Raw genomic sequence first — 57671 nt, 5'->3', positions numbered from 1 at the left:
TCAGTAAAACCTCCTTTTGTGATTTTTGTTTTGCCGTGATTTGCGTTTTACCGCGTCGTCACAAGATGAAAATAGCAGTTCTCACACCGGTTGAGAATGCAACCAAAGGTGGATTTTTATAACACTTTTAACTCTAATCCACATAAACCTTCCTAAACTTTTGTGCATTATGCACTAAAAAGTAGGCTCTTCATAAAATTTTGCAGTTGAAAAAACTTTTTTTATTTGCTATACTGATGATGAACAACATACAGACGAACAAAAGGCAGGAGGAACTATGGAAAAAGGAATTATCTTCATTTACAATCTTGTTTTAATTACGATCTACTCCGGTATCCTTTTTATGTCTTTCTCACTTTTCTTTAATGGGAAGGAAAAGATTCTGTTATGGATCGGCATTATATTCGGGGTAGTTTTAACAGATGATATTGTGATTTTTGCATCAGAAATGTTTGGGAATTTTGCAGGAAATTATAATAGGATTTTTATGATCGTTCCAACCCATAAGACATTGATCTATCTGATCTTTTCCTTGGGCTGCCTGACCATTTTCAAACCCCTGTTAAACACAACAATCACCCCGCGTGATTATGTAATTTTAACGGTATACGTGACTTTCATGCTGTTTGTACCGGCCATGGACAACAGTGCCTGGAAGATATGGCTCTATTTCCTCCCCAGCCAGCTTTACAACACTTATTTAGGTGCAGAATGTTTCGGGATAATAAAAAAGAACCCTGAGGAATATCAGGATCCTTTCTATAAATGGTGCAAAATACTTTTTTTTCATTACGGTCATCATGAATATCTCCATCATTGCCGAAGATACCATTGTGATTTTTAACTTTGATACCTATTCAAAATATTATATTAATATGAATAACAGGAGTTTTACCTCCGACATCCTATATCTTATCTATGCCATATTTTCTGCCGCATACCTTATGTACTACTTAAAGATATTATTAAAAAAAATAATACCATTGTATCAGAGGTGACCAGCCATACCCGGGGAAACCTGCCCTCTGATATAGAAGAAAGCATTCTGTACCGCTTTAGCGAGGCTTACCATCTTACCGCAAGAGAGAGGGAAATACTGAGAGTGCTTCTTATGGATAAAACCAACCAGGAAATAAGCGAGGATTTATACATCTCCCTTGGAACAGCAAAAACCCATGTTCACAATATTTTTCAAAAAAAATCGAGGTTGTAAAGCGTCCCCAGCTCTTAGAGGTCTACGCTGCCTACCGGGATGAACAGTTAAAAAAAAGAACCTGAAAAAGAAACGCCGTCCCCATAGGCTTCTGCCTGCCGGGGACGGCGTGTTTTATTTTAAAAGATGGATAAATAATCCGCTGCGAAGCTTTGGCTCGAACCATGTGGATTTAGGGGGCATCAAAAGCCCTGCATCTGCCACGGCAAACAGTTCCTGGATTGAAGTGGGGTACATGGAAAATGCCACCGCCATATCCAGGCTGCAACGTTTTTCCAGCTCTTTAAGACCTCTGATTCCTCCGATAAAATCAATTCTCTTATCCGTTCTGGGATCTCCGATCCCTAAAACAGGACCCAGCAGATGATCCTGGAGAAGGGATACATCAAGCCCCTTTACCGGATCTGAGGATTTCAGGGAGTCTAAAGCCTTTAAGCAGTACCATTTCCTGTTTAAGTACATTCCAAAGGACCCTTTGCCAGGAGGTGTGAAGGCTTCGGTCCCCATACAGGTCACTTCAAAGGACTGCCCTGCTTTTTGAAGAAAATCTTCTTCTGAAAGGCCGTTTAAATCTTTTACCACCCGGTTATAAGGCATGATCATCAGCTGGTCATGGGGAAACAGCACAGAAAGGAAATAGTTAAAGGGTTCTTCCCCAGTATATCCCGGATTTTCCATGCGCCTCTTAAGCCCTACCTTTACGGCGGAAGCTGCCCTGTGATGGCCATCTGCAATATAGGTAGAGGGAATCGTGCAAAAGGCCTTTTCAATCAGGGAAATCTTTTCTTTGTCATGGATCCGCCATACCCTGTGGCTGATTCCGTCTTCTGCCACAAAATCGTACAGCGGCTCTGTGCCTGTTACTAAATTAACGATTTCATTGACCGCTTCATTGGAACGGTAGGCCAGGAAAATAGGGCCGGTCTGGGCATCTGTGGTATCCACATGGCGGATCCGGTCCACTTCCTTTTCTTCTCTGGTGTTTTCGTGTTTTTTAATGACTCCATTTACGTAATCATCAATGGAAGAACAGGCCACGATCCCGGTCTGACGCCTTCCGTCCATGGTCAGCTCATAGATATAATAAGCTTCCAGACCATCTTTCTTAAATGTCCCGTCCTCTATCCAGCCTTTCAGCATCTCCCCGGCTTTTTCATACACACGGTCATCATAAGTGTCCACATCATCGGAAAACTGGGTTTCCGGCCTGTCAATGTTTAAAAATGACCTTGGGTTTGCTGCCGTTACCTGGCAGGCCTCCTTACGGCTGTATACGTCATAGGGGAGGGCTGCTACCTGACCCGCATACCGTTCATCAGGCCTAACGCATTGAAATGGTTTTACAATTGCCATAATATCTCCTTTACCTGATCACCCTTACCCGGAGTACGCCTTTGATATCACTTAGCTTCTTTATGCTCTCTTCATCCGGAACGCTTTCCAGATCAAGCAGGGTATAAGCGTATCTTTCACGGCTTTTGTTGGTCATATCGGAGATATTCACATCTCCTGCTGCCAGCGTTCCCGTAATCTGTCCGATCATGTTGGGGATATTTAAGTGAAGCACTGCGATACGGCTGGCCGCCTTGCACACTCCCATATCACAGGAAGGAAAGTTTACGGAATTGCGGATGTTGCCGTTATCAATGTAATCCACGATCTCCTCTGCCGCCATTTTGGCACAGTTATCCTCGGATTCCTCAGTAGAAGCGCCTAAATGTGGGATAACGATGGCTCCCTCCATATGTGCTGACTTTGGATTAGGGAAATCGGTCACATATTTCTTTATCTTTCCGGACTTAAGGGCCTCTGCCATATCATCCTCATTCACCAGGACATCTCTTGAAAAGTTCAGGACCACAGCACCGTCCTTCATAAGGTCAAGGACAGCCTTATTCACCATTCCTTTTGTGGAATCAATTAAGGGCAGGTGAAGGGTTATGTAATCGCACTCCTGGAAAATAGTATCCACGGAGGTGATGTGCTTGATGTTTCTGGAAAGCTTCCATGCTGCATTGATGGAAATAAAGGGATCATATCCGTAGACCTCCATCCCTAAGGAAGAGCAGGCATTGGCAACTTCCGAGCCAATGGCTCCAAGACCGATAACGCCCAGCTTCTTTCCCTTGATCTCACATCCTGCAAAGGCTTTTTTTGGCTTTTTCCGCAGATTTTGCAATGTCTGCATCGTCTTTATTGTCTTTACACCAGCGGATGCCTCCTTCAATATCCCTGGAAGCTATCATAAGGCCTGCAATAACCAGCTCCTTGACTCCGTTGGCATTGGCTCCAGGGGTGTTGAACACCACGATTCCCTTTGCAGCACACTCATCCAGGGGAATGTTATTGACTCCTGCTCCAGCTCTTGCAACGGCCAAAAGGCTCTCAGGAAGTTCCAGCTCATGCATGGAAGCGCTTCGTACCAGGACACCATCCGCTTCTTTTATGTCATCTGTTAATGTATAATCTTCTGTCAGCAATGCGGTTCCGCAGGCGGAAACCCCATTGAGGCAATGAATTTTCTTTATCATGATTCCTCTCCTCCCGGTATGGTTATTTCCCATGCTTTGCTTCAAAATCCTTCATAAAGGAAACCAGCTTCTCCACACCTTCTATTGGCATGGCGTTGTAGATGCTGGCCCGCATACCGCCCACGCTCCTGTGGCCCTTTAAATTTTCAAATCCTGCTGCCTTTGATTCCTTTACAAACAGTGCATCCAGTTCCTCATCACCGGTCACAAACGGTACATTCATAAGGGAACGGTCCTTCTTTACTACGGTACCGGTAAACATCTGGCTCTGGTCCAGGTAATCATAAAGAATGGCTGCCTTCTTTTCATTGAATTCTTTCATGGCATCTAAGCGCCCCGCTTCTTTAACCATTGAAACACCTTTCCGCAGATGTAAATTCCATAAGCCGGCGGTGTGTTATAAAGAGATTTCTCATCGGCATGGGTCTTATAACGGAGCATGGTAGGAGTTCCCGGAAGCACATCCTCTGTGATTAAGTCTTCCCGGATGATGGCGATTACCACGCCTGCAGGCCCTACGTTCTTCTGGGCGCCTGCAAAAATCAGCCGTATTTTGAAACGTCAACAGGTTCCGATAAGAAACAGGAGGAGAGATCAGCAACAAGTGTTTTTCCTTTTGTATTTGGTAATTCTTTGAACTTTGTACCGTAGATCGTGTTGTTTTCACAGATATAAACGTAATCCGCATCATCGGAAATCGGCAGATCCGAAACATCGGGGATATAACTGAAGGTCTTGTCGGCGCTTGAGGCAACCGCATTGGCCGTGCCGTAAAGCTTTGCTTCCTGGTACGCCTTTTTTTGCCCACTGTCCCGTAATGATGTAATCTCCCACACGGTTCTTAAATAAGTTCATGGGAACCATAGCAAACTGCTGGGAGGCACCGCCCTGCAAAAACAATACCTTGTAATTGTCCGGAATCTTCAATAAATCCCGCAAATCCGCTTCTGCATCACCGATGATCGTCTCAAACAGCTTAGACCTGTGGCTCATCTCCATGACAGACATACCGCTGCCTCTGTAATCCATCATCTCCTCCGCTGCTTCTCTTAAGACTTCTTCCGGCAACACAGCTGGTCCTGCGGAAAAATTGTACACTCTGTTCATAATCTTCCTCCTCATACTTTTGTCTTAAATCTTTAGGTCTTCTGCGTCAAACGCATCCTGGATGGGCGCTCCCGGAGATACCATTGGGAATACCTTGTCATCGCAATGAATCTGACAATCTATAACAACAGGAACGTTTAACTCTATAGCTTCTCTGAGGACAGGCTCAAATTCCTCCTTACTGGTCACCCGGTATGCCTTGGCTCCCAGCCCTTCCGCTACCTTTACAAAATCCACCTGGTCATTAAGCACTGTATGTGAATACCGCTTTCCATAGAACAGGGTCTGCCACTGGCGGACCATGCCCAGTACGTGATTGTTTAGAACCACCTGGATGATGGGGATATTGTAACGGGTAGCTGTGGCGATCTCATTCATGTTCATCCGGAAACAGCCGTCTCCTGCCACATTAATGACCACCTTATCCTTACAGCCCAGCTTTGCTCCCAGGGAAGCCCCCAGGCCGTAGCCCATGGTTCCAAGACCGCCGGAGGATATGAAGCTTCTGGGGTATTTATACTGGTAGAACTGGGCAGCCCACATCTGATGCTGGCCTACCTCTGTTGTGATGACGGCGTCTCCCTGTGTGATCTCATAAATCTTTTCAATAACATAAGGACCGGTCAGAGTGCTTTTATCAAAGCGCATGGGATACATATCCTTTAACCGGTCAATGTGTGCCAGCCATTCTTCATGGTTGATGGGATCTAAACGGGCATTGAGCTTTTTTAAGATCACTTTTACATCACCTACACACTGGCATAGGTCTTGACATTCTTATTGATCTCCGCCGGGTCCACATCAAATTGAAGGATCTTCGCCCTTCTGGCGAACTTGGCGGCATTACCAGTCACCCGGTCACTGAACCGGGCGCCCACTACGATCAATAAGTCGCATTCAGTAATTCCGAAATTAGAGGTCTTGGTCCCGTGCATTCCTACCATTCCGGTATACAATTCATCGGTACCGTTAAATGCTCCTTTTCCCATAAGACTGTCTGCCACCGGGGCCTGGATCTTGTGGGCAAAGGAAGAAAGTTCTTCCGAAGCATTGGCTGCAACCGCACCTCCACCTACGAAAATATACGGCTTCTGGGATTTCCGGATCAACTGTAGCGCTGTGTCTAAATCCTCCTCGGTTATGGTATCCTCCTGCCTTTTAATCGGCTCTGGAGTCTGATATTCATATTCAAAGGTACCGGCTGTTACATCCTTTGTGATATCCACCAGCACAGGGCCCGGTCTTCCGGTCTGAGCGATGCAAAATGCCCGGCGGATGGTGTCTGCCAGCTTTGTTATATCTTTAACGATAAAGTTGTATTTTGTGATGGGCATGGTCACACCGGCAATATCTATCTCCTGGAAGCTGTCCCGTCCAAGGAGGTTCACCGCCACGTTGCAGGTAATGGCAACCATTGGGATGGAATCCATAAAGGCGGTTGCAATTCCAGTTACCAGGTTGGTTGCTCCAGGTCCTGAAGTGGCAAGACATACACCGGTCTTGCCTGTGGCTCTTGCATATCCGTCCGCCGCATGGGCTGCGCCCTGTTCATGGGAGGTCAGGATATGGGTTATCTCATCCTGGTGCTTATAAAGGGCATCGTATATATTCAGGATCGTACCGCCCGGATAACCAAAAACAGTATCCACTCCCTGCTCTTTCAGGCATTCGATCACAATTTCTGCTCCTGTCAATGTTTTCATAGGCCGCTCCTTTTGTCTTATATTTCGAGTATTGCTCCCCGGCTCGCCGGGGCTGCCATGGCCGCATAACGGGCCAGGTATCCAGTGGTCACCTGAGGCTTCCTTGGCTTCCAGTCAGCCTTTCTTCTTGCCATTTCTTCATCAGATACCTTCACATCTAACCGGTGGTTATCAATATCAATGGAAATGATGTCTCCCTCTTCCACCAGGGCAATGGGACCTCCCACCGCTGCCTCCGGACATGCATGCCCAATGGAGGCTCCTCTGGAAGCGCCGCTGAACCGGCCGTCGGTAATGAGGGCTACCGTGGAACCGAGCCCCATGCCTGCAATGGCTGAGGTGGGATTTAACATCTCCCTCATCCCTGGGCCTCCCTTTGGACCTTCATAGCGGATAACAACTACGTCCCCTGCTACGATCTTTCCGCCCTTAATCGCTGTTATGGCATCCTCCTCACAGTCAAACACTCTTGCAGGACCTTCATGCTTTAACATCTCAGGCGCTACGGCAGAGCGCTTTACCACTGCAGAGTCAGGAGCCAGATTTCCCTTTAATATGGCAATGCCGCCGGTCTGGCTGTAGGGATCTTCCACTGGCCGGATCACTTCAGGGTTCCTATTTACACAGCTCTTTATATTCTCTCCAACCGTTTTTCCGGTTACAGTCATACAGTCTAATTCCAGAAGTCCCAGCTTGCTGACCTCGTTCATAACAGCGTAAATGCCGCCTGCTTCATTTAAATCTTCCATATAAGTAGGTCCTGCCGGAGCCAGATGGCAAAGGTTAGGGGTCTTTGCACTGATCGCATTTGCGATTTCCAGATTCAAATCCACACCTGCTTCATGGGCAATGGCCGGAAGGTGAAGCATGCTGTTGGTACTGCAGCCCAGAGCCATATCCATGGTCAGGGCATTGCGGAAGGCTTTTTCCGTCATGATGTCACGGGGGCAGATGTTCTTCTTAAGCATCTCCATGACAGCCATTCCCCCGTGCTTTGCCAGCTTAAGGCGTTCCGAATAGACCGCCGGGATGGTTCCGTTGCCTTTCAGTCCCATTCCCAGGACCTCGGTCAGACAGTTCATGCTGTTGGCCGTATACATGCCGGAGCAGGAGCCGCAGGTAGGGCACGCCTTCTGCTCATATTCCCTCACATCCTCTTCGTTCATGTTTCCTGCGGTATAAGCTCCCACCGCCTCAAACATGCTGGAAAGGCTGGTCTTATGTCCATGCACACGCCCTGCCAACATTGGTCCGCCACTGACGAACACTGTGGGTATGTTAATGCGAGCCGCTGCCATTAAGAGTCCAGGAACATTCTTGTCACAGTTGGGTACCATGACCAGGGCGTCAAAGGCATGGGCTCTGGCAAGGCATTCTGTGGAATCTGCAACCAGGTCCCTGGTGACCAGGGAGTACTTCATGCCAATGTGTCCCATGGCAATTCCATCACATACCGCAATGGCCGGAACCATTACCGGTGTACCGCCTGCCATGGCTACTCCCATTTTAACAGCATCCACTATTTTGTCCAGGTTCATATGGCCTGGTACGATTTCATTATAAGAACTGACAATACCGATCAGAGGTCTTTCCATCTCTTCCTCTGTCATTCCCAGCGCGTTAAACAGGGAACGGTGAGGCGCCTGCTGCATCCCTTTTTTTACTGAATCACTTTTCATGTGCTGCACACTCCTTTTCTTTTCCAATCCGTTCCGCAATCAGGTCTCCCATCTCTGCGGTTGAGACTTTTTTTACACATTTCCGAATAAATGTCTGCCGTCCGGTATCCTTCCTTAAGCACCTGTTCCACGGCTGCCTCCATTGCTGCCGCTTCCCTGTCCAGATCAAAGGAATAACGAAGCATCATAGCTGCGGAAAGAACGGTTGCAATGGGATTTGCAATATTTTTACCAGCAATGTCCGGGGCAGAGCCATGACTTGGTTCATACATTCCAAACTTGCTTTCATTCATGCTGGCCGAGGAAAGCATTCCAATGGAGCCTGTGATCATGCTGGCTTCATCGGATAGGATATCGCCGAACATATTTTCTGTCAGGATCACATCAAACTGTCCCGGGTTCATGACAAGCTGCATGGCGCAGTTATCCACCAGCATATGGGTTAACGTTACCTCAGGATAATCCTTTGCCACCTCTTCCACCACATTTCTCCAAAGCCTGGAGGAATCCAGCACATTTGCCTTATCCACGCTGGTCACTTTTTTTCCGGCGTTTCATGGCAATATCAAAAGCCTTAACGGCGATTCTTCTTATCTCATTTTCATTATAAGTAAGGGTATCCACGGCAGTCATAACGCCATCTACTTCTTTGGTATACCGCTCCCCAAAATACAGGCCTCCGGTCAGCTCTCTCATGATGACCATGTCAAACCCGTCTCCGATAATCTCTTTTTTTAAAGGACAGGCATCAGACAGCTCTTTATACAGATAGGCAGGGCGGATATTGGCAAATAAATTAAGACCCTTACGGATAGCTAACAGCCCCGCTTCAGGTCTCAGATTCGGTGCCACATCGTACCATCTTGAATTTCCTACATCTCCGCCAACTGCCCCAAGGAGAACGGAATCACTGTTTTTCGCTGTTTCAAGGGCTTCATCTGTTAAGGGAACGCCATATGTATCAATGGAAATGCCGCCCATCAATACTTCTGTATACTGGAAATCATGACCAAATACACTTCCCACTTTATCAAGGACCTTTCTAGCCTCTCCAATGATTTCAGGCCCGATCCCGTCGCCGGGAATCACTGCAATGTTGTAATTCATCTCTTCCTCTCCCTCTATGCCACTGTACTTTGCTAATATAACTTATCAGAAACCGCTTTTCAGACTTCTGATAAAAGGCAGTGTTTTTTTACTGCCGTCCATCCGATTATCGAAGGCGTTTTTTTGCTTTCGATAATATATTTCTTCTCATAATAGAACATTTATCGGGATTTTTCAACTAAAATAAAATAATTTTCAGGAAAAGAATATATAAGATTGGAATTGATACTATGAATTTAAGTTATAAGTAAAAAAATGGAAACCGATAATCTGGTTCCCACTGGCTGTTTTTTTCTTTAATTCACTTCAGGGCTCATTGCCTCAATTTTTCGGGCAATATCCATTTCTTCCTGTATCAGTTCCTGGAAATTCCCGCATACTTCCCTGATGATTTCCCGGTTGTTCTGCCTGATAGAGGCCTTATATAATCCATGCTTCACTGCCGTCCACTTTAAGAAATATTCCTTATGAAAATACCTGTCATATTTATCGCTGGACAACGGCATGTTTTGAAGGTAATGAAGATAAAGATACCGATTATTAATCAAAGCATCTATGTACCTTGCAAGCAGTTCCCCATTTTTCGGTTTTCCATAAGCGCATTCCCAAATTTGTTCCAGAAGACTTTCCTGTGTTTTCTGATGAGTGTACAAAATTTCCTGTGCCTCCCGCCGGATTTCCATACGAAACTGTTTTTCTTTAATCTTATGAATCTGGCAGATATCAGAGGCATGGGAAATCATATCTTCATCTGTTAACTCTATATCTTTTTTTATCATAAGTAGGGTCAAAACAGGAAAACCCCCCGTTTTCCTCCTTCCGGGCAATAAAATAATGGAAACTGTGTAATGTATGATAATAAGGAACCCAGGGAATGAAAAATGCATCCATTTCAACTACATTCCACTCTCCAGCGGTAAGCCGGGATATATTTTTCTCCATTTCCTGTTTGGAACAACAATTTAAAAATTTCTGGCTTACGCCCAAGGCCTCCAGATTAGCAGGCATTCTTCTGGATAAATATAAATGATGGATCTGGTCATACGTAAAGTCTGTTTCCGACCATAAGTCAGCAAAAGCATTCCAGTAATCCACACCTATGAAAACAGCAGCATTTATCATGCTGCTGGAATAGCAGTTCAATCCCTGAAAATAAATCAAATTCATGCTGCTCCCCTCTTCTCCTTTCATTTTTTCCAGACGCAGTTTTTCTGATTGCGTCAACCATTTGTATTTTCCGGGGCTGTTTAAATCCTGACAAATGTGCTTTACAGTAAGCCCTGATTTCTTCCTCGATTTTTTTCCCGGCAGGCGAAAGGATCAGCTGGAACGATATCTGCGCATACGGTTTCAATTCCCCAGCCATCCGTCTCGGCATAGACAACACAATCATTTACAAGCAGACTGTTTAAGATACAGGCTTCCACTTCTTCCGGATATACGTTGAAGCCTCTGACAATAATCACGTTTTTCTTCCGCCCGCAGATATACAAATAGCCGTCCTCATCCAAATACCCAAGATCACCCGTATACAAATAGCCATTTTTCAGTACCTTCTTTGTTTCCTCTTCATTTCTGTAATATCCTGACATCACGTTTGGTCCCTTTACAAGGATTTCTCCATTGATATAAGGAACATCCGTGATTACCCCGTCAGCTTCTATGGATATTTTAACTCCTTTTATCGCCTTTCCTACGGAATCCAGTTTCTCTAAACTGATTTTTGAGCATTTTGTAATTAACGGGGCAGCTCTGTCATCCCGTAGCCTTGCCAGAGCTGGATTCCCGGATAGGCAGTTAAAAGTTTTTTTCAATGTGACCCCGGAAACCTTGCTTCCTCCGAATCCGAAATATTTTAATAAATGAATATCATAAGGAAAAGGCCTGCCTGCTGTTTGTTCCATCAAAAATGGAACCGTTGCCCCACCTTCATAGTGGGTCACCCTGTTGTCCTGAACCGTTTTATAAAAGGAGTCCAAAGTAAAGTCTTCCTTAAGGAGGACCATAGGAAACGTTTTCATGAGACAGGCACACAGGATCATCAATCCGTATGCAGAAGAAAACGGAACTGCAAGGGTGTACCTGATCATCTTCTCATCCATGTCCTCAAAACACATTTTATCTATATATCCTAAAACAGAAGTCTCAACGTTCCTCTCTGAAAGAGGTACAATTTTGACCCTGCCTGTAGAGCCGGATGTTGTTAACAGGATCATGGGTTCATCCGGTCCTGTACTGTTTTTAAAAAGAATCGGCATGGATTCTTCCAGCTGGCATTCCTCAACATAAATCACCTGCAAATCAGGTACATCCGTGGATTTTATCTCTTCAAAAACCGGGCGGAATCTCCTGGATGTAATGATTATATCTGTGGCTGTCTGGTCCAGCAGAGGAATCACTTCATGTTTTGTCAGACGGACACTTATAGGAAAAGCTGTTTTCCCTAACATGAATACCCCGAAAAGAGCAGCAATATAATCACTCCCATCCGGTAAAAATATTGCGGTATTTTCCCAATGGCTCCTGCAGGCAGACCTGAATTGCCATAGCCTTTTGTACCAGGTCTTGATACGTAATACTTGTTTCCCCATCAATAATCGCTTGTTTTTGCAGGTTTGTTTGATTTATGAGCAAATCTCTGATCATTTTTCACTTTTCTCCTTTACTTTCTTCTCAGCCAGTTCAATCATTCGGCCGACTTCCAGACAAGATTCCATTTCCGTAATATCAAAGGTAATGGAATACATATCCTCTATCTTAAGTAAAAGATGGATAAAAGAAAGAGAATCAAATCCCAGGTTCTTATAAAGATTGGCTTTTCTGTCAGATACCGGAAGCTGTGCCGCTTCCTCTATCATCCGGATAATTTCGTCACTGATCATCACTACTGTTTTTCCCTTCTTATCCTTTACGGATATTCCTTTTTATAAAGAAAAGGCCTGCATCATGCTGCAAGGCCGGATACAGGCCTTCTTTTATTGCTTATTCAAGCAAAATCCCGCCGCTTACTGAGAATCTGACGAATAGTTCTGAAGTAACACCTTCTGCCCTGCATCCGACAATAATTCCAACAAGGGAGCCCGCCGGGATAGTGGCATTGATGTCTGTCAGGGAGCCTCTTTCCAGTGTATATTTAGGAACCTGCCCTCCACCTGCCGGTGCCACAAACGGATCCGAATAGGTCAGGGTATCCTGGAGTATGGTAAACACCATCTCACCTGTCTGCTGTCCAGGCGTATCGGAAGTTAAAACTGCAAGGGCAGCAAACGGAAACAGTGTAGCGTCCTCAGGTAAAAAGACTGACATTTTAGCCCCAAATAGTACATAAATATTTTTTACGACTGCATCATAAGGCATAACAAAACAACTACGGTAAAATTGATCATAGTTAGCGAAGTTAAATGTAATCGTTCCAGCCTCCCAGTCGCCCTCCTGAAGCTCTGTTGGTCTGCCTGAATTTATTGCATTTGCTTCAAATCCGGCAAATTGAACGATTGACGGATTGCCCTGGTCATCCGTGGAAACCTCGGCATATTCATCGTCAATGGCAAAAGGAATCACTCCTGACCTGTTGGTGGCCGTTCCTGCAGGTCCGGTCGGCCCGGTAGGGCCAGTAGCTCCGGTAAGCCCGGCAGGGCCAGTGTCTCCGGTTGGTCCGGTGGCTCCAGTAACTCCGGCAGGCCCAGTAGGTCCGCTTGGTCCGGTGGGGCCGGTTGGTCCGGTGGCTCCAGTAGGCCCAGTAGGCCCGCTTGGTCCGGTGGGACCCGTGGCTCCGGCAGTTCCAGATGGTCCGGTAGGCCCGGTTGGGCCAGTCGGTCCAACAAATCCCCGTGGGCCCATTGGTCCCATAGCACCAGTTGGACCAGCCGGCCCAACTGGTCCAACTGGGCCGGCTGGTCCTGTTGGTCCTATAGGCCCTGGACAGCCTTGTGGTCCTGTTGGACCCACGCAGCATCTGCAACCTTGGGATCCTGTTGAGTTACAGCAGCGTTTTTCATCAGAGCAGCAACCTTCATTGCAATTTCTACATTTATTCATAATACTCCTCTCCTGTTATAGCGTAAATCACAGTTTTTACTTACAAGACCTCTGTACAAAGCTGAAATCATACCATAAAGGGCTTTCATCTCCTTACATATTAATATATGTTTTTATCTTTTATTGTCTAATTCCCTTACTGCGTACCTTCTTCATTAAAAGGGTTGGCTGTCAGTCATAACACTCATGGCGTATCACAAAAACTATCCTGCTGCAGCAATCGAGTAGGGGAAATTAAATTCCCCCTCTCACACCACCGTACATGCCGTCCGGCATACGGCTCCTTCTGCTGACTTCTCACAGTTCGTTGTTACTACGGTTTATGAGACCGCATGTGAAACCTCACGGGATAAGTCCCGGGCCTTTCCCCGTTTACCTGCCTGATTTACGCATTAAGGTTACGGTTTCACTATTGCTTCTTCCCGCCTGCACCTCACGATGCAAACCTTGCAGATTGCTATCAGGTTCATCGGCAACTACGCCCCTTGGGACTTTCACCCAAGCTCGGGGCATGCCCGTCATACTAAAAAAGGCCGATGTATTAATACATCAGCCATAATTACCACGCAAAACAAAAAAAGCTAATCCCCCTCTCATAGAATTTACCGCATCAATATGCCAGCAAATATTGTATTCAAACTGAATACATTTAAGAAAGAAATTAGTCTATTTTTATAGTTTACCATATGTAATATAATTTTGAACAATCATTTAAGGGTGCTTAACAAAGATAAATTATGATACTTATAATTAAAAAAAGAGGTCCAATTACATAAGCGATGTACTGCTCTGATATCAATTGGATCAATCGCTTAACTTATTGACATTGGTTGCAAAACTAACGTAAGTTAGTTTTGCAACGCCCCTTTTCAATATTAAATTAATACTTTTAATAATCTGGCATACTCCACTTCCTCATTATTTTTTTTCTTTCCTTCTTCCCAGACGCCTTCCTTATTCAGATAGTATTCTCCAACCCAGGTATCCGTAAGTCTTGCACCTCTTGTTCCGTCAGACGCTTCATTCAGGTAGTACCATTTTCCGTCAATCAATTGCCAGCTGGTAAGCATTTTTCCATTCGTGGCATCTAACGCGGTATTCAAATAATACCATTTTCCGTTGGTGAAAACCCAACCAGTAACCATGTAACCATTCTTATTAAAATGATACCATTCGTTCTTCCCTAACGTTTCCAGTTGGAACCAGCCATCCTTTGGATAGGTTCTGTCGGCGTTCTGATACCACCAGCCGGTGGCATCCTGGATCCATTTTCCGCCTTTGGCGGTTGTGGCTGCGAACCTGCTACGGGGGCCTCCACTGCTGTGGCTGTGGCCGCCACCGCCTCCGCTTGAGTTAGAGGATGATGGTTTCATAATACTAAAGGTTGAAAAACTGCTGGTCTGGAATGTGGCTGAATTGTCTTTTCCATCATAAATGAAATCCAGCCATTCATCAATTCCATTTCCCACATGATGAATTCTTTCACCGGCAATGTATTCTCCCGGAAGCATAACCTTTACAGTGACCGGAACTGCAAGCGTTACAGGATTGCCGTTCTTACTGAGAGTACAGTCAAAGGTCACTACCGCTCCGGTTTCCGGCTGTTTCTGCACTACGTTAAATTTCACCTGCTTACCAGTATCAGTAGTCGTAATACCTGCCGCAAGCAGAGCTCCACTAATTTCTGCCCCCTCTATCTGTTTTTTTTCCTGTAATCTCTGGCGGTATAACCAACTGGGTAGCTGGTGTGATTCCAGTTGCCTCCTGTAACAGTTGTTCCACCTTTTCCAGCGTTTCCGGATTCATGTTTTTTTCGTTTCGCTGGATCCATCTCCCTGATTATATTCGCCACTTTATCAATTTCATCCGGATCGTCAGAATTCATATTTTTTACTGCCTCTACTATTTCATCTACTGTAGAATCCTCGTTGAGACTGCTGCCCTTTTCAATTTTCAGGTATTTATATTGGCTGATACCGTCCGCATCATACTTTACTTTGGGGCTGCCGCTAGAGTCTGTGCTGGCTATGATTTTAATGTTAGTATAACCGCTGGTATCCGGCGCCTTGTTCATAGCTGCGCCGCTACCTTGATTTCTTACCGTCACCTTGGCATCAGCGCTGATTTTAATTGTGCTGTCAGCACCCGCCTGAAAAGCAGCATCTGAACTATTGGCAGTTACATCCATACTGGTAGACTGGTCAATTATCACGTTGCCTTGCACTTCAATTTTACCATTCACCGTCAGCTTGGCGTTGTTATCGGCATTCGACCAGATTGTGAGATCTTTAGGCACGACAATAGCGGATTCCGAACCATCAATCTTGACTTCGCCCCTATTAATCTTAATTTGGGCGGGACTTTCAGTCGCAAACACGATTTGTTTACACCCCTTGAAATCACTGTTCAAATCCAGGTTATTCTTATTCCAGTTCCAGCCCTCACTTTTGACTCCGCCAGCCTGGGAAGTAAGCGTCAGGATACCGTCCTTCAACCCTGTTGCAGCGGCGGAGGCCTTGACAAATTTGTTCTCGCGGTCTCCCACATAGAGACCCGCGGTAAGTTGATTATCAGCAGCAGCGGTATCGGCTGCTCCCACGGTCACCTCGTTTCCTGAATTAAATGTTTTCCCCTGGTCACTAAGTTTATTGGCCATACCTTGGACTTTGGAACCCTCTATTAAATAGATACTGCCGCTGTTCTCACTGATCAGCACGCCACCGTCAATGTTAATCTTGCCGTTTCGAGTCAAATTGATACCGGACGGATTATTTCCCTTTCCGCTGGCATTAATGGCGATGGTTCCCCCATTGTTTATGTTTATGGTACCATCACAGATAATAGCGCTTTCATGGAAATTTTCAATCTCAATGCTGCCGCCCTCGTTTACGTTCAGTGTCTTGGACGATGCCACACTTATCAAATTTTTATGTTCTGAGGAGTCCACTACAATCTTCGCACCAGCATTTACGTTTAGTATATCAGCCCGTATACCATTATCTTTTTCTGTTTCCAACCAAACGGTAATGTCCTTCAGTTCTATCTTGCCACGCAGAGCCCTACCTTGCATACGTACAGCCCCTCCGCCCTGGATAGATAAAATCTTTCCTCCAGCACTAAGCGTCTCAATGATAGTCAAGGTTTTTCCACTGGGAATAACCAGGGTATGATCCGCCTTCATCGTTACCATATTCTCCAATTTGATGTCATCACTCAAAGTAATGCTAGACCCGGTGGTGTTTGTCAACGCACTGATTAGTTCCGTAGCATTGGAGACGCTGACAGTGCCGGTGCTTCTTCCAATTCTGACAACCACCGGAGAAAAATGCTCCATTTCAGCCTGTACTACCTGCTCTGTCACGGTGGTATCTCTCTTCTCCATAACCTGGTTCTCTTCGTCCAGATGATAGATTTGATAATCCTGCACTTTTGTCCGCTCTGCGCCCTCCGTCTGCTCTATCAGGTTTTCAAAGGATATGGTTATACTACCCTTTTCATTATCGGGCTGTACTTCATTTCCGTCTTTGTCCAGGACAGTAACATCAAAATATACCAGGTCCTCGTCGGCTATATTAATGTTCCCTTCCAGTTCTTCCAATGCCTGTTTGAGGTTTTCGGTTGCGTCCTTGCTTTCAATCAGTTTTACTAACAGGCTCACATCCTCTGGGAACACATCTGTATCAGCGGATACCATAACGAGGTAATCTCCAGCCTCGGCGGTGAGGACAAGACCATCTTTTTCCGTTTCATCCTCCACAATCACCTTGATTTGTGGCAGGGATACGTCTATGTCCATCTCATAGCCGGATGGTATCACCGGCTCATAAACATAGGTTCCCTCTATGTCGGAGATAAACTTTTGCTCCGTACTTTCCACAAAATTTAGTTCCCATTCTATTTCCTTAATTTTCTTTCTTATGGTTTTTTTCTCAGTTTTCTTTTTATCCCTCTCTGACGCTTCTGCCTGGGAAGGAGTCGCTGGCTTTCGTTGGCTGCTTGTCACATCACCCTCTGTCGCCACGTCATCAGTCAGTTTCTCGTCCTCCTCGGTCTCTTTTTCGGCCTCTTTTTCTGTTTCATCTTCTTCTGTTTCATCTTCTTCTGTTTTATCTTCTTCTGTTTTATCTTCTTCTGTTTTATCTTCCTCTGTCGGATTCACAGCAGTTTTATCTTCCTCGTCCTCTATTTTTTTCTATAAGCATGTCCGCCCAAATGCCGGCAGGAAATTTGATATCCTCCTCATCTGCCCCTATTGGCAATTTCTGCAGTGCATACTTCTCATTCAGATTCTCTAAACCAACAATCGTTTTCTCGGCATTATCGACTTCTGCCGCATAGAGCGATCCAATATTTATACTGGATAACGCCAGAGCGCCCGTCAAAAGTACCGACAGTTTCCGTTTTAATCGCAATTTCATACTCTGCACTCCTTTTATCTATATTTTTTTGTAACACCTATGTCATGAAAGTCTCATTTGCTATGCCAGATAGCAGGAATACAGCAGTGAAACCATTCCAAATACCAGACGCCCACATTGTCCGGAAGAACAACCTCTTCCCTGTTGTATTTTCCATGCCAGGGCATGGGGATATCTAAGGGAGGATGGGGAGCAAGAAACATAGTGCTTAAAAACAACGGTTTCTCCGTATCCCGTTCATCTGCATTTTCTCCTTAATCTACTCTTCCACTGTAATGCTTTGAATCTTCTCACTATTCACCCTGAATTCATAGCCATCTACATCCACTGCATTTTTCTTATTTTTAACAATATCACCATCGGGACCGATTAGATAATACTTCACACCTGGCGGATCGTACCTTACAGTCCACACAGTTTCTTCCTTTTTTTCATTATAAATACCTGAATTACATACCTCTGCAATGAAATCTTCAACTTCCATCTTATCAAGCTTTTTATACTTAAATAAAACATTTGTATGAGGATTCTCCTCTGATACCGTTTCCTGCCTGATAATAGCATACTTCTGTCCCTCTTCCGGTTTAAGCTGCCAGCCTGCCCTGTACAGCCTGCCATCTTTTTTCCCATTTACACCGCTTCCTTTTAAATAACCGCTGTCTTCAAACATAAACTCAAAGGACTGATCACCCAGCTTTACTATCTGCTTTCCCGTCAGAGCAGAGCTATTTGGCCCGCTAAAGAAATAAAAACGCCTTTTGTGATTATATATTTCATCAGCGAAACTTTCTCTCAGGTATCCGCCAACGCGCCTTTCATAATCTAATAATTCTTCAAATTTCTCTTCGTCAGAAAATTCACGCCCCTCTTTGTCCTGGTACCATGTGTTTATAATTCGGCTGGATGTTCCTTTGTCTTCCATCTCCAGGCACACCAGACCGCTTATCAGTCTGCCATAATTGTCAAACCCATATCTCTCACCGTCAATGGTACGAATTTCATTTGCATAAAGATTTCCATCGCCATCCGCATAGTACGAATAAGTTTCATTATCTAAATGCTTAGACTCCATCAGGTAACGGCTTGGAGTAGCTCTAAACCATCCCTTGCTGTATCGCGCTCCTGATTCCGGGCTGCCAAAATACATAAATTCCTTTGTATATAAGGAGCCTCCCTGCCTTGCAGTTAAATTTTCCTCCGCGCTCACGTTCTTATCATAGATGTCCGTTGTAATAAGATCCGGATCCGCGTACCAGGAAGAAATCATACGCCCACATTCATCAAATCCGTATTTCTGTCCATCGATTGTTTTTTGTACAAGCCGATCTGGCTTACCCCTCGTTTTTTTACCGGATGAGGAGAAATAAAACCATCTTTCCTGCTGCTCATCATCCCACAAACCATCACCGGGCATCATTTCGTCCTCAGGATCCGCCTCCACGCGGATCCGATCCCAGCCACGACGCATTGCCCCATCACCTTCCGGGCCAAAATAATAATCGCAGTCTTTCCATGCATCCTCACCGGTCTGACGTTCTCCATCTGATACCCAGCCATAAAGCATCCGGCCTTCTGCATCAAATGTATATTTCTTTCCATCTATTTCTTTGGTCTTTATGGAACCGGAGGATGCGCTGTCAGGTCTCTTGCAAGCTTTTCCATTATCTTGAAAATAGTACCAATACTGCTCTGGTTCACCCTCCTGGTCCGCATTTTTATTGTCAAGGGCCACCCATTGGTCATGAGCCATGGCTCCATTCTGCTGAAGGTAATAATAATTATTATCAATCTCTAACAGCTGCTCCGCGGCCATTTGTCCGCTGCTGTCCATCCAAAACCAGTCATTTCCGGATTTGACCCAGTCTTCGGTTACTCTCTCTCCATTTTCCTCATAATATGCCCAGCCGCAGTTTTCCTCTATCCAGCCACTGGCTGCAAAGGATGTCAGCACTGCAATGGCCGATAACATTGCTGATGTGGAAAGGGCCATTATTAATTTTGTCTGCTTCTTCATAAATAATTTCCTTTTCTCCTGATAGAATATTTTATTTGTTCAGCTGCAAATGATAGGTACCTGCCTGTCCTGTGAAGTAAATAATACCGCCTTCTTTTTTCGCTGTCTTCTTCTGGGATATGCCCTGTTCATCCGTAATGCTCCATTCTCCCTCAGAGATTCCTGCAACCGTCACCGCAACCTGCCCTTCTCCCGGAATTGTAACAGATATGTCCTTGGTCAGGCGCTCCTTATTTTTAGCAAATAAGGTTACCTTATCAAAAATTCTTGCACCCAAGATATCCTCAGTTTCAATCAAAACCGCCTTATCCACCGGAGACTGATTGTTAGCGTCGGATACATACATCACATTCAGGAAATAGTCCGTTGCCGATTCTCTGGATGGACTGATTTCCACACGTCCCCAGCCATGCTCGGAACTGTAGTAGCTGTCGTAGTTTTGATAGTATTTACCGCCCTTTGGAGGGTAATTTCTGTCTACCACCCAATACTGGCGTCCCGGTCCGCCTACCTTTGTAATCTGTGCATTCTGGGGATATAGGGTCTGCATTGTCAGTTTTCCGTTATAGCCAATGGTATCTCTCTTTATTTCGATAACATTGCCATCTACCTTTGGTTCCTGAAGTGAATGCATCAGGAAGGTTTTTTTAAAGGATGGTTTTCGTGCCGTCACCTTGTCCATTACCACGAAGATTGCCGGCTTTTCTTCAATCCCTGTAGGCATGAACAGCATAGAACGTCTTACTTCCGATACCTTGTTGGAATATCCTGGTGCCAGATCGCCGCTTATGTAAGAATATTCCGGTTCCTTGGGGTCTTCCCCATATTCCATTGCAAGAAGATTTGCCTTATGTGATTTTTCATCCAAAAGGTCAGCCAGCACTTTCTGTTCTGCAGCCTCTCTCCGCTGTCCGCCAGAATTCCTGGGAGCCGGTATGGTTGTATTGCTTACCATTTTTTCATCCGGATCATAAATCAGAAGAGAGTTATGCCCAATTGTCTCCTTGGAAAAGTTGGCGTCATGCTGAGACCCAAAACTGTCATAACGGCCGATATCCCAGGCAAGCTGTCCCTTATAATAAATCTGGAAACTTCCTGAATCCAGATGGGCGTGATTTCCTACATATGTTTCTCCAATTTTAGCCCAAACAATTGCATCGGAAGACTCCACACCTTCGTTTAAACCGGTTCTGGCTACCATCAGACCATTGGGTGAGCCAAAGAGCCTGGTATGAGGAAGTTGGGTCTTGGGCTTGGAAACCACATATGGATTGTTAACAATCAGGAAATTAGTTGGTGTCAGCAAAGGATGAAAATTATTATACGAAAAGAATTTATATCCGTTGCTGCACCTCTCATATTCACTTTTCAGATATCCGTCGTCCCAAATGGAAGAAGCATACAATAAATGGGGCATATCCCCTCTTGTCCAGGTAGGTATCTTGCCCACCAGGGAATCTCCATTTGTATCCCCTTCCGGAAAGGAACGGCCGTCAGGTCTGTTGTTATATACCAGCATATAGGGTACTTTTCCCATATCATCACTATACAGCTTTGTTCCGTTCATCCGGTAAAACAGGAACTCGGCCTGCAGCTCCACGGCAAACCTTAGGGGATTATATCCCAGGCCCTGATGGTAGGTGCCAGAACGATACCACCAGTTTTTAGTTTCAACCAGGCCGTTCATGATATAGCCGCCCACCAGATTGTAAATATCTGGATATTCATCATAGCAGGCAATGGAAAACGCCAGGAGATCCCGCTGGATATGGGTCTCAGAATTGTGCCCGTGAACGGCGTATACCTGGGTCATGGGCCAGCCGCCCATACCAGTAATCGTGGCCGCCAGCTTTTCCGCATGATCCACAAAAAGCCTCTTATCCTCTGCCGACATCAAAGGATAGCACCAGTCATAGACCAGTGCAGACAGATAGATAGTGGAGCCCTTTTCTCTTACCACATCTGACGCCTTGGGATTATATTTAAATGTATTCACTAAATTCCTGGTAGCTGTAACCGCCTTTTTCCCATTTTCCACATTCCCGTTAAGCGCATAGTCAAAGGCATATGCCTCAATGATCGCAAAAACCTCATAATCAAGATTGGATCCAGCCCCTGTCAATTCTTCGGGCAGCATACCGTCTGCATCAGTTGCCAGCAGCTTCTCCAATTCCCTCATAGCCGGCGCACCCTCGGCTCCAGTCATGTTGGCCCGTATAGCAGGAATATCCTTTTTTTGAAAACATTACCCGCGGGTGCTCCCCCTTCACCGGGTAGGTGGACGGCATACCAAAACTTGCCGGCAGTATTTTTCTCTCAGCCTCCGTCTGAGCACTTGCTTGCGCCGCCGTACCCGCCACTGCTTCATTTGTCGCAAAACTGATGTTTGTAGAAGAAATTACCATAGCGGCAATCAGCAACAGACTGCCCACAGCCCTTTCCCATTGTCCTTTCATTTGCGAACCCCTTTCCCATCCTTTTTCTAAATTTTCCTTATTTGTGCCGGTTCTTTCTCTCAACTATCCATGGTGTTTTATTGACAGATCGTATCGGCATCTGGTAAATCAAACTTATCATGGAAGATATACAGGCACAATAACCAAAAAAATGTGAAATAACACTTTTTTGTAATTTGGCGTAAAAAGCCTCGAAAGTACCGTACTATGAGCAAGGAAGGAATCCGGTATCAAATGAATCGCTTGATTCAGGCAGAAGGAGCCTTTGGAGTATTGAAATACGATTATGGATTCAAGAGATTTCTGACATGTGGAAAAACCAATGTAAAAATTGAACTTCTTCTGCTGAGTATGGAATATAACATAAATAAACTGCGCTCAAAAATGAACTGCCTCCTGTCAAGTAGACACATAAAACATCTAAAAATGTGGGCATGGTATACTTTTACAAAAACCTGTTATTGTCACCGTAAAACTCCTTTTGCTATACTGAATTTGAATCAAATTCAGCTTCACAAAAAGATCAGACAGGAAGGAGACCGGCCTCAAAAAGAGACCGGCAAAAACAGGGATGCATATTACAGAGGTACTAAAGGACGGCATGTCCGTAAGTGATGTTCTGAGGAATTTGAAGAAACGCGAAGAAAAATTTTTAAATGGCATGACATTTGCCGAAAGAGGAGCTATTATCCGTAAGCTCTTCCCACAAGTCTGCGAGACGAGGATCAAACAGGCTGATAACAGCCTGGAGGGCCGCATGATTCTTCCCGGCTGCTCTTCTCTTCATTTTATCGGAGATCCGGTAAAATGGCATGAGAACATCTTTGATTATGATGAATACACCTATCAGCTAAACCGCATGGACCACTGGCGTTTCCTGGCGGAAGCATATTCCTACACCGGCGACCGGCGCTATGCAGAAAAAAATCATCAGGGAATTCTACCACTGGATCGACGACTGCCTTCCCAGCTGCTCTACCGCGCCAACGGCGAACTGGCAGTCGAAGATTTTGACGGCTGTGCATGCAACCAGGGAATCTGGCGCTCTCTTGAAGTGGGAATCCGCATGTATCGAACCTGGCCGTGGGTCATCCATCATTTAATAAGCGGCGGCTTTATCAATGAGAAATTTTTGGAAGCTTACTTAACAAGCGCTTATGAACACGCTCAGATTCTCTATCTGGTGGCGCCGAAGCTGTGGCCCAACGCGGACCATAACCACTATCTGATGGAAAACAACGGGCTTTTATATTTAGCTCCATGTTCCCTGAGTTTAAGGATTCTGAACTTTGGCAGAAGCACGCACTTCATGAGATGGACCGGAGTATCAATGCTCAGATAACCGAGGGCGGCGGGCAGATTGAAGGCTGCGCCTCCTACCACAACAGCTCTGCTTACTGGTTCTGCCTCCCCCTTCTACTTTCGGGAAAGTACGGGTTTACCGTCTCTGACGCCTATAAGACAAGACTTGGAAAGATGGTAGAATATTCTGCCCACGCCACCCGTCCCTGCGGCGGCAATTCTTCCTGGGGCGACAGCCACACCTACAGCAGCACACTGTCTACCGGCGCTTTCTGCCACTATATGGCCTTCGGTGACCCTTCCTACATGGAAAACGCCCATTATTATTACACCATGGATGAACTTCTGGCGGGTATGGCTCCCTATATCTGGGAAGTTCCGGACTTATATGACTTGCATAAGCAGATTGAGCGCATCACCACTAAAAAGACAATGCCGGATCTGCCCGTCATCTCCTGGCAGAAGCAGCTGAAACAGGTGTTTTTACGAACCGACTGGTCCAATGACGCACTATATGTCATGTTTGCCTGCCGTACTCCTATCCAGAATAATCATGCCCATATAGATCCCGCAGGCTTTGAATTTACCGCTTACGGCCGCTGCCTTCTGGGTGATCCCGCCATCTATTATTACAAGGATGACGAGAACAGAAAGAAATTAAAATCGGCTCATTGGCACAACTGCCTTACCTTAAACAATAAAAATCCCTGGGAATACATCTCTTCCTGGCAATATGGAGAGCAGCAGCCCGGAGACATTCTGGCAGTAAAACAGACCGACCGGCTGATCTACTCCGTGGCTGAACACAGTAATTACCGGCCAACACTGCATAAACGCGCAGTCGCCATCGTTGATCAGAAGTTCCTTCTGGTTCTCGATATTCTGGATCATGTACTCCCTGACACCAGCGTTCAGATTAATTTCCATATGGACTCACCCGTTGCTCTGGTCAATACGGAAGCTTCTTATGCCCACTCCTTAACCGGAGAAGCCAGCGTTGCTGTCTATTCTGACGCAAGCCTAAAACCGGCCCTGGTTCCCGCCAAGATTTCCACCAAAAATGATGTCTGGCATGATACCGTTATCGCCCATTTTGAGGCAGAGCATTTAAACGACGCGCAGTGTGCATTTGTATGTGTTGCCATACCGGCCCGCACCGGCGAGGACCCCCTGAAGGTTACGGAGATAAAAAAGGAATTAAATGTCAATGGAGCAGTCAAAGTAACCTTTGCAGTCTCCCACCAGAATTATGAACTTACCTTTTTAAATAACCAGCTTTCTATTAAATGATCCAGACAGAGATGCCGACAGCAAAGAGGCTGCGTTTGCGACAATCTATCGAAAAAGCAGCCTCTTTATTTTTTAATTCAAAATCTTCATACAGAGATATCCAGGGTTTCACCGGTCTTTATTCTGTCTGTTTTTCTTAAACTGAAGTGGCGTTATCCCGTACGCCTCTTTAAATACTTTAATAAAATACTGGGAAGAGCTGTATCCCAACTGCTCCGCTATTTCTTTGACACTGTATCCTTCATCCAGCAACCGGATAGCGCGGTTTAATTTCTGTTCTTTGATATATTCCGCGTATCCTTTGCCCATCATCTGCTTAAACATACGGCTGACCGCGTCGAGACGCATGTGCAGTTCATCGGCCAGATAATCCAGAGAAATACAAGTCTCCAGGTTTTCATCAATGATCCGGAGGATTTTATCCTTTAAATCCACATCAACAGATTCCTTCTGATGCCTGATATTTCTGATAATGCTTTCACCCAGGTAATTTCCCCACTGATGGAAGGCGTCAATATCCGGAATCTGCATATAATATTCCCTGATGTCATAACCGAACACTACCCACATATCCAGCTGATACTGCTGCATCATGTGATAGAACATAGTAACTAAATCCCGAAGCGTGGAATTGCAGTAAGTGATGTCATAATTTCTGCTCTTAAAGGACACGATCAGCTTCCATGCGGGTTTTAAAATCCAGAAAATTCTCATTTGCAATATCACGCTCCATGATTTCAAACAGCTTTAAATGGCTTCCAGAGTGTTTCCGTTTTTCCAGCTGCAGCATCTCGTAAGACAGCCAGGCCTCTTCCACATAAATATAACGGTATTTTGCAGCTTCAGCCGCAGTTCTGTAGCTTTCCTTCACTCCCTCTTTTTTCATGGAGCAATTCCTGCCGGAAACCATGCGGCACATATTCCACCGGACTCCCATCTCTTTCATGAAGCTTTTTCTGGCTGCCGTCATATTCTGCTCAGGTGCAACAATAACAGCTACAAGCCCATCGTTCTCCATGGTTGTAAACAGCACTTCATAAGGTCTGCTTCCAATCGCATACTCTTCCTGCAGGCTTTCCACCGACAGCTTTCTGCCATCTTTTTCCGAGAGATAGAGGAAGAAGGTACATACACAGTCTCCCGTAAGATAGGGTTCCAGTTTATCATACCCCATCTCCGGATTTTTATTGAGAATGACTGACCGGACCGCGCTTTGAAACAGCAGCGCTTTGGAAGAGTCGATAGACTGATGCAGGGAACTGATTTCACTGGTCAGCACCTGAAGTGTTCCCTCAAAGCTTCTGGTGTCCTGTGAGATATCAATCCCCGCCCCCCTGGATACCTGCTGAATCCGTTTTCGATAGGCCGTGTTATTATAGTAGGTAATCATGGCAAGTACCAGCAGGTTAAAGGCGATTGACACCAGATAACCAATGATAAACATACGCTTTGTCACGTTATATTCCTGATAGAAGTTACTGTCGGCAACCCGGTAAAGATATAACAGCCCTGTGTCCGGGGACACCGTATAAAACACGGTCTGCCTGTCTCCGCTCACATTCAGCGATACCGGCTGTCCGCCTTTTTCAAATACGATTCCATTTCTGCGGGCTTCTGCCATAACGGCACCCGCTGACATTCGTTCCGCATCATATAAAGGAGTATCGTAGATGACCTGCCCCTCTTTCCCTAAAATGGCCAGAGATCCCTCCTGCTCACTGATATACTTTCCAAACGCAGACTTCGCGATATGGATTCCCAGATAGATGGAGCTTCCCTTCCACTTGTGCTGGGTCAGCTTCACCACATACGTGATTACCGGCTCTTCTACCGAATACACGTTTATAGATCGGTGCATAAAACCATTCTCCTCCCCGCCCTCTTTCCACGGCTCAAGCAGGGAAGATACTGAGTAAACCTCTCCTGAGTTTCCGGGAAATGAACCTTATCAAAGCCGGTCACCACAGTCCCCGTACCTTCATAGTAAATATCCATGCTTTTCACATAGGGATAAACCTTCTGCAGCCTACGCATTTCGGCCACCAGCGCCAGAACCCTCTCCGGCGAACCGGAAATATCCTGTTCCTGGGGATACAAAAGGTCATCATTCTCCACCACGGGAGAAAAGTAGAACTGGGGGGTCTGGTAGGCGGACATCATAATTTGCTTATCAATATTGGTGAAAGCCAGATCCGTCACCTGGCTGTTGTACTCAATAAAACTTTTTAAATATGCTTCGTTGCTCATCCGGTGAAATACAAAATAATTAAACAGAGAGACCGCTGCGATGCTGAACAGGTTGAGCCATAAAATCACCACAAATACTGACGATTGCAGATATTTCCCTCTGACAGTTGTTTTGTGCTTCATACCCCACCTCCTGATACAGACACCTGGCGGTCTCTTTTTTTAATTAGTATATCATATTTGTCTATCCTTTTACAGAACCAACAATCATGCCTTTAACAAAGTATTTCTGGAGAAACGGATAAGTACATACGATCGGTATCAGCGATAGTACCAACGCCGCCATCTTCATCGTTTCTGTATGAACCAGAACATCTGCAGCCGCTTCCATATCCGCGGTCTGCCCATTAGTCAAGATTGTCTGCAGGACATATTGCAGGACATACAGACTTTTTTTTCGACACATACAGCATATTATCCATCCATGAGTTCCAGTGCTGCACGCAGTACCAAAGGGAAATCGTTGCCATGACCGGCATGGACAGTGGTAAATACACCTGAAACAGTACCTGTAAGTTTGTAGCGCCGTCAAGCTTCGCTGACTCTTCCAGCGCAGCCGGAATCCCCATAAAGAAGTTTCTTGTGATAATCAGGGCAAATCCCGTAATCAGGCAGGGCAGAATATAAACCAGGAAGTTATTCGCTAAATGCAATTCCTTGATCAACAGGTATTTGGGTATCATACCTCCAGAGAAATACATAGTAAACACTATGAACATCATCAGGAACTTGCGGTAAGGAAGATTGGATTTTGCCAGCGGATAGGCTGTCAGTACCGTCACCAGCACTCCCGCTGCCGTACCTGCCACCGTTCTTAAAATGGTAATCAGATAGCTGTGCCAGAAATTGGGATCTGTAGAAATCTGCTCATATCCCGAAAAATTAAACTTGGTCGGAAACAGATGAAATCCCGTTTCATTTACAACCGATGCCGGGCTCATGGATATGGTGACTACCTGCATAAAGGGAAGCAGGATCGATACCATCAGTATCAGCGCAAATCCGTATGCGACTCCGTCTACAAGCCAGTCTTCCGCTGATTTTTTTCTTTTTCTTCGTATGATGTTCATGACCACTCCCCCTTTACCATAATGCGTAATCATTTGTCCTTCGCGCTATGTAGTTCGTCAGCATGACAAGCATGAAAGAAATGATATTTTTAAATAAATCAACTGCTGTGGTGAAACTGTACTGCATGTTCTGAATACCCATCCGATATACGAAGGTGGAGATTACATCACCTACTCCATAAGTTGTCGGAGACAGGAAGTTATATACCTGCTCAAAGCTGTCGTTCAGAATTTTGCCGGACTCCATAATCAGCATAACCGTAACAATAGGCGCCAGGGCCGGGAGCGTAATATGCAGAATTCTCTGTATTCTGCCCGCCCCGTCCATCTCTGCCGCCTCATAGAGGGCCGGATCGACAGAGGTAACCGCAGCCAGGTACACGATAGAGCCCCAGCCAATGGACTTCCACATGTCGGAAAGCACTAAAACTCCGCGGAAATACCTGGCCTCCCCCACAAAGAATACGGGGTCAAATCCCAGGTTCTGCAGCAGAATATTAACCGGCCCCCTGGATGGGGATAAAAACTCGATGATGATACCGGAGACTACAACCCAGGAAACAAAGTGCGGCAGATAAGAGATGGACTGGGCCACCTTTTTAAATTTAACATGTTTAATCTCGTTCAATACCAGGCACAGAAAAATCGGCGCCGGGAAGCATATCAGTAATTTATATAAACTGATAATTAATGTGTTTTTCAATACTGATAAAAAGAATGGATTGGAAAACAAACTCTTAAAATGCTTCAGACCTACAAAAGTACTTCCTTCAATTCCCTTCAAAGGATAGTAATCCTGAAATGCAATGATGAGTCCATACATAGGTCCATAGCAGAATACAAGGAAGAACAAAATTCCCGGAATCAGCATAATATAATACTCTTTATACTGTGATAAATTACCCCAAAAACCTGTCTTTTTGGGGGCTGCTTTTATTTTTGCTACTGTCATCTTTACCTCCCGAATTGTTCAGCCATTATTTCTGCAGCGCTTTCTGCTGCTCCGCATAAGCTTCCTGAACAGCCTTCTCAGCCGTGTCTCCGCCGGCTGCCTTAAATTCTGCTACGAAGGTATCAAAATAGTCAAGAGGTTTTGCACCTGTGATCATGTCAAAATAAGCCTGTTCAGTCAATGTATCCAGGGTTGCGCTTACATTGGCAAATTCTTCTGTAGCGGGAGCGTTAAAGCGATAGTAGCCGTTTCCTGTAATATCATTACCAAGCTTCACTTTTGATGCATTTAAACTCTCCGCATAAAGAATCGTGTCACCAAAGTCTACCTGCATAATGCCCTGTTTACGAAGCTCAACTCCGTCTCCAATACGCTTTCTCGTTTCTCCGGCCATCTCGAAATGCTTGCCTTCCAGACCATAGTTTGACAGTTCCATAAATTCTACATCTGAATAGTAAGCATCCAGAATTGCCAGGAATGCATCTACTTTTCTAGGATCAGAAGCGCCCTGTGTGGTCAGGCAGGTTAAGCGGCCTACTTTTGACCATGCCTCTGTACCGGATTTTCCATCTGGACCTACCGGTGCAGGTCCTGCTACAATTTTCGCTTCCGGATTCAGTGCCTTCATCTCTTTTAAGCAGATAGCCTGGTTGTTTACATCATCAGAATCTGTGCTGTAGTAAAAATAGTGATATGGCATAGCGCTTGTCAGACCAATCTGTCCGTTCATAAAGGAATGAGACAGCCATGCGTAACCGCCATGATTTTCGCCTGTGATGAACTCCTTGTCGATGATTCCCTTTTCATACCATCTGTTTAATACTTCCAGCGCCTGTTTTGCTTCGGGACGGATATATGGGAAGAAAGGAACGTTATCATCACCAAGCTGCATTTCCTCTACCAGGAAGCCTGGATTACCGCCGGTCACGCAGCGAAGGCCAAATGCACCGAATACGGCTCCGATGGCACGTTCCGCCATACCTGCTGTATCTTTTTTTACCATTGCGGTCAGGGTCCTGCTCCACAAATGCGGTCAGCACCTCTTCATATTCTTCCAGTGTTTCCGGTACTTCCAATCCCAGATTATCCAGCCAAGTCTGGTTCCAGAACATGGCCATAGGCACTACGCTCATGGGATTGGAAACCCCATAGTTCTTTCCTTTATAGATCATCGTACTCCACAATGAGCCATCATCGTTTTCATCCGCACATTTTGCGAAGTTCGGCGCTTTCTCCCTGATAGTTTCAATAGGAAGTTCTGCAATAATGCCACCCTCTACATAGGTAGCCAGATCAGCCGGGCTTCCGATAACCATAACATCCGGCATCTCGCCACCGGCAAACTTTACATTTAAATTTTGCTGATAATTATTGGAATCTACATAAAAACCTTTTAAATCAATATTGAAGCGTTCCTCTATCATCTTAACTACTTCCGCGTCATCATCCACCTCTGCGGAGGTCTGACCAGTCAGCCACGACATTTGAACCGGCTCCTCACTTGCCGCCCCGGCTGTACTTCCTTTATCGGATGCAGTTGTCTGGCCGGAACCACATCCAGTCAGCATACTTCCTGTCATGGCTGCCGCCATCATGCACGCTGTCCATCTCTTCCATCTTCTCATTTTATCGTCCTCCATTATAATTTGAAATTTGCCTTTTTACTCACTCCCCATTTAGTACTCCATGATTTACTCCCAGCCTGGCGCCTGTCTGTATAAGGAAGGCGGAGCACATGGGCCGTACATTAATGTGAGAATAGCACATGTCTTTCCTCCAGACAATCCACAAAAAATTGCAAAATAACACTTTTTTTGCAGCCGGTATATACTTCGTCTTTTCTATACCTTTTCCATATATCCATGTTATTCCCTTTGTTTATTTGGTTTTTTTGCCGCACCACCCAACAAGAAGATATCATATTGCAGAAATGTGTCATTGAAGCTGCAAATGGCTTTTCTTATAATAAAGATAACATTTATTCAGGAGGATTTTTATCTATGATTACTATTCCGGTAAAGGAAAGGGAAGTAACTGATGAAGATTTATTTTCTGCTCTTCAGCTGTCGTATCCCGGGCTTTCAGAAGTACGTCATTCGTTAGAAGCCGGCAACACACTTCTTGCAAAAAAAGAACTGGTCACTTATTTTCAGACCCGGACCAATGTAACTTATTACTTTGATTACCGCAGCCTCCCTTTAAAACCCATCGATACCGACAGCGATCCACAGCTGTTCCAGGCGGCTCTAGGACTAAAGGGCAGCTTAAAAGAGTTCTGTCTGTATGCAGGAAAAAAGATGATGGAGCGTGTGTATGTCCGTCCGGGCGGGGATGTGGAAATCGAGCTGGGGACTGACTACGAGAATCTCCCTCATTTTAATGTTAAAGAAGATATAGGCAAAAAACACCGCACGGTTCTGGATATCTTTTCAAGGGGACAGTTTTTTTGAATACCTTGCCGTCCTTTACCATGAAACAGGGGACCGGGCAGTGTTAGAAAAATTCGAAGAAACCCTTCAGATGTTCTGGGAGCATTATCCTTTGGATCTGGAATTTACCGATCCGGATATCTCTCATTTTTTACATACCGAGGACCGAGATGTGATGAGTACCGGGTTTCTGACCCTTTGCTATCTCAGTTTATTTTATACAAGGATTCCTTATGAGATTTCTACGGAAATGGCTTTTGGAATCCTAAAACGAATCTGGTTCCTAGGTATCCAGTTCCGCCGGTTTGACACAGATACGTACCGGAAATTCAACCATCATATGTGGGAAAGAGGTCTGGTGCCGTTTATGCTGGCTACCCTGCTTCCTGAGTTTCCGGAACTTGCAGCCATGAAAGGCAGGGGTACCCAGGTAGTCCGCCAGCACGTCATGGATGATTTCAATGAGGCCGGAGGTTACAGCGAGCATTCTATTCCATACTGGAGCGGCGCCGCTCTGGGCGAGATGATCAGCAACGGCATTTACTTAGGAAACTTAAACCGTACAGCGCTTCTGGATGAAGAAAGCGGATGCCGAATTCAGACCAGCTACGATATCCTGGCTAGTATCGCCCCGCCTCATGACCGTTTTCCGTCTCTGGGAGATAACGGCGGCCCCAGGGTGAACCAGATCTTATCCAACGGTGCTTACCGCGCGGGCAATGATGCCTGCAGGGAGCTGCTCGAATACCGGTTAGGACAGACGGGAGAGCTCCCGAAGATACCTCTGGATTACTGCAATGACAAAAGCGGTTTTTTCTGTTCCCGAAGCAGTTTCTCTGCCGACGCCAACTATGTTTTAATGTCTGCCAAGGTGAATTGCGGTGACACCGGGCATAACCACATGGATATGCTTTCACTCTTTATTTCCATGAGGGGGCAGGAACTTATCGGTGAGCCTCATTCCAGACAGCTTTACCACTCAGTCCGGGCAGGAAGTCCCCAACGCGGATATATGTATAATATGACTTTCCACAATACGGTACTGGCTTACGGAAACCCGGTTCAGGATGACCGGTTCTATGCTTTAAAATGGGGCGTAATGAGACCGGATTCTCCCGTAGAGTACTTCACCTCCAGAGCAGAAGGCTGTTTTGTCAGCGCATACCATGATGCTTATACCTTCTGCCGCCATACCAGAAAAATTCTCGTCTGCCGGGAGAAAGGATTTCTGATTCATGACTGTATCCGGGGCGGTGACCGCTTCCCGAGTCCCATATACAACGGTGGAATCTTTTTCCTGACGTATCATACCGTCAGCTTGATGACCGAAGTGTCCTTCTGGAAAAAAACGGCGCTCTTACCCTGCTTTTATGGAACGGAGCTCCCAGTCTGCATATCTGGCAGAAAGAGGACTTATGTCCTGAAATCGTCAAAGACCGGAATCAGCTGTCAACCATCGTCGATGTGCACTTTACACCTGTCATGGATGCTGATTCTGGTATCGGCCCTGTCTCGCAGAGTTTGCTGATTCTGGATGTGACAGACGGTATTCCTACAATCGGGGATAGCGACAGCCTGTGTGCCGGCCTGCTTTCCTGCGCGGAACACGATAACCTTGCCGGAGCCCTCGACTTATTCCTGCAAATAAAATAGTTTTATTAAAAGAAAGGAAGATAATTTCATGAATGGTCTGTTTTCAATCAACAGTCCCCTTTGGAGTATATCCAGCAAAGCACTGAATTTTCTGTGGCTGAGTATCTTATGGCTGGTCTGCAGTCTGCCGGTCGTCACCATAGGGGCTTCAACCTCCGCGCTTTATTCCATAACGCTGAAATACGTCCGCAATGAAGAAGGATACTTAACAGCTTCCTTCTTCACCGCTTTTCGGCAGAATCTCAGGCAGGGAGCCATTATCTGGCTCGTACTCCTGCTGGCCGGTTTATTTCTGGGCCTTGATTTTGTGTTCTATTACCGGGGGGAACAGACCGGAATCGGATACATGATATTAATGACCCTATTTTTCAGCCTGACTCTGGTCTTTGTCCTGATGAATTTGTATGTGTACGCGGTTCTGGCCAAATTCCAGAACTCTGTCTTCCATATCATAAAAAGCTCCTGTATCATGGCCCTCTGCCACTGGCCTTCCAGCCTAGCTATGCTGATGCTGTCACTGTTAATTCTGGCGGTGGGATTCCTGGCATTTCCACCTCTGCTTTTCTTCGCACCGGCCGGCCTATGCTATATGCATTCGAAGTTTTTATGCCGGATATTCGACGGTACATCGCAGCCTGATGCCATCACTCATTTGGAATGCAGGCAAAGAATACGGATATGCAGACATTTACTGATTCTTTCCATGGTGTTCTCCCTTTGCTGAATAATCTCCTCACCATATCAGAAAATCTTTTTCTGCAAGACGAAGAACAGCCTCTGCCATAAAATAATCCGCATAAATCAGATCTGTCTGCTGATTCCCGGTGCTGTGGTAATCTACCTTACAATTCTGGACAACAGAATCATTTTCCGGATTCCAGTCACAACACCGCTCTGACACCGCCTTCACAATCTGCTCCGCATGACTGCGGTACAGCCGCTTCTCCTGCTCTTCTACATGTTCCGCTATCTCCAGCAATCCACAGGCCGCGCAAAGCCCGGCCGAAGCGTCCCAGTATACCGGCTTCTTAGGCTGTCTGAAATCGCACAGAGGAATATAATCCGTTAAAGAGATATTAGAAATAAAATAATGAGCCGTCCTTTTTGCCGTATCCAGATATTCAGGATCTTTCGTATAACGGTAGCTCAACGCAAATCCATATAGTATCCAGGATTGTCCGCGTGACCAGGAAGAGGCGGCCGAATATCCCTGTCCAGCCATAATCTCTGTAAGTTCACCGGAGTCCGGATTCAGGCATGCAATATGGCCGCAGGAACTGTCGGCCCTGACAAGAGTTCTTTTTACAGTATCCGCATGAGCCTTTGCAATATAATAAAATCTGGGATCCTTTAGTTCTTTAGAGGCCCAGTAAAGAAGCGGTATGTTCATCATTGAATCCACGATGATCCAGCCGGTACAATCCTGCCCTTCTTCCACACATTCAGGATTCCAGGCTCTGATATATTTTCCTGCCGGATTATATCTGCCCGCCAGAATATTGGCCGCCAGAAGCCCGCGTGTTCTGGACTCCTTTGAACCGGTCAGCCGGTAATCCGCAACTGCACTGTGAAGCCACATAAATCCAATATCGTGATGCAGTCCCATAAAATCATGCAGCGCCTTATCCAGCTTCCTCTCCGCCAGTTCCGCACATTTACGATAGTTATCCTTCCCCGTGGCATGATACATCTTCCATAAAATCCCCGGCCAGAAGCCATTTGTCCACCAGTAAATATCCGTTTCACCATAATCCGTTTTATAGCTTCCTTCTATTGTCCGATAAGGAATCTTCTCCCCCATTCTTTCACATTCTGCCTGAAATTTGATATCCATTTTTTGAAATAAAAGCGCTAACCATTTTTCCACAGCGTAAAACCTCCTTTACATAAACCGGTTAATAATTATAATTTTTCATAAATTCTGCGGGATTCCAGGGCGGAAGAACCAGATCATCCTGTATCTCCTGAAGATGGGATTTAAGCAGTGTATTCAGTTCCATCGCTGTTTCCCAGTATCCGTTCTTTTTATCTTCCTCTTCTTCAAACAACAGATTTTTTTGTTTCCTGCCTGTCATTTTTCAAATCGTAAAGTTCCAGATAATACTCATCTTTAAAAAGATCCACAATATATTTATAGTTCTTCCATATCACGCACCTCTGGAAATTGCCGCGGGAACCATTGCCATCATACTGGATATAGACAGGGCGTTCTTTAACTCTTCCTGTCCCCTCTAAAAGCCCCTTTAAGGAAGCGCCACTCACTTCACTGGCCGGAGTGACTCCGTAAAAATCGCAGATTGTAGGAAATACGTCAATATGGCTGATAAACTCTTCCCTCACCATCCCTTTTTTTTACTTCCCCCTGGCAGATGAATGCTGAAAGGAGTTTTGGCAGACTCTTCATACATGCACATTTTCTGGAACAGGCAGTGAGAGCCCAGCATTTCGCCGTGATCAGAGGTGAATACAATTATAGAATTCTCATACAGGCCCTTTTCCTTCAGCTTCCCGATAATCCGGCCCACGCACTGATCCAGCAGGGATACCAGCCCCAGATAGGTCCTCCAGGCTTCTTTCCAGTCTTCCAGCCGGTAAGCGCCACCTATGTATCCCGTAAGATTATATTTTTGTAAGGGCGACTGGTTCTCATACCATCGGTTCACATTGTCCGGCAGTTCCACATCCTCTGTTTTTACCTGAGAATACCAGGGGTCCGGAATATCAAACGGTGGATGGGGCGCCACATACATCATGCTCAAAAACAAAGGTTTTTCACCGGAAAATCCGTCCAGCGCCTTCACGGCGGCATTCGTAAAATAACCGTCGAAATAACAGTCATATCCTTCCTCGTACAGTCCAGTATGAGGATTGGAATAAGAACAGACTCTGGTATGTACACCGTCAGCCATCTCGGGAATCGGGGTGGTAAAGAGTGGCCCTCCCGGCATGCGCTTCCCCTGACCTCTCACAAAAGTACGGTAACTCTCCTCTGTCGTCAGCCATCTTGTCTTCGTATCAGGGCGCTTCTCCAGCGGTATTCCTTCTACAAATAAATGCTGTTTTCCACTGTGGATACACTCCATCCCCAGGTGTTCCATAATGCTGTAGAGATGGTCAGTCCCTTCTTTTACTTTGGAATACAGTTCCTCGGGCGGAAACCATCCATTAATCAGGCTTCCATTCACTCCCGGGTAAGTTCCGGTAAACAGCGCGCCTCTGGCGGGCACACAGAGTGGACTTGCACAGTACGCGTTGGAAAAGCGGACACTGTCCTGCATCAGGGCGTCAATATTGGGGGTGTATCCCTTCTCCAGCACATCATAACGAAGCTGATCCGCAGCTATTAATATACAGTTTGGCATATCTTCCTTTTTGTCGTTTTTATTCATGTTTTTCCCTTTCCCCTCCGTCCGTATAATTGTTTTTTATACAGATAAGGCGTAGTTCCATTATAGTGAACATATCATGCATATTCTTAAAACACAATGATCAAATAATTGTAAAATAACACTTTTTTTGCATGGTGATTTCCCCTCATATTTTCAATCATTTTTACGGATATGCCCACTGTTTTTTTGTTGTTTTCAACAGGTTTTTTCTTCCTTTTACACACGCTCCGCAAAAAGATTGTTACCCCGCGAAAAAGTATCATTGAAGAAATCTTATCCTTAAATTACACTGAAACCAAGCATAATGCCAGGCACAATACAAGAACGATCAAACTGAAGAAGAGGGGATAAACGATGGTACAGAAAATCAGGATAAACACTTTATGTGAAACTCTGCTGAAAGACTGGTGTGAAAAGCTTTTAACCCTGCAGATTACATGCTCTGACGCTAAAGGGCTGTACGGTGGTATTCTGTGCCCTGCCTGCGCCAGGATTCACGGCAGATGTTTTGAGGCTATTTACCCGTTTCTCTATCTGGCCGATATCCATCATGATCCGCGTTTTCTGGATGCTGCAAAGAGACTGTTCGAATGGGCTGAGCAGACTGTCTCACGTCCGGACGGTTCCTACGTTAATGACATGGATTGTGACTGGCAGGGAACCACTGTATTCAGCGCGCTTCAACTGGCGGAGGCACTGACCTTCCATGGACACATTCTTGACGAAGATACCCGGCAGACGTGGATGGCGCGGTTATGTAAGGCCGCAAAATTCCTGTATCACTTCGAGGAGCTGAACACCAATAATATTAACTACTGCATTACCAATGCGCTAACCATGCTCTATTGCGGCGAGCTGCTTAATATGCCTGAATATACAGCGTATGCCCGAACCAGCCTCCAAAAGGCATTAAACCACATGCCGACAGACGGTTTTTTATTTGGCGAGGGGCACCCTTCGGATGGACGGACCACAAGGGGATGCCGTGCCGTTGATATCGGCTACAATGTGGAAGAATCCCTGCCTGCGCTGGCCGCCTGTTCCAGAATTACCGGGGATACAGAATTAGAAGACAGGGTTGCACGGTCTTTCGAAACCCACCTGCATGCGTTCTTGCCTGACGGAGGCTGGAATAACAGCTTTGGTACACGGAATTACAAATGGAGCTACTGGGGAAGCCGTACTACGGATGGTTCTGCATTCGGCCTGCTCCTACTGGCAAACCATAATCCCGCATTCGCCCCGGCGGCATACGCCAATCTCCAGTTACTCCGGCGGTGTACTCACAACGGTCTGCTCTATGGCGGCCCCCACTATACTGCAGTCGGTGAACGCGCCTGTGTACACCATACATTTACTCACGCAAAGGTTCTTGCGGATATTTTAAACCAAAAACCTTCTTTTCCGGAATCGCCCATGCCTATTCCCCTTTTCAGAGACGAAGGTGTCCGGCATTTTGCTGATATTGACAGTTATTTCATCAGCTGCCACGGTATGCTTGCTTCTATCACCGCAAATGATTTTGAATATATTCCGGGTGGTCACGCCAGCGGCGGAAATCTAACCATGTTATGGCACCCTGCGGCCGGCCCCATTTTGTGCGCCTCAATGAGTCAGTACCAGACAGAAGAACCACCGAACATGCAGCTTCCCCGTTTCGCCCGCCACGAGTGCCTTTCCCCTGCCCTGGAATATGAGGAAGACGGCATACGCTTCACGTCCCTGTACGATTTCGAATGCGTGATGTCATATCAGGACACCCCAGGCGAGTACACAGTACACGTCCAGGGGCATCTTCCTGACATAAACCATGCACTCCCCGCTAAGCGGACAACCCATGAAAGCCGCTATACTTTCCGGGAAGACAGCTTTCGTTTCAAAGCAGATGTAAGCGATCCCCGCGTTTTTTTATCAGTGCCCCCTGATCTCAAAAGCGGAAGAATCCGCATTACTGAGCGAAAACCAGCTTATAATCAGAAAAGAGCTCTCGGAAATCATCTTAACCGTAGAACAGGGCCATCTGCTTCTGCCCCATGGCCTGGAACGATGTTATAATCTGGCTCCGGGATTACAGGCCATAAAGGCAGTAATTGCCTCCAAAGACAGTCAGATTTGTTTTCATCTGAAAGTAAATAAACTTTAATTTAAAAACCAACAGCGAAAGGAGGTTTATCAGTCCGTCATGGACTGATAAAAACAGCATGAAACACATTACAGAAGTATTGAAGGACGGACTTTCTGTCCACGACGTCCTCGTGAACCTTAAGGAACGGGAAAAAAAATTCCGGCAGGGCATGTCTTTTATGCAGCATGGAGATACCATACACCGTCTCTTTCCTGACATTTATAAAGTGCAGGTGGAACAGGGTGAAAGCTGCTTTAACGGAATGGCCGTTCTCCCTGGTTCCGCTTCCCCGCATTTTATCGGTAATCCAGTAAAATGGCATGAGAACCTTTTTAACGATGCGGAATATACCTACTTTTTAAACCGTATGGATCACTGGCGAAGCATGCTGGAGACCTATTCTCTGACCGGTGATGACAAATATGCCGGTAAAGTAATAGAAGAGTTCTATCACTGGATCGAAGTCTGTCCGCGCCAGCCATTATATGATGAGACCGGGAACGTGATTGTAGAGAATTTTGGAGGCTGCGGATGCAATCAGGGTATCTGGCGTTCCCTCGAAACCGGCATTCGCATGTACCGGACCTGGCCGTACATAATCCATCATTTAATTGATACCAGCTATATAGATGAAGATTTTCTGGAGACCTATCTCACCAGCGTTTATCAGCACGCCGAAGTCCTCTATGCCGTTCCTCCGATTCTATGGCCCAACGCGGATCATAACCACTACCTGATGGAAAATAACGGACTGCTCTACTTATCCTGCATGTTTCCGGAATTCAGAGATTCTGAAATGTGGAAGCAGCACGCTGTGCATGAGCTGGAACGCAGTATTTTCGCTCAGGTCACCTCCGGAGGAGGACAGATCGAGGGGTGCCCGTCTTACCATAACGGCTGCCTTTACTGGTTTGTCCTTCCTATTTTGCTGTCAAAAAAATACCATTTTACTGTCTCTGATGAGTACCGTAAACGTATAAAACGTATGGTGGAGTATTCCGTTCACGCCACCCGCCCTAGCGGGGGGAACTGTCCATGGGGAGACAGCAATACCTTTACAGGAACCTTTTCCTGGGGAGCTTTCTGCCATTATCTGGCGTTTGGGGACAGCAGTTATATCGCCCAGGCACGGACCTATTACAGTTATGAAGAACTGGAAAAAGCCGCCTCAAAGTATATCTGGGAAGTGGACGACTTATATGATTTACACCGCGCCCTCAACAATGCAAAGGAAAGCCCAGCGCTTCCTGTACTGCCCACAATTTCGTGGCAGAAAGACTTAAAGCAGGTATTTATGCGCACAAACTGGTCACAGAATGCCCTCTCTTTGATGTTCGCCTGCCGCACACCAATCCAGAACGCACACGCGCACATGGACCCGGCAGGATTTGATTTTACCGCTTACGGATTCCCTCTTTTGACCGACCCGGCCATCTTTTGTTTTCGTGATGATGAAGACCGCAAAAAAATTTAAATCCATCCACTGGCACAACTGCCTGACACTCAATCATCAGGACCCCTGGAAATATATCTCCTCCTGGAACTACGGCCCGCAGCAGCCAGGTGACATTCTATCAGTGAGCTCAACAGACAGACTGATGTATGCCGTGGGAGAGCATTTAAACTATACCCCGGCCATTCATAAACGCGTTGTTTCCCTGGTGGACAAACAGTTCCTGCTGATCTTGGATCTGCTGGATGAAGTTGTGCCTGATTCCAGTGTGCAGATCAACTTCCATATAGACTGCCCCACTGTCATGGTTGATTCCGAACACCGTCTTGTCCGTTCTCTGTCCAATGAAGCTAACATCGGTATATTCTCTGACGGCCAGACAGTTCCTTCTCCCATTCCCGCCAGGATATCCACGAGAGATGACGTAGCTCACGACACCATAATTGCTCGGTTTGAAGCAGAACATCTTGCTGAAGGACGCCATGGTTTCGTATCCGTTGCTTATCCAGTCCCTGCAGGAAGCCCCCTTCCGGAAGTTACCAGCATTAGTAAAGAGTTCCGGGCCGATGGTGCCTTCCTTGTATCATTCCGAACTGGAGGACACGACTACCGCCTGTCGCTGCATCAAAACGAGCTGACGCTTCTATTATAAATCTGTAAGCTAAATGAAGCTAAAAGCCTGATTAACTGAATAATGCGGGCATTTGCTCCAGATGAGTGCCTGGCTGTTTTTTTGCTGATTTTTAAGATAGAGCTTTTCCTTAACATTTTCTGTATTAAAGGATAATATAAATGGTACCAGAAAATTTAATAGCAAGTTGCATTAACACACAAAACCCCAGGGCGCAATGAACTGCCTGTCTCAGATGCAGCGAAACAGCTAGACATCCATTATAATAGTTTATATCGTTGGATTCATGAATACGAAGATTATGAAGAAAGTGCGTTCCCAGGTCATGGTGCGCACTTTATAATTATCAGTATAAAATTAATAAATTAAAGAATGAAAATAAGCATTTGTTTGTCCCTCATTACTTCGACGCCCTCTGCGATCCACCGCAAGTGTATATGGCGTGACTGCCAAAATCGGCAGATACTTAACCTAAAAATAAAATATTTTACTGTTCTATTAACGGGAAGCACTCCACTTCAAACAGTACCCTGATGGTCAGACACAGAAACAGAGGCTATTCCCCTCCTTTCCATATCTTTCTATCAGGGTACCGTTTATTTCTTTTTATGAAATGCCTTTGTTTACTGTCAGGCATTTATCAATGGAAGCTTTATCAATTTCATTAATATTGGAAGAATTTTCCGTACGGGTGTAATAGCAGTTGGAATCACTGTTTAAAGAGCCTATGGACAGCGTAAAGGTTTCTTCCGAGCCGTTCTTATCATAGGTATAGGTAATGACCGCAGCCGGCTGATCCAAGCCGTAGCCTGCCAGTTCATTTTCCTGTGCCTTATAATTGGGACAGCTTTTTACCTTTAAGCTGCTTAAGGAATCCGCCAGAACATTTAAGCCGGAATTATCAGAAAGTTTGTTGTCCGGCTGATCTGCCGAGTCCCTGTACCATTCGATGGTCCCATCTTTATCATCCAGCTTCTTTTTTACATAGAACTCACTGGAGCCTGCCTTTGTAACCGTAATGGTATTTATGTCAGCTCCGGAAACAGCCGGAAATTCTTCCAGGGCCATCAGATCATTTAGTCCGGTGCTGGTTTCATTGTACAAGGCAGAGCTTATAAGATACGGAGTGTCCTGCCCCTCCAGAGCGGCATAATAATCCCCGTCCCCGGTGGCATTGCCAAGGAGGATCACAGATTTCGTCCCATCTTCCGCTGCTGCGGTAATCCTTCTTATGGGCTGATCCAGGCCATAGGCGCGTAAGCTGTCACCGCCGTCCAGCTTCCGCAGGGCTTCCAGCTTTGAAACCGTGGAAGCAATGGCATCCACTTCCGCCTGTTTCACCGGGAAAAGGTCATCCCCGTCATAGTTCCATTTGCCCTCCTTTTTTTGTAAAAGACAGCTCCTGGCCGTCAAAATCATAGGAAAGGCTGGAAACATTGGAAAGATCGGTGAGATAGACCATCTCTCCCTCCTTCTCCTCCTTCGCCTGTTCCTGGGAGCGGTTCATATACTGGCCCACTCCCACATAGACCACACACAGGACTGCCAGGGCGGCTATTCCGTACAAAAGGCCTCTTTTCTTTTTCATGTTTTAGCCTCCTTTTACAGACGTCTGCGCTTCAGCCAGATCATAAGTCCCGCTGCCAGCGTCACCACGGGAATGACAAAAATAAACAGGATTCCCCACATGCCTCCATGGGTAACCGTGTTATAGGTCACATCCAGGCTCTTGGACGGAATGGATACATTGGAAACGTCATCAAAATTGGCTGTAACCGCATTCATGAAAAGATCTAAATTGGTTAAGTTGGTAAAGCTGGTGTTTAAGCCTCATCAATAAGGGAAGGGGTGCTGAATACGGTCAAACGTGCTGTTCCTGAGCTTAAAGTCTTTTCTGCTACGGCTCCCAGAATATAGGTTCCCTGCGTCTGCTTATCGGCCGTTACCAGCATACCTCCGTCACTGGTCTCCATAAAGGGAGTCACTTCCACACCTTCCGGCAAATCCTCCTTCTGGGTAAGGGCTGCGGACTGCAGGACAAGAGCCGTACTTTTTTTCGTCAATGCCGTTTGTCACTTCGCTTCCTGCCTGTATGGTCGGAAAGATGTAGTAGGGGTTGTTCTGATAAAACTTCTTGGTATCTGCCGCAAGCCCGTTTTCCAGGTTCAGGCCGTAATCATTCATCAGGGCACTTAAGTTAGGACGGTCCTTCTCAGCATAGCCGGCAAGGATCATGACCCTTCCGCCTTTGTCCAGGTAATCAGAAATCATCTTCTTTTCATCATTAGCCAGGTCTGATGCCGGAGCATTGATGAGCAAAAGTTCACAATCCTCAGGAATACTGCCTCCTGTCAGGAGATTTAAGGAATTCACAGTCAGATTGGACTTTTTCAGCATGTCAGAAGCCGCAGCTCCTAAAGCCGGTTCTCCATGGCCTTCTGTCACGTAAACCGTTTTCTCCACATCATTGATCACATGGGAAATAGCCCCGGTAAGCTGGCCTTCTCCGTCAAATTCAGTTTCCTTGGACTGTCCGTAATAATAGTAGGACATTTCATCTATTTTAATAATATCCGTCAGGGCGATGGATTCTGTCCTGCCTGTAGAATCGCAGCTTACCAAAAGCGTATTATCCTGCGCTTTCAGTTTTTTTACCTGGTCCGGATGAAGGACGGAATCCACGGTCTCCACCTTGATGTGACCGGACAAATCCTCATAGCGTTTTATAAAGCTTGTAATCCGCTTATCTACAGAATCCGGAGCGGCTACTACGTAAATCGTGACATCCTTATCAAGTCCCTTCATAAGATCCTTTGTGGTCCCGCCCAGGGTATAGATCCGGCTGCTGCTCATATCCCATTGCCGTACCTTTTCCGGAAGACGGCCCACGATTAAGTTTAATATTACCACGCTGCTATGACGATTACGGAAAGGATCGCCGTATAGCCGCCCTTTTTTTAATTTTCTGGTCATTTCCATCCTCCTAACTCCATCTGCGTTTCTCTATGGACTGCACGGTCAAGAATATCAGCAGGAATATGATGCTGATATAGTAAACCAGACCGCCTGCATCAAAGATGTAATGACTGGCAAAGTTCTGGAACACGTCGGTCACCGCAATCTTTTCCAAAACATTGGTCAGAGCACGGTCAAAAAGACCCTTTTTCATAAGGTATAGCACTGCAATGCAAAGGACTCCTGCCGTTTCCAGAATCACTGCAAGAGGGCCATGGCTTGTTACACGGTAAACAACAAAAACAATCCCAGTCCAGAGAATCAAAAACCCTGCAGCAGAGCCGGCAGCCGATGTGGGCAGAAACCCTACAAGGCTGGGCCATAAAAGCAGCAAAAGGATGATCCCAAAGGTTCCTACCGCAGCAATGATCTGGCTCTCGGTTAAGGAAGAAATAAACATCCCCACGGCAATATAGACACATCCCAGCAGGAAAAAGGCCAGTATGGCAGCATAATCCGCCTTTAAATTCGCATTTCCGTTCATCTTGATGATAAGAGGACAGATTCCGGAAAGCAGCACCGGAACAGCAAAGACGGTTATCATGGAAAGATACTTTCCAATGACCATCTGGGTAACGGATACCGGAGAGGTGAGCAAAAGCTGGTCTGTCTTCGTCTTCCGGTCATCTGCAAAGCTTCTCATGGTAAGCACCGGGATACCGATCATGATAATGGTCACCATGCCGGACAAGGTATAGGAAAAATAGGGATATCCGCTCAGCATGTTATAGGCCATAAAGTAAATTCCTATGAACAGCACCATAAAGGCGATAAATACGTATCCGGTCATGGACTGAAAGTAGGCTTTCAGTTCCCTTCTGTAAATAGCTGCCATTATTCTTCATCCCCCTCTCCGTCTGCATCCTCTTCCTTAAAGTCAGCCTCTGAAGGCTCCTCTTCAAAATCATCTGTTTCAGGACCTTCTCCTGTCTCTATAACCTCTGTCTCCCCTTCTCCAGTCAGCTCAAGGAACACCTCTTCAAGAGACGCCTTTGTGGTCTGCATGGAAAGAATGGGAAGCCTCTGGCCGGCAAATGCAAAGAAAATGGTTTCCCGCATATCCTCTCCACCTTCTTCCTCTTCTGTGGAAATTCGGAAAGTGACCCTGCTTATTCCATCTTCTCCGCTCTCCTGTACCAATATATCGGCTGCCCGGGGAATGGTTTCCAGAATTTTAAGGATCTGTTCTGATCCTCCTTTCACCAAAAGCTCCATTCCGGCGGTTCCTGCCATCTGACGCTCCAGATTTTCCGGTGTATCACTGGCAATCAGCTTTCCCTTATTAATGATCATGATGTGATCGCATACTGCGCTGACCTCGGAAAGGATATGGGAGCTTAAGATAACCGTATGCTTCTGCCCCAGCTTGCGGATGGTATCCCTGATTTCGATGATCTGCTTGGGGTCCAGCCCCACGGTAGGCTCATCAAGAATAATGACCGGGGGAAACCCTAAAACAGCCTGGGCCAGACCCACACGCTGCCGGTAGCCTTTTGATAAGTTGCGTATCAAACGGCCCTTTACGTCAACCAGTCTGGCAAGCTCCATGACCTGGCAAACAGCCTCATTTCTCTCCTTTTTCGGAATTTTCTTTAATTCTGCAGCAAACAGCAGCTGCTCCTCCACAGTCATATCCACATAAAGCGGGGGAAGCTCCGGCAAATAGCCAATACACTTCTTTGCTTCCTCCCCATCTTCCAGTATATTATGGCCATTGATCAGCACATCCCCCGAACTGGCGCCGATGTACCCGGTCATAATGTTCATTGTAGTAGATTTTCCGGCTCCATTTGGCCCTAGAAAGCCATATATCTGGCCATCGTTGATGGTAAAGCTCAAATGGTCCACAGCCAGATGGCCGCCGTAATCCTTTACCAGATTCCTGACTTCAATCAACTCTCTCTCCTCCTGTTCTTTTATGCATTCTGCATCCATACATAGGGTAAAAGGGAATTGTGAAAATTGTGTGATATATTTTTGTTTATTGTGTGATAAAAGTATGAAACATTTCGACAAACTAAAAATGAGCCATGCACAGGAATGGTTTCATTCCTGCATATGGCTCAAGCTGCAAGGATCAAACACCTGGCAGCTTGCTGCGGGATGTTTGATTTATCTTATAATAAAACATATACTGCTGTAGAATTCCGGCATATCCCTGATACCGCTCCAAGGGAAAGCCCTGGGGATAGTAAAGCTCTAAAATCTGCTTTACGTGGGTATCCACAGGAAAGGCCCCCACATGGTGAAGACCGAACAGGCAGACACAATCTGCAACCTTTCTTCCGATCCCATACTGTTCCATCAGTATGCTGTGGGCCTTTTTATAATCTGCCTCCTTTAAGCGCAAAAGCCATTCCCTTCCCTCCGGCCCGCTGCAGATTTCTGCAATGGACAGGATATATTTATCCCGGTAACCAAGGCCCAGTCCGGACAGTCCCTCTAAACCTGCCGCAGAAAGGCTCTCCGGCTCCGGAAAAGCATTATAGTCTCTTTCAGTTTCTTTCCAGCTTCCGTCAGAAGACAGGATCAGGCCAAGTCCTTTCCTTTTATCACCGAACCGTTTGCACAGCTCCTTGACGCTGCCTGTAATGCGGGTAATATTATTATTCTGGGAAATCAAAAAGGTCACCAGCATTTCCCACAAGTCCTGATGAAGGATCCGGACACCCCAGCCCCATTCCATGGCTTCCTTTAGATAGGAATCCTCAGAATCCACACGTCTTTTATAGCCGCCGTAATCAGTCTGCAAGTCAAAATAACCGGCCCATGTTTCCTTAAATTCCCTTTCACCGCAAGAAAAGAGGAAACCATCTTTCTCTTTCACCGCTTCCACATATTCTCCTGCTGCCGCAATCGTCCAGACCCCGTTTTCCTTCTCCCGGCTTTCCATCCGGAAGCACTGGCCTGATCTGGCAATCTGTTCAAAATCCATATCCTTTATCTGAATCCGGTACATAATAAGCGTTTCTCCATTTCATTGCAAAACCACAAAACCTTATAATTCCAGGCTGTAACTAGTTATCATTGATATGGGTCAAAAATTCCTTCAGCCGTTTCACATCTCCGTCCTCGAAGCAGTATCCATCCATGCCGCAGGCCCTGGCCCCTTCAATGTTCATGGGCAAGTCATCAATAAAAAAGCATTCCTCCGGCTTTAATTGGAACCGCTCGAACAAATGGCTGTACATTTCCTTTTGAGGCTTCAAACACTTTACCTCAGCGGAAAATAATATCCCGTCAAAATGTTCAATTCCTGGAATGATATGATAACACGTCAGCAGACGGAGGGAAGCATTGGAACAAAGATAGATGCCATATCCTTTCTCCTTAAGCTGTCCTACCAGCTCCCCCATCTCTTTATCAGGCCACATATTATATTCATGCCAGCGCTCCAGGCAAAGAGCTGCCATTTCCTTTGCATGAGCGGTGTCAAGACGCGCCTGCATCTTTTTTTAAAGCCTCTTCCTCTGAAATCAGCCCCATATCCAGAAACAGCCACTCCTGTGACTCAAAAACAGCGATTCTTACTGCCTTCCTCTCCGCTTCATCCTCAATAAAATGCCTGCAGACAATGTCTCCATCATAATGTACCAGCACTCTTCCCATGTCAAATACTATATTTTTAATCATGATTTTTCTCCTGTAATAATTCATTTTTCTTTTTAAACCAGAAATAGTAGGGAACCTCATAAACCAGCATACAAGCCCAGCCGGCCAGGCATGCATAGGGAACGCCGTTCATTCCCATGGAAGGAACCAGCAGGACCACCAATACCACCCGGACGGAAATCTGGATCAAGGTGGAGATCAGGGTGATGGACATATTCCCCATTCCCCGGAAAAATCCCTGGAGCCCATTGGTAAAGGCCGGCAGCAGATAGAAAAAAGCCATGAGGCTTAAATATTCGGCCCCAATCCTTACCATGGCCCCATCCCCATCAGATACAAATAATCTCATCACCGGCTCTTTCACCAGCAGGATGACAATACATATGATCACCCAGTAACCTGCTTCTATGAAAAGCCCGGTCCGAAAGCCCTTTTTGACCCGTTCCCCGTTACCGGCTCCCCGGTTTTGAGCCACAAAGGTCATCATTCCGCTGGAAATGCTCTGTTCCGGCGTAAAGGCAAAATCATCCACCCGGTTCACCGCCTGAAACGCTGCAATGGTGCTGACGCCCAGAGGATTTATAACTCCCTGTATTAAAAGCTTGCCAATTGGCTGGCAGGATTGCTGCAATGCCGTGACCGCTCCATGCCTGGCCGTAAGCCTTAAAAGCTCCCGGTCCATACGGAATTCCTTTGGCTTAAGCTTAAGAAGGGGAACCTTCTTATATATGTAGGAAATGCACAGGACCGCGGAAACTGCCTCTGCAATGACCGTAGATAATGCAGCCCCGAAAACTCCCATATGAAACTCAGCCACAAATAAAAGATCCAATAATGCATTTAAAACCGAAGCCATAGCCAGGAAGTGGACCGGGGTCTTTGAATCGCCCACGCTCCGAAGAGCCGAGGCCACTCCATTGTAAAAGAATGTAAAGGGCGTTCCTATTAATATAACCCTTAAATAAACAGCTGCCTCTTCTGTGATCTCTTCCGGCACACGGAGAAGCCTTATGACCCCGCCGGAAAAAAACAGCCCTAGGCCCACAATGACCAGAGAAAAATAAAAACCAAACAAAAGGGTGGTGGCTATCTCCCGCTTTAGCTTTTCATGGCTTCCAGCACCAAAGAATTCACTCATCAGCACCGAAGCCCCAATGCATATCCCGGTAATCCCCAGGATCACAATGTTCATGACAGGGCCTGCCGCACCAACCGCTGCCAGCGCCTCCTCCCCTGCAAACCGTCCTACCACGATGGAATCCACCGCGTTATAGGTGAGCTGAAATAAATTTCCCAGAACCAGCGGAATGGAAAACCGTATCAGCCCGGAGGAAATGTTTCCTCTTGTCATATCCTTCATCATATCGCCTGTCCCTTTGACAGATCAATAGCTTCTCAGCTTGTCACTGCCATCATCCTTTGTATTTTCCAGGCGCTTCACCACTACGTAATAACCTGTTTTATCATTGATCTTTACATAAACCCGGTCGCCTACCTTATGCCCCATGATCGCCCTTCCTAAAGGGGACTCTGAGCTTATAAGGCCTTTCACGGAATTCCCGCGGACAGTTGTCACAAGCTTATAGGTCTCCTCCTCGTCATCATCCTCAAAATAAAGGTCAACCGTATTATAAAGTCCAATCTCATCGTCTTTGGATTCATCGGATATGATCTGAGCCGTTTTTATCATCTTTTCCAGATAACGGATCCTGCTTTCGTTCTGGTTCTTGTCCTTCTTTGCGGCATGGTATTCAAAGTTTTCACTTAAATCCCCATGGCTCTTGCCTCTTTTACCGCTTCCAAAGCTTCCTTCCGTACGACCAGCTTCCGGTAGTCTATTTCTTCCTGCATTTTCTTAATATCATTTTCTGTTAATTTGTCAAACACGCTATCCCTTCCTTTTTTTTGCATTCTCCTATAGGAGCTGTCATTCCTTCTTTTGGGCGATCACCTCAATGCGCCCGGAAGCAGTTCCCACATGACGGTATGATTTTATGGAAAGTCCGCATTTTTCCGCCAAAGCATCGATTCCCCTGTCCGTCAGGCAGACCTCTGCCGCCTCTCCCTTCCACATGGAAGCTCCCCTTTTTTCCAGATTTCTAATGGATTTATCCAGATCCGGCCCGTCAAACCAGAGAATCCCGTCATCTGCCAAGTACTCCGCCGCCTGGGTTAAGACCAGCTTCATATCCTGAGTGCGGGGGATCCGGTCAATGAGGACGATCCGGTATGTCTCCTTACCGCCTTCCATCTGCCTACGGCTTCTTCCAGGGATATGGCCTGAGGATGATATCCAGCCTTTCTGGCTTCTTTATATAATGGACTTTTCTCTTCTCCAATAAACAGCATGGTTTCTTCTGCCGCAAATACACCAATATCAGCCAGAAGCTGTTCACATCTTGCCTTTGTGCGGCGAGAGCCCTTCTTTCCGTTTACAAACCGGCTTTCTTCCTTTGTAAGATAATAATTACCGCACTCTCTGCACTTCATAAAGACCCGGACCGGCTCCAGCACATATTGATCCGGCTCCCCGCTTTCCATATAGAACACTGCTCCATAATGGGGGGTACCTTTCCCTGAGCAGACAGGACACCGTTCTATTTCTGCCGTCATCAGGTTCCGAAGCTCCTTTAACGTTGAAAAATACCAGCGGTACAGCCTGTTTTTAAATTCCTGATCATAAACAAACAGCCTGTTCTTTATGACTTCTGCCATCCATCTCGTTTCATGGATCACGGATTTATCTGCCTTAAATACCCTTAAATTCTCCTCCAAAGTAAAAAGCCCTGTAACAGCGTCCTCTTTCAGCCGTTCATTTTCCTCATAGGCCATAAGGTGCTCGATTCCTTCTACAACACTGCTGCATAAATTGACCATTACCAACAGCTGATTCATTCTGCCTGTTGCCATATTATTTCCCTTCTTTCAGTTGCCTGTATTGTCCATGCATACTCTTTTATATTAGCATTTTTAAGGGGTGAAAAGCAAGATGCAATCGGGAAAACCAAAAATCAGTACATGGGAACCGACTGCCATGGCTCCCGTGTACTGATTTCATTAAAATATTGAAATGGTATAAGACTTATAAAGGCAGTTTTACTTAAGTGATATTTCTGCTGAATAAATCTGTTTCTTCCAGCAGACTTTCAATGCTGTCCAGGTTTAAGCGGTGCAGCAGCTCGATCACATATGGGTTCTCAGCCGGATGCCCGTAGGTCGCCTTTTCTCCGTAATCATTGACCAGTTCTGTTCCCTTCTCCACTCCTAAAATAGATCTTGGTCCGCCCACGCAGCCGCCCACGCAGCCCATGCCTTCATAAAAGTTTGCTTCAATCTTTCCATCCATGATATCCTGGATCATCTTTCTGCAGGCAGGCACTCCATCCGCCTGTTTGGTACGGATCTCTGTTTTTTTATTGGGATTAATGGCTCTTACCGTGCTCTCTACTGCTTCGCTGACTCCGCCCTTTCTGGCGTAAATTCTTCCGGCCCTTGAGGAATGGTCCTTTTCGCTCTCCTCCATAACAGCCGGATCGATTCCCAGGGCATCAAATATATTCTTTACCTCCTGGAATGTGAGCACATAGTCAACCGCACCAGCCAGATCCTTTTCCCGGGCTTCCGCCTTTTTGGCAAGACATGGCCCGATGAACACGGTCAAAGCATCGGATGGAGCGCTTTTACCACTCTTGCGCAGGCAACCATAGGTGATACTGAGCCAGGCACATGAGGAACCAGCTGGTGATAGACCTTACGGATCATGCCGATCCACATGGGACAGCAGCAGCTTGTCAGCTGGTAATCGTTAATATCATTAATATTTTTATCAAATTCAAGGGCTTCTTTTAATGTAAGGATGTCCGCAAACAAGGCAACCTCCAGCATTCCGTCAAACCCTACGGCTTTTAATGCCGTCCTTAGCTTTCCGGGAGTAACCTCTTTTGAAAACTGGCCTAAAAATGCGGGAGCTATCATTGCGTATACCAGTCCCTTGGAGCTTCTGACCGCTTTTAAAGCCGGGATAATATCCGTACTGGCTGTCAGCTTTTCCGGTGCGCAGCCTTCAATGCAATTTTCACAGCCCAGGCACAGCTCCGGATCCACGGTAACCCCATCCTTTCCGATTCCCAGGGCGCCGAAAGGACAGCGCTTTAAGCATTCCTCCCGTTCCTCTTTGGAACAGTTGCAGGTTCCGGTGCGGATCACTACCGGGTGCTTCTTCGGATTCAAAAGACAGTCCAGATGATGAGGATCATATGAGGTTTCTAAGTCCTTCTCAGGATCCGAATCATTATTCAATACGGACTTTACCATACTTTCATACAACTGCTTAAATGTCTGCATAATATACCTCCCGCAAGTATGTTTTGATTTACTTTGTAGTGCTGTGATTCTTTCAATTCAGGTGATTATATTACAGCTATTATTATAATACTTTTTCTTCTTCCTTACCATACCATTCATGGGGAAGGTGATAATTTCAGGAAAATTATGGATGGATCAAAAAATCATTGTTTTATATCCATTTTCTATTTTCTCATAAATTCCTTTTTTATATGCAAATGCTCTATTTTATCCGTACATGTTCCGTTTTCAAAATCAAGCTCTATGATATATGGCATCCAATCCAGAATGCACAGGAAAGAATCACAGTTAAAGCCTGAATCATAATGATTTGAAATACTGCTGAGTGCTGTTCCATGGGTGCCGATGACAACATTCCTGCCGTCATTCTTTTGAAGTATCTTCTTTAATGCTGTCACATTCCTGTCCTGCACCATGCTATGGATTCTCCGCCCTCCTCATGAAAGCCATGGTCTTCCCAACGCCTCCGAAACATTCCATGATATTATGGAGTCAGCCTGTTAATATCTCTTGGAAACAGAGATCAAAGTTTAATGTTTCCCTTTCCCCCATAGGTAAAAAAAATAGAACCACACGAGCAAATAAATTTACCAATGGGGTCCCTAAAATATTCTATCCACACAGAGCTTATTTTGTCAAATAAAATACTCAATGGTATCCGCCGGTTTCTTCTGTGTCACTCTATTAAAAATGATAACAGCTTCTCTTGTTTCCCTGGGTCCAAGGGCATAAGTGCCTTTTCCTGTGTCATTAAACATTTCCCATGGTACGCACCGGTTCCTTTGGTAAGGCATATCCGTGATCAGCTCCAATCCTTTTTGCTTAAAAGGTTTCTTTCTGAAATAAGGATCAAACAAATAAACGTTCTGGTCATCGGCTCCTGTCAGCAATACATAGTGCCAGCAGCCATACATCACCCTCGCCACCACAACTCCGCCCTGCTGCAGGCCATACATGACCTTGCTGTTTTCCCCCATAAACACTTCGTCTCCAGTCAGATATTCGCTTTGAACCGGAAACTTTTTCATTTTGCCGAACTGGTTGATCCAGTTGCTAAAAAAACATCATCGCCATACGGGAGGTTCCGTTTTTCCCAAACTCCCCCTTCGCATTATAGGAATCGAGACAAAAAAAGCATAATATGTTTGATGATATCCGGCGGAATTTCTTCTCTGGTGAAGAGATAGCTCATTGCATTAAGTAATGTGGTCGGGCCGCAGTCGTATTCCGTGACCTGATAGTTTAGTGGGTTTTTCATATTATATTCACTTCCTTGTCCTTAAGCATGCCATCCGCATTTCTTTCTTATAAACATTATTTGTATCATTTAAAAATGATGTTGTCAATATATTTTAAACCGCAGTATTACCTTGCCTCTGTCGTCTGCACCTTACTTCATACTTGCGATGTCACAGGAGAAACATTATAATGACAGAAAATTTGCGCCAAGATGCCTGTCCTTTTATTCTTCCAGCACAGTCATGATTCTATTCTGGCAGATAATATGATAATTGGCTCATTTATAATACTGTCTTACTAAATTTACCCGTTATAACATAAGCATAATGACATGATATTAATTAATAAGGAAAGGAAACGTTATGGTAGTAAAAGGCTTTTTAAAAATGTTTGAAGGGGGTTAAACAGCTTTTTGAAAAAAATCATATTCCAGTTGCTCGTTTTTACAGCCATCTAGACCACAATGAAAGGCCGGAAACGAAAAAAGATTCCACGAGAGGAATTCTCCGGAATCTTTTTGTATCCTGCGATTTGCTGGCAATCCTTAAGTCTTTAATAACTTTTATGAAAGTTTAAATAAAGGGTTCATTTTTAACCAATATCCGCCACCACTTTACATCGTAGTCCGGTAGCAACCGGATCATCAAACCAAAGAGTATAGACCTGTAAAACAACTGAATCTAATAATTGATTAAGACCACTAAGATTTTCAATAACGAAAATTCCATTCTTCTCCAGCATTCTGTCAGCAGGCTCATGCTCGTCTCCACGGCGTATCCCCGAACAGTCAATTCCCAAAAAACGAATTGGCTGATTCGAAAGCCACTGGATCAACTCCTTAGATAACTGCGGATGTTCCCTAAAATAATCAGGTGTACCATACTTTTCTTTCTCACTTCGGCCCGTGCGTATTAGAAGAAATGCATGTTCCGGTATATTTAAATTTTTAATATCGGAAAGGGAAATTTCACGGTTTTCTGCAATATCTGATACATCCCAAAGAATGCCTGGGCAGGTCATATAATCCAGTGGAACAGCACTTTTCTCATAGGTGTCTAAATGTGTACCCACATGTCCAGTGGCTAAATGGCGGTTTTCCTGTGTGGAGAGCCACTGATCCATGAAACGCTGGTCCACTTGTGTTGTTAAGTCATATTTCATTATGATTCCTCCTGTATTTTCGCTTGCAGGTAGTTATTAAACTTTTGCAGAAAGTCAAGGATTACCTCTTGTTCCTTCATTGGAACAGAATATAAAAAGGCAATATCCCGTTCTTCCCATTTTATATGAGCAACCTCATGTTCCTTATACAAGACCTCTCCTTTAGAGGTCAACCGATAGTAAATTTCTTTTTTTATTATCAGGCAGAGCATAACGTTCTATAAGACCGTCCTGCAGCAGTCGTTTAGCCAGTCTCGTAACTGCCCCCCGGGTCATAGAGAGAATTGCAGCGAGTTGCACTCCATTTGGGTGATCAAGCTTTCCGATCGCTTCAATACAATGTAATTCTGAATTGCTATATCGTGAATTTAAACCACTATTTATAAGATTGCTAAGCATGTCCTGATTGTTATAAAGCTGCGTAAACTGTTGAAGTATTTTCCGCTCCATTTAATATCTCCTTATTGTTTCCTGGTAAGCAATAATATAATAGCATGGTTAAATATTGTTGTCAAGTCAACAAAAAACAAAATAAAAAATGAGCTGAATTTTGATTACGCTTTCATTTTATCATCGTAATCTTAAATCCAGCCCATTGGTTCCTTAAATCCCCATCTCTTCCTTTACGCATTTAAAGCATTCTACTGCAAAATCCAAATCCTCCCTGGTATGGGCGGCGGATATCTGGGTACGGATTCTGGCCTTTCCTTTTGGCACCACCGGATAGCAGAAGCCAATGACGTATACGCCACGTTCCAGCATCCTTGCTGCAAATTCCACAGCCGTCTTTGCATCATACAGCATAATCGCCACGATCGGATGATCACTCTCTATAATATCAAATCCCACCGCTTTTATCTTTTCCCTGAAATAACGGGTATTTTCATGGACGCGGTCCCTGTATTCCGTGCTCCTCTCCAGAATTTCCAAGGTCTTTATGGCCCCGCCGGCGATTGCAGGAGCTACGGTATTGGAAAACAGATACGGTCTGCTCTTCTGGCGGAGCAAATCCACGATTTCCTGCCTGGCGCTGGTATATCCGCCGCTGGCTCCACCCAGGGCCTTGCCCAGTGTACCGGTAATGATATCCACCCGGCCCATGACGCCGCAGTGTTCAGGTGTGCCCTTGCCAAGCCTCCCCATAAATCCTACCGCATGGCTGTCATCCACCATCACCAACGCGTCGTACTTATCAGCCAGATTGCAGACTGCTTCTAAATCAGCCACAATGCCGTCCATGGAAAATACACCGTCCGTGGCAATCAGACGTATCCTGGCATCCTGGGAATCCTTTAAGCACTGTTCTAACTCTTCCATATTATTATTGGCATAACGATAGCGCTTTGCCTTGCATAAACGCACGCCATCGATGATGCTGGCATGATTTAATGCATCGCTGATCACTGCATCTTCTTCCGTCAGCAGTGTCTCAAACAGGCCTCCGTTGGCATCAAAGCAGGAGGAATACAAAATCGTATCATCCATGCCCAGAAAGGATGAGATTTTTGCTTCCAGTTCCTTGTGTATCCCCTGGGTTCCGCAGATGAAACGTACGGAAGACAAGCCGTATCCCCATGTATCATAAGTAGCTTTGGCAGCTTCTATGATCTCCTGGTTGTCAGAAAGCCCAAGATAATTGTTGGCACACATATTGATGACATTTTCTGTCTTCGTAGTATTGATTCTGCTCCTCTGGGGAGTTGTGATTATGCGCTCCTCCTTGTATGTTCCGTCTCCTTTGGCCTGCTCCACCGCTTCTTTAAAATAGTTTAATGCTTTTTTTCATCATATTACCTCTCTCCTATGTTTTATTATCTATGTCAAGCTGAATAATTTTATCCTTGTCAATTTGTTCTGCCCTTCCTCTTTCAGACCTGTGTCCAGTCCAGAACTACCTTTCCGCACTGCCCGCTGTTCATTACGTCAAAGCCCTTCTGGAACTCCCGGAAATCGAATTTGTGCGTGATAATCTTCTCTATCTCAAGACCGCTGTTTAGCATTGCCATCATCTTATACCAGGTCTCAAACATTTCTCTTCCATAAATTCCCTTTAGCTGCAGACAGTTCGTCACGATCTTATTCCATGGCACCACGGTATCGCTTCCCTGAAGTCCCAGAACCGCAATCTTGCCGCCATTGTACATATGGTCAATCATGGAAGTAAACGCCTTACCGTTGCCGGACATCTCAAGTCCGATATCAAAGCCCTCCTCGATATGCAGCTCCCGCATCTTATCATCTAAGCTTTCCCTGGCTACATTGACAGTATGGGCATCGCAGATTTCCCGGACCAGGTTCAGCCGGTAATCATTGACATCCGTGATTACCACATGTTTAGCTCCCACGTGGCGGCAAATCGCCGCAGCCATGATGCCGATAGGACCGGCTCCTGTGATCAGCACATCCTCTCCCACCATATCAAAGGACAAAGCTGTATGCACCGCATTGCCCAGCGGATCAAAGGATGAGCATAATTCCTCGGGAATTCCCGGCTCACAGATGATGACATTGGTCTGAGGAATCACCAGATACTGTGCAAATGCTCCGTCACGGTTTACCCCTACGCCGACGGTTTTTTTACAGAGATGGCGCTTTCCTGCTTTACAGTTACGGCAGTGCCCACATACGATATGCCCCTCTCCCGATACGATATCGCCGATTTTAAATTCCTTCACCAGGCTGCCCATCTCCACGATTTCACCTACAAATTCGTGTCCAATGGTCATGGGCGGTTTTATAGTTTCCTGAGACCACTTATCCCAGTTGTGGATATGTAAATCCGTACCGCAGATTGATGTGTAGTGAATCTTGATCTTCACATCATTTTCCCCTGTCACAGGAATGGGGACCTCTCTGAGCGCCAGGCCACTGGCCGCCTGTTCTTTTACAATTGCATACATCATTCTTTCTTTCATTGTAAACCTCCACCTTTCTTATCATTTTATTATATGTCTTTGTGAGACGAAAAATGTCTTTTCTGTGCAGACACTTTTCCTTTTAATGTCTCCCCCTCAGGGACATAATAGCATGAATGATGGTAGATTGCAATCCTTTTTCTTATGATTTTCGTTAGGAAATTTGCCTGCAGGACCTCGTCCATGCCAAGTAAACTAAAGAAGATGATATGTATATATCTTTATTTTCTGCTATCCTGTTCACGGTATTCGCTGCATAATTACGCACTCTCTGCGGCGCTAACTTATTGCAGCCGTTCCTGTTGCAATACTTCATAAGTGCCAACATTCTACCCTTAGACATAAAAATAGTACGGCACTTTCCTCAGTAGAAAATGCCGTACTCTAATTTGTAAACTTTTGAATTGTATAGATTTATAACATAGTTAAACAAACTTGTGCAGAGTGTCAAATTAAGCGTATTATCAATATCGTAATGTTACTTACTTCTTTTCGGTGACAAAGTTAATTCATACCCGATAGCGTTCACATATTTAATTAAATTTTTAAGGCTTGGA

58 protein-coding genes and 8 pseudogenes (2 of these 66 cut by a window edge) are annotated in these 57671 nt (G+C 45.6%); 11 read left to right on the top strand and 55 right to left on the bottom strand.

The features are described from left to right. Position 1 carries a 1-nt sliver of a carbamate kinase gene (arcC, locus tag JCM10519_RS18165; protein ID WP_054740922.1) on the bottom strand. 944 nt of this gene lie to the left of the window's left edge, so a 1-nt sliver of its 945-nt coding sequence is all that appears in the window; the start codon is cut by the window's left edge — 1 of its three bases falls inside, at position 1; the stop codon falls past the left edge of the window. Positions 2-277: 276 nt separating this feature from the next. Here arcC and JCM10519_RS18160 point away from each other — a divergent pair, with 276 nt between their 5' ends. Together JCM10519_RS18160 and JCM10519_RS18155 are read left to right on the top strand one after the other, a co-directional pair. Further along, entirely contained in the window at positions 278-844 is a 567-nt protein-coding gene (locus tag JCM10519_RS18160; protein WP_054740920.1) for a hypothetical protein, read from the top strand. A 150-nt stretch (positions 845-994) separates the two neighbouring features. After that, complete coding sequence (locus JCM10519_RS18155) at positions 995-1213, top strand: helix-turn-helix transcriptional regulator (RefSeq protein WP_054740918.1); 219 nt, start codon at positions 995-997, stop codon at positions 1211-1213. Between the two features lie 114 nt (positions 1214-1327). Here the strand turns inward: JCM10519_RS18155 and JCM10519_RS18150 are convergent, their stop codons facing one another. The 20 genes and pseudogenes from JCM10519_RS18150 to JCM10519_RS18070 all read right to left on the bottom strand — a co-directional run bounded on the left by JCM10519_RS18150 (position 1328) and on the right by JCM10519_RS18070 (position 22266). Continuing rightward, the gene (locus JCM10519_RS18150) at positions 1328-2566 is read right to left on the bottom strand and encodes a DUF1015 family protein (protein ID WP_054740916.1); all 1239 of its coding nucleotides are present in this window, start codon (positions 2564-2566) and stop codon (positions 1328-1330) included. 10 nt (positions 2567-2576) lie between these two features. Next, positions 2577-3741 (bottom strand): annotated as a pseudogene (locus JCM10519_RS18145) (phosphoglycerate dehydrogenase). Positions 3742-3766: 25 nt separating this feature from the next. Further along, a pseudogene (locus JCM10519_RS31510) lies at positions 3767-4248 on the bottom strand (aminotransferase class V-fold PLP-dependent enzyme). 183 nt (positions 4249-4431) lie between these two features. Then, positions 4432-4851 carry an aminotransferase class V-fold PLP-dependent enzyme gene (locus JCM10519_RS31505; protein ID WP_347844667.1) on the bottom strand — a complete coding sequence of 140 codons (420 nt, stop codon included), beginning with the start codon at positions 4849-4851 and terminating at the stop codon, positions 4432-4434. Between the two features lie 24 nt (positions 4852-4875). After that, positions 4876-6554 (bottom strand): annotated as a pseudogene (ilvB, locus tag JCM10519_RS18135) (biosynthetic-type acetolactate synthase large subunit). Between the two features lie 17 nt (positions 6555-6571). Then, positions 6572-8233 (bottom strand): dihydroxy-acid dehydratase, encoded by a 1662-nt coding sequence (ilvD, locus tag JCM10519_RS18130; protein ID WP_054740914.1) that lies wholly within the window; start codon positions 8231-8233, stop codon positions 6572-6574. Next, positions 8223-9340, bottom strand: a pseudogene (gene leuB, locus JCM10519_RS18125) (3-isopropylmalate dehydrogenase). Before leuB ends, ilvD begins: the two are co-directional and overlap by 11 nt. A 296-nt stretch (positions 9341-9636) precedes the next feature. Beyond that, on the bottom strand, positions 9637-10131 hold the full coding sequence (locus JCM10519_RS18120; RefSeq protein WP_347844666.1) for a hypothetical protein: 495 nt from the start codon (positions 10129-10131) through the stop codon (positions 9637-9639). Next, positions 10088-10507, bottom strand: a complete 420-nt coding sequence (locus JCM10519_RS18115) for a hypothetical protein (RefSeq protein ID WP_347844665.1) — start codon at positions 10505-10507, stop codon at positions 10088-10090. The genes JCM10519_RS18120 and JCM10519_RS18115 overlap by 44 nt, the downstream gene beginning before the upstream one ends. Positions 10508-10608: 101 nt before the next feature. Next, a complete protein-coding gene (locus JCM10519_RS18110; protein WP_054740907.1) occupies positions 10609-11790 on the bottom strand; it encodes an AMP-binding protein in 1182 nt (393 codons plus the stop codon). Between the two features lie 28 nt (positions 11791-11818). After that, on the bottom strand, positions 11819-11986 hold the full coding sequence (locus tag JCM10519_RS31500; RefSeq protein ID WP_347844664.1) for a hypothetical protein: 168 nt from the start codon (positions 11984-11986) through the stop codon (positions 11819-11821). Beyond that, positions 11983-12222, bottom strand: a complete 240-nt coding sequence (locus JCM10519_RS18105; RefSeq protein ID WP_054740905.1) for a phosphopantetheine-binding protein — start codon at positions 12220-12222, stop codon at positions 11983-11985. Before JCM10519_RS18105 ends, JCM10519_RS31500 begins: the two co-directional genes overlap by 4 nt. Positions 12223-12322: 100 nt before the next feature. Continuing rightward, positions 12323-13189, bottom strand: a complete 867-nt coding sequence (locus JCM10519_RS31495; RefSeq protein ID WP_347844663.1) for a hypothetical protein — start codon at positions 13187-13189, stop codon at positions 12323-12325. Between the two features lie 1208 nt (positions 13190-14397). After that, positions 14398-14751 (bottom strand): annotated as a pseudogene (locus tag JCM10519_RS31490) (hypothetical protein); the annotation flags it as partial. 320 nt (positions 14752-15071) lie between these two features. After that, positions 15072-17537, bottom strand: a complete 2466-nt coding sequence (locus JCM10519_RS18090; protein ID WP_054740901.1) for a hypothetical protein — start codon at positions 17535-17537, stop codon at positions 15072-15074. Between the two features lie 7 nt (positions 17538-17544). After that, the gene (locus JCM10519_RS18085; RefSeq protein ID WP_054740899.1) at positions 17545-17796 is read right to left on the bottom strand and encodes a hypothetical protein; all 252 of its coding nucleotides are present in this window, start codon (positions 17794-17796) and stop codon (positions 17545-17547) included. 53 nt (positions 17797-17849) lie between these two features. Beyond that, positions 17850-18014 carry a hypothetical protein gene (locus JCM10519_RS31485; protein WP_347844662.1) on the bottom strand — a complete coding sequence of 55 codons (165 nt, stop codon included), beginning with the start codon at positions 18012-18014 and terminating at the stop codon, positions 17850-17852. Between the two features lie 41 nt (positions 18015-18055). Next, positions 18056-19810, bottom strand: coding sequence for a hypothetical protein (locus JCM10519_RS18080; RefSeq protein ID WP_054740897.1), 1755 nt, complete (start codon positions 19808-19810; stop codon positions 18056-18058). Between the two features lie 31 nt (positions 19811-19841). Next, positions 19842-21989, bottom strand: coding sequence for a heparinase II/III family protein (locus JCM10519_RS18075; protein ID WP_054740894.1), 2148 nt, complete (start codon positions 21987-21989; stop codon positions 19842-19844). Then, positions 21958-22266 (bottom strand): hypothetical protein, encoded by a 309-nt coding sequence (locus JCM10519_RS18070; RefSeq protein ID WP_347844661.1) that lies wholly within the window; start codon positions 22264-22266, stop codon positions 21958-21960. The genes JCM10519_RS18075 and JCM10519_RS18070 overlap by 32 nt, the downstream gene beginning before the upstream one ends. A 207-nt stretch (positions 22267-22473) precedes the next feature. Here JCM10519_RS18070 and JCM10519_RS18065 point away from each other — a divergent pair, with 207 nt between their 5' ends. From JCM10519_RS18065 to JCM10519_RS18055, 3 genes are read left to right on the top strand one after another with little or no spacing between them, the layout of a single operon-like run. Continuing rightward, the gene (locus JCM10519_RS18065; RefSeq protein ID WP_347844660.1) at positions 22474-22881 is read left to right on the top strand and encodes a transposase; all 408 of its coding nucleotides are present in this window, start codon (positions 22474-22476) and stop codon (positions 22879-22881) included. Then, positions 22838-23608 carry a heparinase II/III family protein gene (locus JCM10519_RS18060; protein ID WP_054740887.1) on the top strand — a complete coding sequence of 257 codons (771 nt, stop codon included), beginning with the start codon at positions 22838-22840 and terminating at the stop codon, positions 23606-23608. The genes JCM10519_RS18065 and JCM10519_RS18060 overlap by 44 nt, the downstream gene beginning before the upstream one ends. Further along, the gene (locus tag JCM10519_RS18055) at positions 23527-24858 is read left to right on the top strand and encodes a heparinase II/III family protein (protein WP_347844659.1); all 1332 of its coding nucleotides are present in this window, start codon (positions 23527-23529) and stop codon (positions 24856-24858) included. The genes JCM10519_RS18060 and JCM10519_RS18055 overlap by 82 nt, the downstream gene beginning before the upstream one ends. 108 nt (positions 24859-24966) lie before the next feature. On the opposite strand, the gene JCM10519_RS18050 is transcribed toward JCM10519_RS18055, so the two are convergent. From JCM10519_RS18050 to JCM10519_RS18020, 8 genes are all read right to left on the bottom strand, one after another. Continuing rightward, a complete protein-coding gene (locus JCM10519_RS18050; protein WP_054740883.1) occupies positions 24967-25530 on the bottom strand; it encodes a helix-turn-helix domain-containing protein in 564 nt (187 codons plus the stop codon). Beyond that, complete coding sequence (locus JCM10519_RS18045) at positions 25520-26716, bottom strand: hypothetical protein (RefSeq protein WP_347844658.1); 1197 nt, start codon at positions 26714-26716, stop codon at positions 25520-25522. Before JCM10519_RS18045 ends, JCM10519_RS18050 begins: the two co-directional genes overlap by 11 nt. Then, positions 26701-27228 carry a hypothetical protein gene (locus JCM10519_RS18040; RefSeq protein ID WP_054740879.1) on the bottom strand — a complete coding sequence of 176 codons (528 nt, stop codon included), beginning with the start codon at positions 27226-27228 and terminating at the stop codon, positions 26701-26703. Before JCM10519_RS18040 ends, JCM10519_RS18045 begins: the two co-directional genes overlap by 16 nt. 61 nt (positions 27229-27289) lie before the next feature. Next, on the bottom strand, positions 27290-27460 hold the full coding sequence (locus JCM10519_RS31480) for a hypothetical protein (protein WP_347844657.1): 171 nt from the start codon (positions 27458-27460) through the stop codon (positions 27290-27292). Beyond that, on the bottom strand, positions 27453-28175 hold the full coding sequence (locus JCM10519_RS18035) for an ABC transporter permease subunit (protein ID WP_054740877.1): 723 nt from the start codon (positions 28173-28175) through the stop codon (positions 27453-27455). The genes JCM10519_RS31480 and JCM10519_RS18035 overlap by 8 nt, the downstream gene beginning before the upstream one ends. Before the next feature lie 13 nt (positions 28176-28188). After that, positions 28189-29127: an ABC transporter permease subunit gene (locus tag JCM10519_RS18030; RefSeq protein ID WP_054740876.1), complete on the bottom strand. Its 939-nt coding sequence runs from the start codon at positions 29125-29127 to the stop codon at positions 28189-28191. A 25-nt stretch (positions 29128-29152) separates the two neighbouring features. Beyond that, positions 29153-30130: a hypothetical protein gene (locus tag JCM10519_RS18025; RefSeq protein ID WP_347844656.1), complete on the bottom strand. Its 978-nt coding sequence runs from the start codon at positions 30128-30130 to the stop codon at positions 29153-29155. Continuing rightward, on the bottom strand, positions 30042-30752 hold the full coding sequence (locus tag JCM10519_RS18020; protein WP_054740872.1) for an extracellular solute-binding protein: 711 nt from the start codon (positions 30750-30752) through the stop codon (positions 30042-30044). Before JCM10519_RS18020 ends, JCM10519_RS18025 begins: the two co-directional genes overlap by 89 nt. A gap of 375 nt (positions 30753-31127) precedes the next feature. On the opposite strand from JCM10519_RS18020, the gene JCM10519_RS18015 reads away from it, so the two are divergent. From JCM10519_RS18015 to JCM10519_RS18005, 3 genes are all read left to right on the top strand, one after another. Further along, positions 31128-31577, top strand: coding sequence for a heparinase II/III family protein (locus tag JCM10519_RS18015; protein WP_347844655.1), 450 nt, complete (start codon positions 31128-31130; stop codon positions 31575-31577). Between the two features lie 40 nt (positions 31578-31617). Next, positions 31618-33084 (top strand): heparinase II/III family protein, encoded by a 1467-nt coding sequence (locus tag JCM10519_RS18010; protein ID WP_054740868.1) that lies wholly within the window; start codon positions 31618-31620, stop codon positions 33082-33084. Between the two features lie 153 nt (positions 33085-33237). Beyond that, positions 33238-33933 carry a DUF624 domain-containing protein gene (locus JCM10519_RS18005; RefSeq protein ID WP_054740866.1) on the top strand — a complete coding sequence of 232 codons (696 nt, stop codon included), beginning with the start codon at positions 33238-33240 and terminating at the stop codon, positions 33931-33933. A 9-nt stretch (positions 33934-33942) separates the two neighbouring features. Here JCM10519_RS18005 and JCM10519_RS18000 read toward each other — a convergent pair whose 3' ends face one another. From JCM10519_RS18000 to JCM10519_RS17990, 4 genes are read right to left on the bottom strand one after another with little or no spacing between them, the layout of a single operon-like run. Then, positions 33943-35076, bottom strand: a complete 1134-nt coding sequence (locus tag JCM10519_RS18000) for a glycoside hydrolase family 88 protein (RefSeq protein ID WP_054740864.1) — start codon at positions 35074-35076, stop codon at positions 33943-33945. 28 nt (positions 35077-35104) lie between these two features. Further along, on the bottom strand, positions 35105-35257 hold the full coding sequence (locus tag JCM10519_RS31475) for a hypothetical protein (RefSeq protein WP_347844654.1): 153 nt from the start codon (positions 35255-35257) through the stop codon (positions 35105-35107). After that, on the bottom strand, positions 35250-35552 hold the full coding sequence (locus tag JCM10519_RS17995) for a sulfatase/phosphatase domain-containing protein (RefSeq protein WP_054740862.1): 303 nt from the start codon (positions 35550-35552) through the stop codon (positions 35250-35252). Before JCM10519_RS17995 ends, JCM10519_RS31475 begins: the two co-directional genes overlap by 8 nt. Beyond that, positions 35546-36598 (bottom strand): sulfatase-like hydrolase/transferase, encoded by a 1053-nt coding sequence (locus JCM10519_RS17990; protein WP_054740860.1) that lies wholly within the window; start codon positions 36596-36598, stop codon positions 35546-35548. Before JCM10519_RS17990 ends, JCM10519_RS17995 begins: the two co-directional genes overlap by 7 nt. Positions 36599-36952: 354 nt before the next feature. Between JCM10519_RS17990 and JCM10519_RS17985 the strand changes: the two genes are divergently transcribed. The 3 genes from JCM10519_RS17985 (at position 36953) to JCM10519_RS17975 (ending at position 40828) form a co-directional block, all read left to right on the top strand. Next, the gene (locus JCM10519_RS17985) at positions 36953-38653 is read left to right on the top strand and encodes a hypothetical protein (protein ID WP_054740858.1); all 1701 of its coding nucleotides are present in this window, start codon (positions 36953-36955) and stop codon (positions 38651-38653) included. Positions 38654-38799: 146 nt separating this feature from the next. Further along, on the top strand, positions 38800-40197 hold the full coding sequence (locus tag JCM10519_RS17980; protein WP_054740856.1) for a heparinase II/III family protein: 1398 nt from the start codon (positions 38800-38802) through the stop codon (positions 40195-40197). Next, the gene (locus JCM10519_RS17975; RefSeq protein ID WP_054740854.1) at positions 40172-40828 is read left to right on the top strand and encodes a heparinase II/III family protein; all 657 of its coding nucleotides are present in this window, start codon (positions 40172-40174) and stop codon (positions 40826-40828) included. Before JCM10519_RS17980 ends, JCM10519_RS17975 begins: the two co-directional genes overlap by 26 nt. 585 nt (positions 40829-41413) lie before the next feature. On the opposite strand, the gene JCM10519_RS17970 is transcribed toward JCM10519_RS17975, so the two are convergent. The 22 genes and pseudogenes from JCM10519_RS17970 to JCM10519_RS17880 form a co-directional block, all read right to left on the bottom strand. Beyond that, positions 41414-42148, bottom strand: a complete 735-nt coding sequence (locus JCM10519_RS17970; protein WP_347844653.1) for a DUF4340 domain-containing protein — start codon at positions 42146-42148, stop codon at positions 41414-41416. Positions 42149-42167: 19 nt separating this feature from the next. After that, entirely contained in the window at positions 42168-42395 is a 228-nt protein-coding gene (locus JCM10519_RS31470) for a hypothetical protein (protein ID WP_347844652.1), read from the bottom strand. A 14-nt stretch (positions 42396-42409) separates the two neighbouring features. After that, positions 42410-42592 (bottom strand): hypothetical protein, encoded by a 183-nt coding sequence (locus JCM10519_RS31465; RefSeq protein WP_347844651.1) that lies wholly within the window; start codon positions 42590-42592, stop codon positions 42410-42412. 38 nt (positions 42593-42630) lie between these two features. Then, positions 42631-42798 carry a hypothetical protein gene (locus tag JCM10519_RS31460; protein ID WP_347844650.1) on the bottom strand — a complete coding sequence of 56 codons (168 nt, stop codon included), beginning with the start codon at positions 42796-42798 and terminating at the stop codon, positions 42631-42633. Further along, positions 42767-43780 (bottom strand): GldG family protein, encoded by a 1014-nt coding sequence (locus tag JCM10519_RS17965; RefSeq protein WP_347844649.1) that lies wholly within the window; start codon positions 43778-43780, stop codon positions 42767-42769. Before JCM10519_RS17965 ends, JCM10519_RS31460 begins: the two co-directional genes overlap by 32 nt. Positions 43781-43790: 10 nt before the next feature. Next, positions 43791-44657 carry an ABC transporter permease gene (locus JCM10519_RS17960; protein ID WP_054740852.1) on the bottom strand — a complete coding sequence of 289 codons (867 nt, stop codon included), beginning with the start codon at positions 44655-44657 and terminating at the stop codon, positions 43791-43793. After that, a complete protein-coding gene (locus tag JCM10519_RS17955) occupies positions 44657-45718 on the bottom strand; it encodes an ATP-binding cassette domain-containing protein (RefSeq protein ID WP_054740850.1) in 1062 nt (353 codons plus the stop codon). Before JCM10519_RS17955 ends, JCM10519_RS17960 begins: the two co-directional genes overlap by 1 nt. A 181-nt stretch (positions 45719-45899) precedes the next feature. After that, a complete protein-coding gene (locus tag JCM10519_RS17950) occupies positions 45900-46781 on the bottom strand; it encodes a DNA glycosylase (RefSeq protein WP_054740849.1) in 882 nt (293 codons plus the stop codon). Positions 46782-46839: 58 nt separating this feature from the next. Further along, a complete protein-coding gene (locus JCM10519_RS17945; protein ID WP_347844648.1) occupies positions 46840-47271 on the bottom strand; it encodes an HAD-IA family hydrolase in 432 nt (143 codons plus the stop codon). Next, entirely contained in the window at positions 47255-47455 is a 201-nt protein-coding gene (locus JCM10519_RS31455) for a hypothetical protein (protein WP_347844647.1), read from the bottom strand. The genes JCM10519_RS17945 and JCM10519_RS31455 overlap by 17 nt, the downstream gene beginning before the upstream one ends. After that, positions 47448-48797: an MATE family efflux transporter gene (locus JCM10519_RS17940; RefSeq protein WP_054740846.1), complete on the bottom strand. Its 1350-nt coding sequence runs from the start codon at positions 48795-48797 to the stop codon at positions 47448-47450. Before JCM10519_RS17940 ends, JCM10519_RS31455 begins: the two co-directional genes overlap by 8 nt. A 21-nt stretch (positions 48798-48818) precedes the next feature. After that, positions 48819-49321: pseudogene (gene greA, locus JCM10519_RS17935) on the bottom strand (transcription elongation factor GreA). Positions 49322-49361: 40 nt separating this feature from the next. Beyond that, the gene (locus JCM10519_RS17930; protein ID WP_347844646.1) at positions 49362-49685 is read right to left on the bottom strand and encodes a hypothetical protein; all 324 of its coding nucleotides are present in this window, start codon (positions 49683-49685) and stop codon (positions 49362-49364) included. Then, positions 49619-50344, bottom strand: a complete 726-nt coding sequence (locus JCM10519_RS17925) for a hypothetical protein (RefSeq protein ID WP_054740842.1) — start codon at positions 50342-50344, stop codon at positions 49619-49621. Before JCM10519_RS17925 ends, JCM10519_RS17930 begins: the two co-directional genes overlap by 67 nt. A 190-nt stretch (positions 50345-50534) precedes the next feature. Then, positions 50535-51409, bottom strand: a pseudogene (locus JCM10519_RS17920) ([Fe-Fe] hydrogenase large subunit C-terminal domain-containing protein). Positions 51410-51963: 554 nt separating this feature from the next. Next, entirely contained in the window at positions 51964-52215 is a 252-nt protein-coding gene (locus JCM10519_RS17915) for a hypothetical protein (RefSeq protein ID WP_054740840.1), read from the bottom strand. A gap of 219 nt (positions 52216-52434) precedes the next feature. Further along, positions 52435-52827, bottom strand: coding sequence for a hypothetical protein (locus JCM10519_RS31450; protein ID WP_347844645.1), 393 nt, complete (start codon positions 52825-52827; stop codon positions 52435-52437). A gap of 802 nt (positions 52828-53629) precedes the next feature. Next, a complete protein-coding gene (locus JCM10519_RS17900; RefSeq protein WP_054740837.1) occupies positions 53630-54199 on the bottom strand; it encodes a cyclase family protein in 570 nt (189 codons plus the stop codon). Between the two features lie 162 nt (positions 54200-54361). Continuing rightward, the gene (locus JCM10519_RS31445; RefSeq protein ID WP_347844644.1) at positions 54362-54649 is read right to left on the bottom strand and encodes a MarR family transcriptional regulator; all 288 of its coding nucleotides are present in this window, start codon (positions 54647-54649) and stop codon (positions 54362-54364) included. A gap of 153 nt (positions 54650-54802) precedes the next feature. After that, positions 54803-55972, bottom strand: a pseudogene (locus JCM10519_RS17890) (glycine C-acetyltransferase); the annotation flags it as partial. A 95-nt stretch (positions 55973-56067) separates the two neighbouring features. Further along, complete coding sequence (tdh, locus tag JCM10519_RS17885) at positions 56068-57099, bottom strand: L-threonine 3-dehydrogenase (RefSeq protein WP_054740955.1); 1032 nt, start codon at positions 57097-57099, stop codon at positions 56068-56070. Positions 57100-57592: 493 nt separating this feature from the next. Beyond that, positions 57593-57671 carry the 3' portion of a helix-turn-helix domain-containing protein gene (locus JCM10519_RS17880; protein WP_054740833.1) on the bottom strand. The gene runs 239 nt beyond the window's last position, so the window shows 79 of its 318 coding nt (coding positions 240-318); its start codon lies off the right edge, out of view — the gene reads right to left on this strand; it ends in the stop codon at positions 57593-57595.

This window comes from Clostridium sp. NkU-1 (assembly GCA_001312405.1).
The sequence above is the reverse complement of the archived record's forward strand: the minus strand, read 5'-3'. Positions and strand labels throughout refer to the sequence as shown.

Coding starts and splice junctions, on each gene's coding strand:
- JCM10519_RS18105 (WP_054740905.1), bottom strand. CDS start 12,222: ATGATCAGTGACGAAATTATCCGGATGATAGAGGAAGCGGCACAGCTT.
- JCM10519_RS17900 (WP_054740837.1), bottom strand. CDS start 54,199: ATGAAATATGACTTAACAACACAAGTGGACCAGCGTTTCATGGATCAG.
- JCM10519_RS17990 (WP_054740860.1), bottom strand. CDS start 36,598: ATGAATAAAAACGACAAAAAGGAAGATATGCCAAACTGTATATTAATA.
- JCM10519_RS31455 (WP_347844647.1), bottom strand. CDS start 47,455: ATGATTAAAAATATAGTATTTGACATGGGAAGAGTGCTGGTACATTAT.
- JCM10519_RS17930 (WP_347844646.1), bottom strand. CDS start 49,685: ATGGAAGGCGGTAAGGAGACATACCGGATCGTCCTCATTGACCGGATC.
- JCM10519_RS17915 (WP_054740840.1), bottom strand. CDS start 52,215: ATGGTGCAGGACAGGAATGTGACAGCATTAAAGAAGATACTTCAAAAG.
- JCM10519_RS17925 (WP_054740842.1), bottom strand. CDS start 50,344: ATGGCAACAGGCAGAATGAATCAGCTGTTGGTAATGGTCAATTTATGC.
- JCM10519_RS18060 (WP_054740887.1), top strand. CDS start 22,838: ATGCATATTACAGAGGTACTAAAGGACGGCATGTCCGTAAGTGATGTT.
- JCM10519_RS31505 (WP_347844667.1), bottom strand. CDS start 4,851: ATGAACAGAGTGTACAATTTTTCCGCAGGACCAGCTGTGTTGCCGGAA.
- JCM10519_RS17980 (WP_054740856.1), top strand. CDS start 38,800: ATGAAACACATTACAGAAGTATTGAAGGACGGACTTTCTGTCCACGAC.
- JCM10519_RS17950 (WP_054740849.1), bottom strand. CDS start 46,781: ATGTACCGGATTCAGATAAAGGATATGGATTTTGAACAGATTGCCAGA.
- JCM10519_RS31445 (WP_347844644.1), bottom strand. CDS start 54,649: ATGGAGCGGAAAATACTTCAACAGTTTACGCAGCTTTATAACAATCAG.
- JCM10519_RS18080 (WP_054740897.1), bottom strand. CDS start 19,810: ATGAAGAAGCAGACAAAATTAATAATGGCCCTTTCCACATCAGCAATG.
- JCM10519_RS17960 (WP_054740852.1), bottom strand. CDS start 44,657: ATGGCAGCTATTTACAGAAGGGAACTGAAAGCCTACTTTCAGTCCATG.
- ilvD (WP_054740914.1), bottom strand. CDS start 8,233: ATGAAAAGTGATTCAGTAAAAAAAGGGATGCAGCAGGCGCCTCACCGT.
- JCM10519_RS18150 (WP_054740916.1), bottom strand. CDS start 2,566: ATGGCAATTGTAAAACCATTTCAATGCGTTAGGCCTGATGAACGGTAT.
- JCM10519_RS17975 (WP_054740854.1), top strand. CDS start 40,172: ATGATGAAGACCGCAAAAAAATTTAAATCCATCCACTGGCACAACTGC.
- JCM10519_RS18115 (WP_347844665.1), bottom strand. CDS start 10,507: ATGAATTTGATTTATTTTCAGGGATTGAACTGCTATTCCAGCAGCATG.
- JCM10519_RS31470 (WP_347844652.1), bottom strand. CDS start 42,395: ATGAAAAAGAAAAGAGGCCTTTTGTACGGAATAGCCGCCCTGGCAGTC.
- JCM10519_RS18065 (WP_347844660.1), top strand. CDS start 22,474: ATGAGCAAGGAAGGAATCCGGTATCAAATGAATCGCTTGATTCAGGCA.
- JCM10519_RS17965 (WP_347844649.1), bottom strand. CDS start 43,780: ATGACCAGAAAATTAAAAAAAGGGCGGCTATACGGCGATCCTTTCCGT.
- JCM10519_RS18035 (WP_054740877.1), bottom strand. CDS start 28,175: ATGAACATCATACGAAGAAAAAGAAAAAAATCAGCGGAAGACTGGCTT.
- JCM10519_RS18045 (WP_347844658.1), bottom strand. CDS start 26,716: ATGCACCGATCTATAAACGTGTATTCGGTAGAAGAGCCGGTAATCACG.
- JCM10519_RS17940 (WP_054740846.1), bottom strand. CDS start 48,797: ATGATGAAGGATATGACAAGAGGAAACATTTCCTCCGGGCTGATACGG.
- JCM10519_RS17985 (WP_054740858.1), top strand. CDS start 36,953: ATGGTACAGAAAATCAGGATAAACACTTTATGTGAAACTCTGCTGAAA.
- JCM10519_RS18055 (WP_347844659.1), top strand. CDS start 23,527: ATGTTCCCTGAGTTTAAGGATTCTGAACTTTGGCAGAAGCACGCACTT.
- JCM10519_RS18070 (WP_347844661.1), bottom strand. CDS start 22,266: ATGAAAGGACAATGGGAAAGGGCTGTGGGCAGTCTGTTGCTGATTGCC.
- JCM10519_RS31450 (WP_347844645.1), bottom strand. CDS start 52,827: ATGAAAAAGTTTCCGGTTCAAAGCGAATATCTGACTGGAGACGAAGTG.
- JCM10519_RS18020 (WP_054740872.1), bottom strand. CDS start 30,752: ATGAGAAGATGGAAGAGATGGACAGCGTGCATGATGGCGGCAGCCATG.
- JCM10519_RS18160 (WP_054740920.1), top strand. CDS start 278: ATGGAAAAAGGAATTATCTTCATTTACAATCTTGTTTTAATTACGATC.
- JCM10519_RS18030 (WP_054740876.1), bottom strand. CDS start 29,127: ATGACAGTAGCAAAAATAAAAGCAGCCCCCAAAAAGACAGGTTTTTGG.
- JCM10519_RS18075 (WP_054740894.1), bottom strand. CDS start 21,989: ATGAGGGAATTGGAGAAGCTGCTGGCAACTGATGCAGACGGTATGCTG.
- JCM10519_RS18005 (WP_054740866.1), top strand. CDS start 33,238: ATGAATGGTCTGTTTTCAATCAACAGTCCCCTTTGGAGTATATCCAGC.
- JCM10519_RS18040 (WP_054740879.1), bottom strand. CDS start 27,228: ATGAAGCACAAAACAACTGTCAGAGGGAAATATCTGCAATCGTCAGTA.
- JCM10519_RS17995 (WP_054740862.1), bottom strand. CDS start 35,552: ATGGTGAGGGAAGAGTTTATCAGCCATATTGACGTATTTCCTACAATC.
- JCM10519_RS31500 (WP_347844664.1), bottom strand. CDS start 11,986: ATGATCAGAGATTTGCTCATAAATCAAACAAACCTGCAAAAACAAGCG.
- JCM10519_RS18110 (WP_054740907.1), bottom strand. CDS start 11,790: ATGTTAGGGAAAACAGCTTTTCCTATAAGTGTCCGTCTGACAAAACAT.
- JCM10519_RS31465 (WP_347844651.1), bottom strand. CDS start 42,592: ATGAATGCGGTTACAGCCAATTTTGATGACGTTTCCAATGTATCCATT.
- JCM10519_RS18015 (WP_347844655.1), top strand. CDS start 31,128: ATGATTACTATTCCGGTAAAGGAAAGGGAAGTAACTGATGAAGATTTA.
- JCM10519_RS18085 (WP_054740899.1), bottom strand. CDS start 17,796: ATGAAATTGCGATTAAAACGGAAACTGTCGGTACTTTTGACGGGCGCT.
- JCM10519_RS17945 (WP_347844648.1), bottom strand. CDS start 47,271: ATGCAGGCGCGTCTTGACACCGCTCATGCAAAGGAAATGGCAGCTCTT.
- JCM10519_RS18025 (WP_347844656.1), bottom strand. CDS start 30,130: ATGGTAAAAAAAGATACAGCAGGTATGGCGGAACGTGCCATCGGAGCC.
- tdh (WP_054740955.1), bottom strand. CDS start 57,099: ATGTATGCAATTGTAAAAGAACAGGCGGCCAGTGGCCTGGCGCTCAGA.
- JCM10519_RS31495 (WP_347844663.1), bottom strand. CDS start 13,189: ATGGGACCAATGGGCCCACGGGGATTTGTTGGACCGACTGGCCCAACC.